55 protein-coding genes and 1 pseudogene (1 of these 56 only partly in view) are annotated in these 56,766 nt (G+C 58.1%); 22 read left to right on the top strand and 34 right to left on the bottom strand.

Going from position 1 to position 56,766, the window contains the following annotated elements; translation table 11 throughout:
- Positions 1-349 precede the first annotated feature (349 nt).
- From G5154_RS14575 to G5154_RS14585, 3 genes and pseudogenes are all read right to left on the bottom strand, one after another.
- Positions 350-1,397 (bottom strand): annotated as a pseudogene (locus tag G5154_RS14575) (NAD(P)H-dependent flavin oxidoreductase).
- A complete protein-coding gene (locus tag G5154_RS14580) occupies positions 1,394-1,672 on the bottom strand; it encodes a helix-hairpin-helix domain-containing protein (RefSeq protein WP_421251199.1) in 279 nt (92 codons plus the stop codon). Before G5154_RS14580 ends, G5154_RS14575 begins: the two are co-directional and overlap by 4 nt.
- A gap of 72 nt (positions 1,673-1,744) precedes the next feature.
- A complete protein-coding gene (locus G5154_RS14585) occupies positions 1,745-2,386 on the bottom strand; it encodes a ribonuclease T2 family protein (RefSeq protein ID WP_005343399.1) in 642 nt (213 codons plus the stop codon).
- 197 nt (positions 2,387-2,583) lie between these two features.
- Here G5154_RS14585 and G5154_RS14590 point away from each other — a divergent pair, with 197 nt between their 5' ends.
- Positions 2,584-3,144 carry a carbonate dehydratase gene (locus tag G5154_RS14590; RefSeq protein ID WP_005343397.1) on the top strand — a complete coding sequence of 187 codons (561 nt, stop codon included), beginning with the start codon at positions 2,584-2,586 and terminating at the stop codon, positions 3,142-3,144.
- Positions 3,145-3,224: 80 nt separating this feature from the next.
- Here G5154_RS14590 and G5154_RS14595 read toward each other — a convergent pair whose 3' ends face one another.
- A complete protein-coding gene (locus tag G5154_RS14595; RefSeq protein ID WP_088868551.1) occupies positions 3,225-4,133 on the bottom strand; it encodes an SAM hydrolase/SAM-dependent halogenase family protein in 909 nt (302 codons plus the stop codon).
- Between the two features lie 198 nt (positions 4,134-4,331).
- Between G5154_RS14595 and G5154_RS14600 the strand changes: the two genes are divergently transcribed.
- The 3 genes from G5154_RS14600 (at position 4,332) to G5154_RS14610 (ending at position 7,767) form a co-directional block, all read left to right on the top strand.
- Positions 4,332-4,796, top strand: coding sequence for a hypothetical protein (locus G5154_RS14600; protein WP_021229493.1), 465 nt, complete (start codon positions 4,332-4,334; stop codon positions 4,794-4,796).
- Between the two features lie 156 nt (positions 4,797-4,952).
- Entirely contained in the window at positions 4,953-6,422 is a 1,470-nt protein-coding gene (locus G5154_RS14605) for a GGDEF domain-containing protein (protein WP_421251202.1), read from the top strand.
- 97 nt (positions 6,423-6,519) lie between these two features.
- The gene (locus tag G5154_RS14610) at positions 6,520-7,767 is read left to right on the top strand and encodes a DEAD/DEAH box helicase (RefSeq protein ID WP_202005945.1); all 1,248 of its coding nucleotides are present in this window, start codon (positions 6,520-6,522) and stop codon (positions 7,765-7,767) included.
- 83 nt (positions 7,768-7,850) lie between these two features.
- Here the strand turns inward: G5154_RS14610 and G5154_RS14615 are convergent, their stop codons facing one another.
- Positions 7,851-9,122 carry a hypothetical protein gene (locus G5154_RS14615; protein ID WP_421209683.1) on the bottom strand — a complete coding sequence of 424 codons (1,272 nt, stop codon included), beginning with the start codon at positions 9,120-9,122 and terminating at the stop codon, positions 7,851-7,853.
- A 288-nt stretch (positions 9,123-9,410) separates the two neighbouring features.
- Here G5154_RS14615 and G5154_RS14620 point away from each other — a divergent pair, with 288 nt between their 5' ends.
- Positions 9,411-10,835, top strand: a complete 1,425-nt coding sequence (locus tag G5154_RS14620) for a DASS family sodium-coupled anion symporter (RefSeq protein WP_124241738.1) — start codon at positions 9,411-9,413, stop codon at positions 10,833-10,835.
- Positions 10,836-10,939: 104 nt separating this feature from the next.
- Here the strand turns inward: G5154_RS14620 and G5154_RS14625 are convergent, their stop codons facing one another.
- Positions 10,940-11,704, bottom strand: a complete 765-nt coding sequence (locus G5154_RS14625; protein ID WP_421251198.1) for a CphA family subclass B2 metallo-beta-lactamase — start codon at positions 11,702-11,704, stop codon at positions 10,940-10,942.
- Positions 11,705-12,231: 527 nt separating this feature from the next.
- Between G5154_RS14625 and G5154_RS14630 the strand changes: the two genes are divergently transcribed.
- Together G5154_RS14630 and G5154_RS14635 are read left to right on the top strand one after the other, a co-directional pair.
- The gene (locus tag G5154_RS14630; protein ID WP_421251197.1) at positions 12,232-13,266 is read left to right on the top strand and encodes a retron St85 family effector protein; all 1,035 of its coding nucleotides are present in this window, start codon (positions 12,232-12,234) and stop codon (positions 13,264-13,266) included.
- Positions 13,263-14,219: a retron St85 family RNA-directed DNA polymerase gene (locus G5154_RS14635; RefSeq protein ID WP_421251196.1), complete on the top strand. Its 957-nt coding sequence runs from the start codon at positions 13,263-13,265 to the stop codon at positions 14,217-14,219. The genes G5154_RS14630 and G5154_RS14635 overlap by 4 nt, the downstream gene beginning before the upstream one ends.
- 202 nt (positions 14,220-14,421) lie before the next feature.
- Here the strand turns inward: G5154_RS14635 and G5154_RS14640 are convergent, their stop codons facing one another.
- Together G5154_RS14640 and aguA are read right to left on the bottom strand one after the other, a co-directional pair.
- Complete coding sequence (locus tag G5154_RS14640) at positions 14,422-16,125, bottom strand: amidase (protein WP_421251195.1); 1,704 nt, start codon at positions 16,123-16,125, stop codon at positions 14,422-14,424.
- A gap of 266 nt (positions 16,126-16,391) precedes the next feature.
- Entirely contained in the window at positions 16,392-17,489 is a 1,098-nt protein-coding gene (aguA, locus tag G5154_RS14645; protein ID WP_236382083.1) for an agmatine deiminase, read from the bottom strand.
- A gap of 155 nt (positions 17,490-17,644) precedes the next feature.
- Here aguA and G5154_RS14650 point away from each other — a divergent pair, with 155 nt between their 5' ends.
- Positions 17,645-18,598, top strand: a complete 954-nt coding sequence (locus G5154_RS14650; RefSeq protein WP_257124388.1) for a LysR family transcriptional regulator — start codon at positions 17,645-17,647, stop codon at positions 18,596-18,598.
- 68 nt (positions 18,599-18,666) lie between these two features.
- On the opposite strand, the gene G5154_RS14655 is transcribed toward G5154_RS14650, so the two are convergent.
- Positions 18,667-19,233 (bottom strand): TetR/AcrR family transcriptional regulator, encoded by a 567-nt coding sequence (locus tag G5154_RS14655; RefSeq protein ID WP_421251194.1) that lies wholly within the window; start codon positions 19,231-19,233, stop codon positions 18,667-18,669.
- Between the two features lie 199 nt (positions 19,234-19,432).
- Here G5154_RS14655 and G5154_RS14660 point away from each other — a divergent pair, with 199 nt between their 5' ends.
- Positions 19,433-20,470, top strand: a complete 1,038-nt coding sequence (locus G5154_RS14660; protein ID WP_421251193.1) for an alkene reductase — start codon at positions 19,433-19,435, stop codon at positions 20,468-20,470.
- 121 nt (positions 20,471-20,591) lie between these two features.
- Here the strand turns inward: G5154_RS14660 and rpoS are convergent, their stop codons facing one another.
- The 10 genes from rpoS to putP all read right to left on the bottom strand — a co-directional run bounded on the left by rpoS (position 20,592) and on the right by putP (position 29,052).
- Positions 20,592-21,575, bottom strand: a complete 984-nt coding sequence (rpoS, locus tag G5154_RS14665) for an RNA polymerase sigma factor RpoS (protein WP_005335504.1) — start codon at positions 21,573-21,575, stop codon at positions 20,592-20,594.
- A gap of 45 nt (positions 21,576-21,620) precedes the next feature.
- Positions 21,621-22,688 (bottom strand): LysM peptidoglycan-binding domain-containing protein, encoded by a 1,068-nt coding sequence (locus G5154_RS14670; RefSeq protein WP_005343369.1) that lies wholly within the window; start codon positions 22,686-22,688, stop codon positions 21,621-21,623.
- 9 nt (positions 22,689-22,697) lie between these two features.
- On the bottom strand, positions 22,698-23,279 hold the full coding sequence (locus G5154_RS14675; RefSeq protein WP_216979432.1) for a YqaA family protein: 582 nt from the start codon (positions 23,277-23,279) through the stop codon (positions 22,698-22,700).
- Positions 23,276-23,893, bottom strand: a complete 618-nt coding sequence (locus tag G5154_RS14680) for a protein-L-isoaspartate(D-aspartate) O-methyltransferase (protein WP_005335507.1) — start codon at positions 23,891-23,893, stop codon at positions 23,276-23,278. Before G5154_RS14680 ends, G5154_RS14675 begins: the two co-directional genes overlap by 4 nt.
- Positions 23,894-23,900: 7 nt before the next feature.
- Positions 23,901-24,662: a 5'/3'-nucleotidase SurE gene (gene surE / locus G5154_RS14685; protein WP_201934041.1), complete on the bottom strand. Its 762-nt coding sequence runs from the start codon at positions 24,660-24,662 to the stop codon at positions 23,901-23,903.
- Entirely contained in the window at positions 24,643-25,701 is a 1,059-nt protein-coding gene (gene truD, locus G5154_RS14690) for a tRNA pseudouridine(13) synthase TruD (RefSeq protein ID WP_421263945.1), read from the bottom strand. Before truD ends, surE begins: the two co-directional genes overlap by 20 nt.
- A complete protein-coding gene (ispF, locus tag G5154_RS14695; RefSeq protein ID WP_270905577.1) occupies positions 25,701-26,177 on the bottom strand; it encodes a 2-C-methyl-D-erythritol 2,4-cyclodiphosphate synthase in 477 nt (158 codons plus the stop codon). Before ispF ends, truD begins: the two co-directional genes overlap by 1 nt.
- A 146-nt stretch (positions 26,178-26,323) precedes the next feature.
- Positions 26,324-27,016, bottom strand: coding sequence for a 2-C-methyl-D-erythritol 4-phosphate cytidylyltransferase (gene ispD / locus G5154_RS14700; protein ID WP_270905578.1), 693 nt, complete (start codon positions 27,014-27,016; stop codon positions 26,324-26,326).
- A complete protein-coding gene (ftsB, locus tag G5154_RS14705; RefSeq protein WP_005335520.1) occupies positions 27,009-27,326 on the bottom strand; it encodes a cell division protein FtsB in 318 nt (105 codons plus the stop codon). The genes ispD and ftsB overlap by 8 nt, the downstream gene beginning before the upstream one ends.
- A gap of 208 nt (positions 27,327-27,534) precedes the next feature.
- Entirely contained in the window at positions 27,535-29,052 is a 1,518-nt protein-coding gene (putP, locus tag G5154_RS14710) for a sodium/proline symporter PutP (RefSeq protein ID WP_421244539.1), read from the bottom strand.
- A 322-nt stretch (positions 29,053-29,374) separates the two neighbouring features.
- Here putP and G5154_RS14715 point away from each other — a divergent pair, with 322 nt between their 5' ends.
- Positions 29,375-30,268 (top strand): VirK/YbjX family protein, encoded by an 894-nt coding sequence (locus G5154_RS14715; RefSeq protein WP_421244540.1) that lies wholly within the window; start codon positions 29,375-29,377, stop codon positions 30,266-30,268.
- Positions 30,269-30,337: 69 nt separating this feature from the next.
- Here G5154_RS14715 and G5154_RS14720 read toward each other — a convergent pair whose 3' ends face one another.
- From G5154_RS14720 to G5154_RS14755, 8 genes are all read right to left on the bottom strand, one after another.
- Positions 30,338-31,264 carry a L,D-transpeptidase family protein gene (locus G5154_RS14720; protein WP_421263946.1) on the bottom strand — a complete coding sequence of 309 codons (927 nt, stop codon included), beginning with the start codon at positions 31,262-31,264 and terminating at the stop codon, positions 30,338-30,340.
- Between the two features lie 186 nt (positions 31,265-31,450).
- The gene (locus G5154_RS14725) at positions 31,451-32,692 is read right to left on the bottom strand and encodes a mechanosensitive ion channel family protein (protein ID WP_421244542.1); all 1,242 of its coding nucleotides are present in this window, start codon (positions 32,690-32,692) and stop codon (positions 31,451-31,453) included.
- Between the two features lie 143 nt (positions 32,693-32,835).
- Positions 32,836-34,035 carry an acetate kinase gene (locus G5154_RS14730; RefSeq protein WP_005354534.1) on the bottom strand — a complete coding sequence of 400 codons (1,200 nt, stop codon included), beginning with the start codon at positions 34,033-34,035 and terminating at the stop codon, positions 32,836-32,838.
- Positions 34,036-34,257: 222 nt separating this feature from the next.
- A complete protein-coding gene (locus G5154_RS14735; protein ID WP_421251191.1) occupies positions 34,258-34,728 on the bottom strand; it encodes a YhcH/YjgK/YiaL family protein in 471 nt (156 codons plus the stop codon).
- Between the two features lie 317 nt (positions 34,729-35,045).
- On the bottom strand, positions 35,046-36,152 hold the full coding sequence (locus G5154_RS14740) for a 1-acyl-sn-glycerol-3-phosphate acyltransferase (RefSeq protein WP_216979439.1): 1,107 nt from the start codon (positions 36,150-36,152) through the stop codon (positions 35,046-35,048).
- Positions 36,153-36,282: 130 nt separating this feature from the next.
- The gene (locus tag G5154_RS14745; RefSeq protein WP_421251190.1) at positions 36,283-36,981 is read right to left on the bottom strand and encodes an aspartate/glutamate racemase family protein; all 699 of its coding nucleotides are present in this window, start codon (positions 36,979-36,981) and stop codon (positions 36,283-36,285) included.
- 126 nt (positions 36,982-37,107) lie between these two features.
- On the bottom strand, positions 37,108-37,698 hold the full coding sequence (locus G5154_RS14750) for a LysE family translocator (RefSeq protein WP_203132720.1): 591 nt from the start codon (positions 37,696-37,698) through the stop codon (positions 37,108-37,110).
- Between the two features lie 118 nt (positions 37,699-37,816).
- A complete protein-coding gene (locus G5154_RS14755) occupies positions 37,817-38,413 on the bottom strand; it encodes a LysE family translocator (RefSeq protein ID WP_421251189.1) in 597 nt (198 codons plus the stop codon).
- Between the two features lie 116 nt (positions 38,414-38,529).
- On the opposite strand from G5154_RS14755, the gene G5154_RS14760 reads away from it, so the two are divergent.
- The 3 genes from G5154_RS14760 (at position 38,530) to G5154_RS14770 (ending at position 42,214) form a co-directional block, all read left to right on the top strand.
- Entirely contained in the window at positions 38,530-39,906 is a 1,377-nt protein-coding gene (locus G5154_RS14760) for a PLP-dependent aminotransferase family protein (RefSeq protein WP_421251188.1), read from the top strand.
- A 54-nt stretch (positions 39,907-39,960) separates the two neighbouring features.
- Complete coding sequence (locus G5154_RS14765; RefSeq protein ID WP_216979440.1) at positions 39,961-40,428, top strand: hypothetical protein; 468 nt, start codon at positions 39,961-39,963, stop codon at positions 40,426-40,428.
- Between the two features lie 124 nt (positions 40,429-40,552).
- Complete coding sequence (locus tag G5154_RS14770) at positions 40,553-42,214, top strand: hypothetical protein (RefSeq protein WP_421251187.1); 1,662 nt, start codon at positions 40,553-40,555, stop codon at positions 42,212-42,214.
- Between the two features lie 136 nt (positions 42,215-42,350).
- Here the strand turns inward: G5154_RS14770 and G5154_RS14775 are convergent, their stop codons facing one another.
- Positions 42,351-42,764, bottom strand: a complete 414-nt coding sequence (locus G5154_RS14775; RefSeq protein ID WP_005343339.1) for a CBS domain-containing protein — start codon at positions 42,762-42,764, stop codon at positions 42,351-42,353.
- Positions 42,765-42,918: 154 nt separating this feature from the next.
- Here G5154_RS14775 and G5154_RS14780 point away from each other — a divergent pair, with 154 nt between their 5' ends.
- The 3 genes from G5154_RS14780 to G5154_RS14790 are packed head-to-tail and all read left to right on the top strand — an operon-like array spanning position 42,919 to position 46,131.
- Positions 42,919-44,829, top strand: coding sequence for an ABC transporter ATP-binding protein (locus tag G5154_RS14780; RefSeq protein ID WP_421251186.1), 1,911 nt, complete (start codon positions 42,919-42,921; stop codon positions 44,827-44,829).
- Positions 44,822-45,283: a DUF2390 domain-containing protein gene (locus G5154_RS14785; RefSeq protein ID WP_421251185.1), complete on the top strand. Its 462-nt coding sequence runs from the start codon at positions 44,822-44,824 to the stop codon at positions 45,281-45,283. The genes G5154_RS14780 and G5154_RS14785 overlap by 8 nt, the downstream gene beginning before the upstream one ends.
- On the top strand, positions 45,277-46,131 hold the full coding sequence (locus G5154_RS14790) for a 23S rRNA (adenine(2030)-N(6))-methyltransferase RlmJ (protein ID WP_421251184.1): 855 nt from the start codon (positions 45,277-45,279) through the stop codon (positions 46,129-46,131). The genes G5154_RS14785 and G5154_RS14790 overlap by 7 nt, the downstream gene beginning before the upstream one ends.
- A 103-nt stretch (positions 46,132-46,234) precedes the next feature.
- Here G5154_RS14790 and G5154_RS14795 read toward each other — a convergent pair whose 3' ends face one another.
- Positions 46,235-46,441, bottom strand: coding sequence for a hypothetical protein (locus G5154_RS14795; RefSeq protein WP_190973172.1), 207 nt, complete (start codon positions 46,439-46,441; stop codon positions 46,235-46,237).
- A 191-nt stretch (positions 46,442-46,632) separates the two neighbouring features.
- On the opposite strand from G5154_RS14795, the gene G5154_RS14800 reads away from it, so the two are divergent.
- Positions 46,633-46,998 (top strand): DUF2061 domain-containing protein, encoded by a 366-nt coding sequence (locus G5154_RS14800; RefSeq protein ID WP_206875814.1) that lies wholly within the window; start codon positions 46,633-46,635, stop codon positions 46,996-46,998.
- Between the two features lie 131 nt (positions 46,999-47,129).
- On the opposite strand, the gene G5154_RS14805 is transcribed toward G5154_RS14800, so the two are convergent.
- Positions 47,130-47,510, bottom strand: coding sequence for a hypothetical protein (locus G5154_RS14805; protein ID WP_005354566.1), 381 nt, complete (start codon positions 47,508-47,510; stop codon positions 47,130-47,132).
- 293 nt (positions 47,511-47,803) lie between these two features.
- On the opposite strand from G5154_RS14805, the gene G5154_RS14810 reads away from it, so the two are divergent.
- Positions 47,804-48,400, top strand: a complete 597-nt coding sequence (locus G5154_RS14810) for an MliC family protein (protein ID WP_257700912.1) — start codon at positions 47,804-47,806, stop codon at positions 48,398-48,400.
- Between the two features lie 38 nt (positions 48,401-48,438).
- Here the strand turns inward: G5154_RS14810 and G5154_RS14815 are convergent, their stop codons facing one another.
- Positions 48,439-49,614 (bottom strand): aspartyl protease family protein, encoded by a 1,176-nt coding sequence (locus tag G5154_RS14815; protein ID WP_421251183.1) that lies wholly within the window; start codon positions 49,612-49,614, stop codon positions 48,439-48,441.
- A gap of 723 nt (positions 49,615-50,337) precedes the next feature.
- Here G5154_RS14815 and G5154_RS14820 point away from each other — a divergent pair.
- The 4 genes from G5154_RS14820 (at position 50,338) to G5154_RS14835 (ending at position 52,836) form a co-directional block, all read left to right on the top strand.
- Positions 50,338-50,934: a hypothetical protein gene (locus G5154_RS14820; protein WP_421251182.1), complete on the top strand. Its 597-nt coding sequence runs from the start codon at positions 50,338-50,340 to the stop codon at positions 50,932-50,934.
- Between the two features lie 105 nt (positions 50,935-51,039).
- On the top strand, positions 51,040-51,378 hold the full coding sequence (locus tag G5154_RS14825; protein WP_152564640.1) for a hypothetical protein: 339 nt from the start codon (positions 51,040-51,042) through the stop codon (positions 51,376-51,378).
- Between the two features lie 166 nt (positions 51,379-51,544).
- Positions 51,545-52,147, top strand: a complete 603-nt coding sequence (locus G5154_RS14830; RefSeq protein ID WP_043821664.1) for a hypothetical protein — start codon at positions 51,545-51,547, stop codon at positions 52,145-52,147.
- A 203-nt stretch (positions 52,148-52,350) separates the two neighbouring features.
- Complete coding sequence (locus G5154_RS14835; protein WP_421251181.1) at positions 52,351-52,836, top strand: GNAT family N-acetyltransferase; 486 nt, start codon at positions 52,351-52,353, stop codon at positions 52,834-52,836.
- Positions 52,837-52,959: 123 nt separating this feature from the next.
- Here the strand turns inward: G5154_RS14835 and eno are convergent, their stop codons facing one another.
- The 3 genes from eno to mazG form a co-directional block, all read right to left on the bottom strand.
- Positions 52,960-54,261 carry a phosphopyruvate hydratase gene (gene eno / locus G5154_RS14840; protein WP_371167462.1) on the bottom strand — a complete coding sequence of 434 codons (1,302 nt, stop codon included), beginning with the start codon at positions 54,259-54,261 and terminating at the stop codon, positions 52,960-52,962.
- A gap of 89 nt (positions 54,262-54,350) precedes the next feature.
- Positions 54,351-55,988 carry a glutamine hydrolyzing CTP synthase gene (gene pyrG, locus G5154_RS14845; protein WP_043821667.1) on the bottom strand — a complete coding sequence of 546 codons (1,638 nt, stop codon included), beginning with the start codon at positions 55,986-55,988 and terminating at the stop codon, positions 54,351-54,353.
- Between the two features lie 141 nt (positions 55,989-56,129).
- Positions 56,130-56,766, bottom strand: partial view of a nucleoside triphosphate pyrophosphohydrolase gene (gene mazG / locus G5154_RS14850; RefSeq protein WP_421251180.1) — the 3' portion only. Its footprint extends 161 nt past the window's final position; the window shows 637 of its 798 coding nt (coding positions 162-798); its start codon lies beyond the right edge, outside the window; its stop codon occupies positions 56,130-56,132.

The raw sequence follows: 56,766 nt of genomic DNA on the forward strand, positions 1-56,766 counted from the left end.
TCGAGTCAAGCCTTATTTTCAAAGGCTTTTCGAGGTTGCCGACTTGGCTTTCTGCGTTGCCGCTTGCCCTGTCGATGTGGCGCATTATAGAGATCCAGCTCACATTGGCAAGGCTTTACCGCAATAAAATTGCAAAAAAGTGCAATTTATTGGTTATTCATATCAATACACAGTCTTTACACAGACTTACCCACAGCCAGAGGTGGGGTTAGGACGTTTTACACCGGATAAATGCCTCACAAGGGTACTGGCCTGGCACTCATCCATCATCGCCGCACTGTCGCGTCTAACGCGCAGCGCCCTCGGCATCTTCTATATAAAGAGGCGTATAAGGCATATATAGAAGCGCTTATCCCAATCCAGCCTCTTTGACCCAGCACGCTATCAGCTCGCTGGCAGGAAGATCCCTGCAACCCGATACATTCTGGCCAGCCCAGAGCTGAGAGAAGCCACTGTCCCCCGCCTTCTCGGCGGCAGCGCGCAGCGGTGCCAGTGCGCCACTGGCATAGGGGAAGTGAGGGGCAAGATCCGAGAGCGGGCCCAGCTCTTTCATAAGACGGTTGACGATCCCCCGCGCCGGACGGCCACTGAACAGATTGGTCAGTGCCGTCTGCTGGCCCTCTGGTGAATGGATGGCGGCGCGATGCAACGCCGAGGTGGTCGCTTCATGGCAGCAGAGAAAGGCCGTGCCCATCTGCACGGCGCTCGCCCCCATTGCCAACGCGTTGGCGATCCCCTTGCCATCGACGATACCGCCAGCGGCAATCACCGGCAGATCGGTCACCGCGAGGATCTGCGCCAGCAGGGTCAATGTGCTCTGCTGCAAGGCGAGATCATCGGAGAGGAAATGACCGCGATGACCACCCGCCTCCAATCCCTGAGCGATGATGGCATCGGCGCCGTGTTGAGCGAGCCATACGGCCTCCGCCACCGTGGTGGCGCTGGCCAAGACCTTGGCCCCCGCAGCCTTCACTTGAGCAAGCAGCTCGGGCGCGGGCAAGCCGAAGTGAAAGCTGACCACCGCCGGTCTGAACTCGGTCACCATGGCGGCATGCTCCTCATTGAAAGTTGCACGGCTTGGCGCCATCGTGACCGCTGGGGGAAGTATGCCGAACTCGGCATAGTAGGGAGCAAGGCGCTGCTGCCAGCTGGCCAGAGCAACGGGATCAGGTTCCCGTTGCCGATAGCAGAAGAAGTTGATGTTAAATGGCCCAAGGCCGCTTTGGGTAAGTCGTCCCAGTTCGCTGCGCAGCTCCGCTGATGTGAGCATGGCGGCAGGCAAGGAGCCTAAGCCGCCCGCACGGGTCACGGCCAGCGCCAGCTCGCTTCCCTGCACACCGGCCATCGGCGCCTGAATGATGGGATAACGCATCCCCCAGTTCGGTAAAGAGGCTCATCCATTCACCCCGTTTGTCGCATCCGCCGCCAGATGTGCGCGGGCCAGCGCAATGGCGCCGTCGATAGCACTGCGCGCCTGCGGGCTGTTCTGCCAGCAAGTCGAGCCCAGCATGCTGGCCACCAGCTGGACGATATGGGTGGTGTCGGCCTCGGCCAATCCGGCCAGGGTATGGTAGCCCAGCTGTTCGAGCCGCCCGATAACGGTCGGCCCTACCCCTTTCACGCCGAGCAGCATTGCCCGCTCTGTCGGGCCAAACCGGTTGTTGACATCCATCTGTCAGACTCCTTTCCGATAACCGTGGTTACACATCAGGCCCGCAAGGGGCCCGATGGAGAGAGTGGAGGCTTAACGCACACTGCGCAGCAGGAAGTCCGGCTGACCACAGGAGCGACGCTCACGCTTTTGCATCTCGGCGGAGCAGGTGACCGCATCCGTCCCCTCTTTATTGACGCAGATGTAGATCTCCCGCAGGAAGCGGCCACCATCGGCGCACGCTACCGTGATGTTGTCGGGGGCCAGCCACTGGTTGGCGCTCGCCAGATCGGCCTTGAGCTGGAAAGTGCTCTTGCGCAGCGGCTCTTCCGGGGATTGATAGGCCGCCGGGATCTTCACTTTCTGGCGCAGGTCGCTTGCCAGCTGATGAAATTGGGGCTGACTCAGGCCGGAGCAGGTGCCGTGCTTCTCCCACTCATGGCGATAGAGGAAACGGCTGGGGTAGAGGCCGGCAAACTTCTGCTCCATGTTGGCGTCGAGCCGTTCGCGGGTGCAGTTGCTGGGGTAACCGCGATCGTACTGGGGCCAGAGCCCGTGCAGCACGAACCCCAGCTTGCGGGAACACTGGTCCCGATCCGCCGGTTTGATGGCACAATGCTCTGGCGACCAGGAGAGCGCCAGCGCATAGTAATCAAAGTCGCCCGCAACCCCTTTGGCCTGTGCGGCCGAGGAGAGCAACAAACCACCCGCCAGCAGGGCAATCATCTTCTTCATCTATATATGTCCATTTCAACCAACTCGGGAATGGCTGCAATGCTCCCATATTCCAGCGCGCGGAAACAGTGCTCCCACCAAGGCTTGCGACAAGGGTCAGACCACTTCTGGGTTTCCCCGGATAATAACGAGGCGTAAGCTGGCATCCTGGCGCCGGGTGCGCCACTGCATCATTTCAAGCAACCACAGGATGTCACATGATCCGCAAGAATCCCTCCGGCCATCTGCCTGTCATCGACGAATCTGCCTATATCGACAAGACCGCCATCATCTGCGGCAAGGTGATCATCAAAGAGAATGTCTTTGTCGGCCCCTATGCTGTGATCCGCGCCGACGAGGTGGATGCCAACGGCGAGATGGAGCCCATCGTCATTGGCGCCAACTCCAACATCCAGGATGGCGTGGTGATCCACTCCAAATCCGGCGCAGCCGTCACCATCGGCGAGTACACCTCCATCGCCCACCGCTCCATCGTCCACGGGCCGTGCGAAGTGGGGAACCGGGTCTTTATCGGTTTCAACAGTGTGCTGTTCAACTGCCATATCGGCGATGGTGCCGTGGTGCGTCACAACTCGGTGATCGATGGCTGCGATCTGCCGCCGGAGTTCTACGTCCCCTCCACCACCCGCATCAACCAGCAGAGCGATCTGACCCATATCCCACGGGTTTCGGTGGATGCCGCCGAATTCTCCGAAGACGTGGCTCATACCAATATCGATCTGGTCAAAGGGTACAAGGCGCTCTCCAACGAGTTCTGATCCCTTTCTTTACTACCAGGGAACAAAACGGGCGCCGAGGCGCCCGTTGCTATTTCTATCTCTACTTATATACATGCGGATCAGGAGCACTTCTTCAGGCTGATATGCCAGTTGGCGCCGGATTGCACCTGATGCTTGGCGGCAAAGCTGTCCATGTTCAGCGCCACCGACACCTGTAGCAGGCTGTTGAGGTAGACCAGTGGCTGACCTTCCGGCACGTCACCGAAGCTGCTGACGTAAGGCGCCTTGCCGTCATATTTGACCACATCCCCTTCGCGGATCTTGATGCAGGCGTTATCTCCCTTGTTGATCCCCGCCTTGGTCAGCAGCGCATCGTCGATGTTGGTCCAGACGTTGCCGTACTGCACATCGAGGATCGGGATAGTGCCCTTGAGGGTGCCATCCTTCTCGGCTACTGCAGGCTGATAGGGGATCTTCACCACTTCGGCGGGCAGCAGCGGGCCGACCTGCTCATAACTGATGGCGCCGGAGGCGAGCCGTGCGCCGGTATAGGCGTACACATCGCGGCCGTGGAAGGTGTAGGACTTCTCGGAGCCCTTCAGGCGATTAAGTTTTTCGTCGATCTGGCGCACGGTGTCGATGCCGAAGTGCTCGGCCACCAGGGTCAGGGTGCCGTTGTCCGGGGTCACGATGTAGTGGCCGCTCCTGGTCTTGAGTACTACTGACTTGCGCTCGGTGCCGACACCGGGATCAACCACGCTGACAAACACTGTGCCCTTGGGCCAATACTGCAGGGTCTGGTAGAGGCGGTAGGAGGCTTCCCAGATGTTGTAAGCCGGGATCTCGTGGGTCAGGTCATAGAGCGGCAGGGTGCGATCCACCCCGAAGGCAACCCCCTTCATGGCCGATACGGCGCCATCTTTGAGGCCGAAATCGGTCTGGATCACCAGCGCTTCGTTGGCGGCGGCGATGCCGCTTGCCAGCATGAGGGCGAGCGCAATGGCGCGGGGAGCGGTACGAATATCCATATCTGAACTCCTGAATCATCTGAGGATAACGAAACGGAAATAGCCATTTAGACATCCAGACTGCCACCAATGGATTTTTTTGCAAGGGGTTTGCAACAAAGTGAGGGACGACTCGCAGAAATTGTGCTCGCCAAACGTCGGCGGCGGGGGTATCAAAGGCAGAATGGGAAAACGTTTACAATACAGGAGCTCAGCACCATGACACAACCCGTACCGGAGATGATGACCCTGCTGCTGGAGATTGGTGAACAGAGCAGCCAGCTCTGGCTGAGCCAGCCAGATGCGGCCCCGTCACACTACCCGCTGGCCTTTGGCACCCACGCCATCCAGCCCGGGCCGTTTCGCCACGCGCCACCCACCCCGCTCGAACTGGAGCGGGCCATCATGGTGGTGGAAGATGAGTTGATGCGCATCGCCCCGCAGATCCCGCCCGGCTTGCAGCTGACCCTGCGCAGCCAGCCGTCGCTGGCCGAAGTGCTGGGGGACAACCAGCTCGACCGGGATCTGGTGGAGCAAGCCTTTGGCCAGCTGGCCGCCATGGCGGAAGGGGATCCCCTCGCCGCCAGCTTGCTGCCCCGCGACGAGCACTTTGCCGCCGTGCTGCTGATCGTCAGAGAGTGGCTGCACCATCTGGCCAGCGAGAGCGTGCTGATCGTGGAGTAGGGCTAAATAAGTGGTGAGGTCTTCAGCTTCAGGCAAGGTTTGTCGGTGAATCCTGTCGGAATTTCATTCGCGTATACTTTGCCCGTATGGCGCCCACGCCCCTATCGGTACTCTAACCAGACACCTATGACCTTATTTTCAGGTAACCCCCCAGCCTTGCGCTGGCCACCGGCGTTTGCTCGCCAGTTCATCGTCAAAGTGGCCGGATTGGCCCTGCTCGCCCTGACCGGGTTGGGCACTGTCTTCTACTACACCTATCTCACTATCCAGCACGACATGGATCTCATCACAGCCCGCCAGAAAAATGTGTTCGAGGTCTTCTACCAGCGAGCCAAGATCCTCAAGGTGGAGAACATCACCAGCTATCTGGCACAACACCATCTGCTCGATCCGCCACCGCCCCCGAATAGCGTCGGCAGCGACTATCTCTACGGGTATGACCTCAAAAGCAAATACCGCTTTGCCGATATTCCGCTGCAATACCCGGCCGCCAATCTCCTCAACACCTTCCGCTATGCCCTCTCCTATCCGGAGGTGATTAACATCTACACCATCTGGAATGACTACCGGCTGATCGGCATGGTGGCCGACAACAATGTGCTGCCCGCCAGACTGGCGCCGATCAAGGTGGATCTGATGACCCTGCCCGCCTGGTATCACTACTTCGGTTGCGCCAGCTTTGCCCCCGGCCGCCCTTTGTGCAGCACCGATGAAGCCTTTGTCTCCGATATCGAGATCGATAGCTTCAGCATGCGCAACACCATAGTGATGTACTTCCCCTTCATCCATCAGTCGGGACACGGCGGTTACAAATACGGACTGCTCGGTATCGACATCGCCGTCGATGAAGCATTTAACGATGTACTGCACCCCTTCGACACCATCAACCCGACCCGCACCAACATATCGTTTGAAGCCGCCGAGCCCTGCAGCCCGAGGCATCTCTGCCTGAGCAAACCCTTTATGCGCACCAAGGCGGGGGATGATCTCTATCTGAAGTGGTCCTACAGCTGGTTTGATTTCGTCAAGCTGGCCCTGCATGGCGCAGCATTCAAGGTCTATCTCATCGTGCTGTTGCTGGGCATGGTGGCCTGGAAGCAGATCTACCTGCGGCTGCGCACCTTGGCGCACACCGACCACCTGACCCGGCTGCCACGCAGAGATGTACTCTGCCAGAGTCTGCTCCACGAGCACGACTACCTGATGATCCTCGATATCGACAACTTCAAATCGATCAACGACACCTATGGCCATGGCGTCGGGGATCTGGCACTGGTTGCCTTTGCCCGCCATCTCAGAAGCAATATCCGCAAGGTGGACAGCGCCATCCGTTGGGGCGGCGAGGAGTTTATCGTGCTGTTCAAGGGGATGGAGGATGACGAGATGATGATCCACTCCGCTGGCCGCCTGCTGGATCGCCCATTGGGGATCCCCGAGCTGCCCACCCCCATCACCTTCTCCGCCGGGATGATCCGCATTCGCGACTACCTCACCGTCACCGAGGCAGTGCATCTCGCCGACGAGCTGCTCTACCACGTCAAACAGCAGGGCAAGCACAACATCGCCTGCTACGAGGGCAAAGCGATCCGGCTGATCCGCCCGTTGCCGGACGACGCAGAGGCATAGCCGCCTTCTGCCGCTCCCCCTGCTTCTGTTACCATCGCGGCCACGATCACTCACTGCATCGTGGCCGCAGGCCGCGATAACCCCGACTGGTGCCCCTATGTCCACAGCCTCCTTTGCCGAACTGGCCCTCTCCCCCCGCTTGCAGCAGACCCTGACCGAGCTCGGCTATGCCGCCCCCACCCCCATTCAGGCTCGCGCCATCCCCGTCATTCTGGCGGGTCGGGATCTGATGGCGGGGGCACAGACCGGCACCGGCAAGACCGCCGCCTTTGTGCTGCCGCTGCTGGAACAGTTGCTTGCGCAGCCACAAGCAGAGCCCCGCCCAATCCGCGCACTGGTACTGGTGCCGACCCGCGAGCTGGCGGTGCAGGTCGCCGAGAGCGTGGCGCGCTACGGCCAGGGCACCGGTCTCACCAGCACGCAAGTCTACGGCGGGGTGAGCATAGCGGCTCAGATAGAGGCGCTTCAAGCCGGGGTGGATCTGCTGATCGCCACTCCGGGCCGTCTGCTCGACCATCTGCGGCAGGGGGCGCTGAGTCTGGCGGAGCTGCGCCATCTGGTGTTTGACGAGGCGGATCGCATGCTCGACATGGGCTTTATGGACGAGATCAAGGCGCTGCTAAAACAGCTCCCGGCGGATCGCCAGACCCTGCTCTTCTCCGCCACCTGCGACGACAACCTGTTTGCCCTCTGCAAGGTGCTGCTGCGTGACCCCGAGCTGATTGAAGTGGCATCGCGCAACACCACGGCGGCTGAGGTGGAGCAGCGGGTCTACACGGTGGACAGCGATCGCAAGCTGGCGCTGGTCGAACACATGCTGAAAGTGAAAAGGTGGGCACCGGCGCTTATCTTCAGCCGCACCCGTCAGGGGGCGGACAAACTGGCCCAGCAGCTTGGCAAGACGGGCATCAATGCGCTGGCCTTCCACGGCGATCTGTCGCAAAGCGCGCGGGAAAAAGTGCTGCTGGAGTTTCGCGCCGGCACCCTGCAGGCGCTGGTTGCCACCGACGTGGCGGCCCGCGGCCTCGACATCACGGATCTCAACTATGTGATTAACCTCGAGTTCCCGTTTGTGGCGGAGGATTACGTCCACCGTATCGGGCGCACCGGCCGTGCCGGCAACAAGGGGCTCGCCATTACCCTGTTCAGCCCGGAAGATGCGCCGCTGCTGGAGAAGGTGGAAGCGGTACTCGACACCCGTTTGCCCCAGCAGTGGTTCCCCGGCTTTGAGCCGGATCTCACCCGCTTCGAGCCCGAGCCGCGCCGCAATAGCAAGGCGGCCCAGAAGCAGCGTGCCAGAAAGCAGGCCCTCGCTGGCAACAAGGGTGGCAAGGGCAAGCGTTAAGCCTGCCCTGCGCCGCCAATAAAAAACGCCCGCACGGGCGTTTTTTGTTATCTGACAGGGGCCAGCTCTTGGCGAGTCACACCCTAATGGGTCGCCAGCACCAGTGGCAGGGATCGCAAGATCTGCCGCTCCGCCAGGGTCGAGAGAATAAACATCACCATATAGCCAAGCCCCAGCGCCACGATAATCGCCACCACGTTGGCGGTGAATTCGGCCACCAGATAGTAGGCCGCAATCAGCGCCACTATGCCTGCCAGCCGGATCAGCAGGCTCTGGGTAAAGTGGCCGTGAGCCTTGATATAGGCGAGCTGATAGCCGTTGAGCATCATAAAGATAAAGAAGATAGAGAAGTGGAACAGCACCGGCACCGCCCCCACGTAGTCAGCGGGGAAGAACAACAGCACCAGCGGCTTGCCCGCCAGAAGCATCAAGCCAAAGAAGGCCAGACTGACGATGGCGGAGAGGCGGAAGATCCAGCGGCGGATCATCCTGATCTGGCGGTGATCGCCATTGCGCAGATTGACCGCCAGCTCCGGCAGCACAAAGCGGTAGATGGGGAAGACAAACAAGGTGGTCATATAGGTGAAGATGGGGCGCACCACCACCTGAAAATCCCCCAGCTCGTCGATGCTGAAGTGGCGGATGGTGAGCAGCACAGTGATGTAGATCATCAGGATACTGGCCCCCGCCTCCAGCGAGGCGGTAAAGCTCTTCTTCACATAGCTCACCATCTCGGGGCCGAGCGCCACCTTGGCCAGCGGCCTGGTGGCGATGGCCCGACGACGCGAAACATACATATAACCGGCGATGGCGAGTGACGAGAAGGTCAGCCCGTAGAAGAGTGAAGCGAGCGCATCCATCCCGAGCCCAAAGTAGCAGGCCATAAACAGCAGACCGTTGGCCAACGGCTCCAGCCAGGTGACCCGGTTGGAGAGCTGATACATCCGGTACATGGCCACCAGATTGGTGAAGTAGACCTTAAGCCCCAGCCCGAAGATGACCCCCACCAGTTGCAGATACTCCACCCGGATATGGAGCCCGTGCTTGATATAGGGGATCACCGCCCCCCAGGTGAGCAACACGATGCCGATGAGGAAGTAGCGAAAGATATTGATGATGTCCCGATCGTTCTTGGTCTGGGAGTAACTCACCACCATGGAAGAGCGAAAACCTGTCATCAGGATAAAGGAGAGGGAAATCAAATCCACCACGCTGTTGAACAGCGCCAGCTCTCCCTTGGCGACCCACTGCGCCAGCCACACCTTGAAGGCGAAGCCAATAACGATGCTGACCAGCGAGGCCCACATCCCGGTGATAAAGGCCTGCTTGAGGCGCGCGAGAGAGGCGTATTGCATAACGAAAATGGATAACTTTCAGGGAAAAGAGAGAGGGCCATCTTATGAAAGCCCCGCCCCCTTGAACAGCCTTAATCCCGCCAGCCCCCCAGGTCGCAACGACTCCTTCACTCACCCCCCTTCATCAACCCGAGCTCACAAAACCAAAGACGCCGTTAAAAACAGCCGCAATTAATCGAATACTCATTTGGTGTAATTGATGGATTTGGCATCCACCATTACCCCTCTTATAGTAGGGCCGAAGCGGCCTCAATCGCTCCCTCCCCACTCATTCCGGACAGGAATCTTATGAAAAAACTCACTCTCGCCCAGCTCGCCGCACTCGTGACCGTGCTGCTGGCTATCGTCTGCTGGCAGCTGCCAGCCCCGGCCGGACTGGCACCGGCGGCCTACCACACCGCCATTCTGTTTATCGCCACCATTCTGGTCATCGTCACCAACATAGCGCCGACCGGCTATATCGCCATCCTCTCCCTCGGGCTCTACGCCGTGCTCCATGCCGGTGGCGAAGCGACCCCCAAGGCGGCCATCGAAGGGGCGCTGGTCGACTTCAACCACCCGCTGATCTGGCTTATCGTCATCGCCTTCATGATTGCCAGCGCCTTTGCCAAGACCGGCCTTGGCAAGCGGATCGCCCTGCTGCTGCTCAGCCGCTTTGGCCAGTCCACCCTGCGCTCCGCCTACTGTCTGGCGGTTGCCGACTTTATTCTGGCCCCCGCCACCCCGAGCAACACGGCCCGCGCCGCCATCGTCGCCCCCATTGCCGACTCGCTGGCCAAGACCATCAACAAGGATGACCGCAAGCTGGGGCAGTTCCTGCTCTCCAGCGTCAGCGCCATGAACGACGCCTCGGCGGTCGCCTTCAGCACCGGCTTTGCCGGCAATCTGGCGCTGGTCGGCATTGCCGCCAGCGTCGCCGGGCTCACGGTCGGCTTTCGCGAATGGGCGCTCTATCTGCTGCCGCCCGCCATCGGTCTGCTGCTGATCATGCCGCTGGTGCTCTATATGGTGATCCGCCCCGAGACCCGCGACACGCCGGATGCCCCCCGCTTCGCCCGCGAGGAGCTGGCCAAAATGGGCCCCCTCTCCCGCCATGAGAAAAGCCTGCTCGGGGTCTTTGTCGGTCTGGTGGTGCTCTGGGTCGGCGGCAGCAATCTGGGGCTGGATGCCACCACGGTCGCCTTTCTCGGTCTGGCCGCCCTGCTGCTGCTCGGGGTGCTGAACTGGAACGATGTGAAGGGCAACAGCGCCGCCTTCGATACCCTGATCTGGTTCAGCGTGCTGATGGGGATGGCCGACAACCTGAAACGGGTCGGCTTTACCGGCTGGCTGGGGGATGAACTCTCCGGCTTTATGCACAGCACCCTCGGCGGACTCGGCACCATTCCCATGCTGCTGGTGGTGATGGGGCTCTACCTCTTTACCTCCTACGCCTTCGCCTCGGCCACCGCCAAGGTGGTGGCACTGGCGCCGGTGATTGCCGGGGCCCTGCTGGCGGTCGGCGTGCCTGCCGAGCTCGCCATCTTCAGCATCGCCGCCATCACCAACGTCGGCTGCAACCTCGCCACCTACTCCCACGCCCGCATCCCGCTGCTGATGGGGATGGGCTATCACACCAGCGCGGAGTGGATGCGCATCGGTCTGGTGATCGCCATCGTGGGCTTTGCCGTGGTGATGAGCATTGGCCTCACCTGGTGGCAGTGGCTGATCTGATAGCAGAAGGGCCCGTAACGGGCCCTTTTGCATAGATGGTGTGCAGCGTTCCATACCAGCGCTGCGCTTGCCACAAGCGGCGGCATTGTTAAAAACAGCGCGGGTCAGCTCTGCGGCGCCGCCTTGATCAACTCCTCGTAGTGATCAATCAGCTCGGGGCCATGCAGCGGCGCGTCGTGACCGCCAATCACCGTCTTGATCGGCAACTTCATCGCTTTAAGCCGCTCGATGGTCTGCGGATACTCCTTCACATTGGCAAAGCTCAGGTTGCCCAGCTTCTCCTTGAGGATGCAGTTGCCATAGAGCACCTGCTCGTCGGGGAAGTAGACAAAGATGCCGTCCGGCGTGTGGGCCGGGCCCGCGTAGAAGGCGCGTACCTTGCCCTCTTGCAGGGTGAAGTCACCATCATGCACCACGTTGGGCAGCACCAGCGGCAGATCCGGATACTCCGGCAGCCCCTTGCGGGTAAAGGCGACAATATCGGCCCAGTCGCTCTTCATCAGATCCCGGGTCTGGCGCGTCGCCACCACCTTGGCCCCGATGGACTTCCAGTAGGCGTTACCGCCCGCCCGATCGGTGTGGTAGTTGGTGTTGATCACCTCCAGCACCGGCTTGCTGCTGACCCGTTTAATGAGCTTGTGCAGCTCGCGGGCGGTATCCGGCGTCCAGGTCGCCCCCACCACTGTCACCCCCTTGGCCCCGAAATAGACCATGGAGTTTTCCTTTACGTAGTAGTTATCTTCAACCACGTAAACAGGGCCGCTCACCTGCTTGAGCTCGATCCCCGCCGCCCGCACGCTGCCACCCCAGAAACTCGCCATCAGCACCACGGCCCCGGCCAATCCACACTTCATCCAACCTTTCATCATCTTGCTCCCTCGAACCAACCACCCCCTCGCCACCCCTGTGGCAAGCCGGGCCTTTTAAGCAGTGGGCAGAAGATACGGGGGATTTGTGAGGGGAAAATGAGGTTGTGTGAAGTCTGAGTGAAGTCAGGATCAATCTGCAGCGACCCACTATTCGCGAACGTCCGAATACGCTGCGCTATTCGAACCTACGACCCTACAAGCCATAATTTGATACTGGGTCAATTAAGCCCAACATATGAGATAAATTCGTACTTCCCTCACAGTTTTTATATAAAAACCTCGAATTCATACAAACCTCAATTGAACACCATGCAGTATTAAAGTATGGTGATAAAACTTTACGCGTGTGAAGCATGCGAGCGGCTTCATCTGGTGTATCACCGGAGCTTTATGATTGTGCTCATTTATGAGCACGGCCACCGCGAAAATCGCTTCGCGATTTATCGCGGCGTCCGTGCCCTTTAAGGTAAAGTATTTTTATAATCCCAAACCCCTTATTTAAGGGGTTTTTTCATAAAATTTAAAATATGAAAAGCAACGAATTTGAGCAACTTACAGAAGGTTTTTTAATGTGCCTCGACTATAACAAGCTGAGGTTGAAAAATATACCTAACTTTATATTCTTATGTGGCGGTGAAACAGAACGTATAGAGCCAAACGAAGAAAAGGCAAAAACCCTACCGCGCTATTCAAACCCACAATATAAATCCATGCGTGGCGCATTAATCGATGTTATCTACAATCATCCTGAATTAAGTGGAAAAATAAAGCTAGCTGAGGAGTATAATGACTGGCTAGAACATGGAGTTGTTGGTAATTTAGTAGATCTAGAAATCGCAATAGCAGACATGTCCGGCTCTATCGTTTTATTCCTTGAGGCACCAGGAGCATATGCTGAACTAGGTAGCTTTTGTACTAATGAACAAATTTCACAGAAACTAATATTAATAGTAAATGAAAATATAAATCCCGGCGATGAAATATCATATATCAATCTTGGCCCTATCAAACATTTGACCGACAATGAAAAAAGAGTGTTACGTTACTCTTGGGATATAGAATATAGCGTCTCAGGCCATAATAAAGACAAAATAAGACCATTAATTTCCTCAGCATACAATATAACTTTAGATAAAATAAATTTAATTGCAGAGCAAATAGCTTATGAGACAAAATTAATATCTGTCGGTGAACCAAAAATTGACACGAGCAAATTAGGCCATATCTGCTTTATCATTGCCGATTTAATAAAGACTTTTCACGCACTTAAAATAAATGAAATTAACGGTTTCGTAATGTCATATTTTGATAAAAAAGAGCGTTCACTCAAGACAATAAAAGCATGTATTTATATATTAAAAAAATTCAACCTTATCACTGAAAGTCATAATGGTGATACATACTATATACCTACAGAAGAAAACATTGGTTTTATAAAATATTACTTCACAAGTAATATTGCCGAATACACTAAAGAAAAAAGCGCTTCGGACATATCAAATAAATTACTCACATATTATCATGAACATGATAAATTTAGATATAGGGCAATTTTCCAATGAGTAATGAAAGCATCACAGATATAATTTGCAAGAGCCTTTCTCTTCTCGCACATGAATTACTAATTAAAGCAATGAAGGCTCCTCTATCATATCGTGTTTACACGATACCAAAACGCTCTGGCGGCAAAAGGACAATTGCTCAACCAACTGCAGAAATAAAAAAAATACAACGTTGCATTGTAAAAACCGTACTTGCTCCTCTACCAACCTCAGATATAAGTACTGCATACAAAAAAGATATATCAATTAAGGACAATGCTGAAAGGCATCTGGGTAAAAAATTCATATTAAAAATGGATTTCAAGGATTTTTTCCCATCAATCCGCCCTGAAGATCTGATTAACTCATTGGAAAGAAACAACGTAAGATTAAGTAGTGCAGATAGGAAGATTCTCATATTATTTCTTTTTAGAAGAAATAATTACGGACGTTTCGAGTTATCGGTTGGCGCACCGTCATCGCCTATCATTTCAAATATCATCATGTATGAATTTGATATAGCAGTAAAAGAGTATTGCGAAAAAAATAATATTGTTTTTACTCGTTATGCTGATGATCTAACTTTCTCATCTAATAGTATCGAGGATATCAAAAAAACCCCTGCAATTATCAAAAGCAATCTGATGTTAATGGATTCCCCTAAATTATCAATAAATGAGAAAAAAACCCATATAGTCTCCAAAGGCAGATCGCAAAGGGTAACAGGGGTAACATTAACTCATGATAACAAACTATCAACAGGGCGTAATTTAAGAAAAAAAATAAGGGCAATGCTTCACTTATATAAAAATAACAAACTAGAACACAATGACATCCCTTATTTACACGGAATTATTTCTCACATGAGAAACATTGAACCTGAATATTTCAATAAGCTACTAGAATCTTACGGTGATGTTCTTTTCAAAGATTTAGCAAAAGTGTCATTTAATGTCAGTAAAGTGAATAAGTAACGTATGACATAGATTATGTTAATACTATACTTCACTATTATAAACAAGGCTAAATGAGACCAGTTTAATTAGTTATGAGCAGTCTAATAAACTTTCGTAAGCTGGCCTGTTTGATAATATGAACAGTTGAAAAACCACCCACTAAGGGGTGGTTTTTTTATTATCACAAGACCAACACAGGCTATTTAGCCCCAGTAACCAATCACCCCAACGGCGGCGTCCTCGGCGGTACCATACGCTTGCTGCCGGTGGACTCGAAGGCCGAGGCAAAGCGCAGCAGGTTGTTGTCGTCATAGGCGCGACCGGCGAAGGTCAGGCCCACCGGCATACCGATATCGGCCATCACCCCCATGGGGACGGTGACGGTCGGCACACCGAGATGACGAATGGCGAGGTTGCCGTTGGCAACCCAGATGCCATTGCTCCAGGCGATATCGGCGGAGGCCGGATTCACATCCGCATCAGCCGGGGCGACGTCGGCGACGGTCGGGAACAACACGGCGTCGAGCTTGAGCCCGTCCATCCAGTCCTCCAGATCCAGCTTGCGAGTCTTCTCCAGCCCACGAAGGCCATCCGGCACTGTGGCGATCTCGTCCCACGATTTCAGGCCGCGCTTGGCCATATTGACATACTCGTCCATGCCCGCCGCCAGATCGCCCTCGCGGTTAGGCAGGGTGCCCGGATCGTGGGGGAAGATCTTCGGCCCATCAACATCGGCCAGCTTGTTGAGCTTGGGATCGCCGTTGGCGCGCAGGAAGTCGTCAAACGCCCAGCCGGAGAGCTCCCACAGCTCGTCGTTGAGAAACTCCGGGCTCACGATGCCGCGATTGAACACGGTCGGCGCGCCGGGTCTGTCCCCTTCGCAGTTGGAGACCAACGGGAAGTCCACTTCGATAACTTCGGCGCCAGCGGCTTCCAGCGCCTTGCGCGCATCTTCCCAGAGGGCGATCACGGTCTCGCGGGTATGAATGCGCTGACCGGTCGGGCCGCCGATACCGGGGTTTTCGCTGGTGCCGGCCAGTTCATCCTTGTTGATAAACATGCGCGGCACGCCGAGGCGCTTGCCCTTGAGGGCATCGGCCTTGGCAGCCAGATCCAGATAGGAAGCCGGACGCACTTCGGAAGCCTTGGGCAGCTGCACCCAGGGCTGCAGGCGCCACAGATCGCCACGGGTGTCGGCATCGTCGGCGACCACTACGTCGAGTACTTCCAGCAGATCATTCATGGTGCGGGCATAAGGCACCACCACATCCATGGTCGGGGTCAGCGGCCAGTTGCCGCGCACCGAGATGACGCCACGGGAAGGGGTGTAGGCGCAGAGACCGTTGTTGGAAGCAGGGCCACGGCCGCTCGACCAGGTCTCTTCCGCCAGACCAAAGGCGGAGAAGCTGGCAGCGGTGGCGGTACCGGCCCCGTTGGAGGAGCCGGAGGCAAACGGCGCAGTCAGGTAGTCGGCGTTGTAGGGGCTCTCGGCACGGCCATAGACGCCGCGCTGCATGCCGCCATTGGCCATCGGCGGCATATTGGTTTTGCCAAGGCAGATGGCACCGGCGGCGCGCAGCCGCTCAACGGTAAAAGCATCGCGCTGGGCCACCAGATCCTTGAAGGCCGGGCTGCCGGAGGCGGCGGTCAGCCCCTTGACCAGATAGCTGTCTTTGGCGGTGTAGGGGATGCCGTCGAGCGGGCCCAGAGTCTCGCCACGGGCACGGCGGGCATCGGAAGCTTCGGCTTCTTTCAGCGCATCGGGATTGGCAACCACCACGGCGTTGAGTTTGGTGGCTGTCTCGGGGCCGTTGTAGGCCTCGATCCGGGCCAGATAGGCCTTGACCAGTTCGACCGCTGTGGTGCGGCCTGATTCGAGCGCGGCACGCAGCTCGGCAATGGAAACCTCGGTCACTTCGATCATGGGGATCTCCTGTAAAAGGGTGACTGTTTGTCATGATGATCGCCGCATCTGCGCCTGCGACCATCACACCATCAAGAGAGAAAACCCCACGGCGTGGGGTTTTGAATACCAACCTCAGCTGGCGTAAGCCGGTTTACGACCCGTCGCGAGAGGCCGTCAGCAAGGTGAAGAGCAGCGCAGGAACCGGAGTGTATGTGAATACATGAGGATTCCGAGCAGCACATGAGCCTTGATCACGGCTTCGCAGCAGGATCGTCATCCGGTTCTTATTTGCCGGAGGGGATCTGCTGGGTAATGCAGTGAATATTGCCACCGCCCAGCAGGATCTCGCGGGCCGGTACGCCGATCACGGTGTGCTCCGGGAAGATCTCTTCCAGAATGCGCTGGGCTTCGCCATCGGTGGCGGCATCCAGCAGCGGATAGACGATGCGATCGTTGGTGATAAGGAAGTTCACGTAGGAACCGGCCAGACGGCCTTCTGCCTCGCGCGGCACACCGCTGCCGCTCTCGACGCCAGCAGACTCCTCTTCAGTGCAGTAGAGCGGGCCCGGCTGGGGCAGCTTCCACACTTTCAGCTTGCGCCCCTTGGCATCGACCGCCGCCTCCAGCACCTTGAGGGCGGCCACGGAGCGGGCGTACTGGGGATCGTTCTGATCGTCAGTCCAGTGCAGGGCCACTTCACCCGGACGCACGAAGCAGCACATGTTGTCGATGTGGCCGTCGGTTTCGTCCATATAGACGCCTTCGTCCAGCCAGATAAAGCTGGTGACGCCCAGATAGTCGCGCAGGTGAGCTTCGATCTGCTCTTTGGTCAGGTGCGGGTTGCGGTTTTCGTTGAGCAGGCACTCGGCGGTGGTCAGGCAGGTACCTTCGCCATCAACATGGATGGAGCCCCCTTCCAGAATCAGCGGCGCATCGTAGCGAGCCATGCCGTGCTGGGCCAGCATCTGGGCTGCGACCTCTTCATCCTGATTCCACGGGTAGTAGAGACCACCCTTGTGACCGCCCCAGGCGTTGAAGCCCCAATCCACCCCACGGCACTCGCCGGCCGCGTTGGTAACGATGGTCGGGCCGGTATCGCGGGCCCAGCAGTCATCGCTGTTCATTTCGACCAGAGTGACGTGAGCGGGCATGATGGCGCGAGCCTGCTCCATAAACTGGGCCGGTACCCCCATAAAAACCGGGGTGGCGCCACCGATGGCATCGGCCACCTTGGCGAAGGTCTCTTGCGCGAAGCGACCGGCTACGCGCCAGTTATCCGGGCGAAACGGCCAGATCATCCAGACGGCCTGCTGGTGCGCCCACTCGGCGGGCATGGTGAAGCCGTCGGCGGCCGGCGTGGAGTTAATGGTCTTGATGCTCATCGCAAGGCTCCTTGCATGGATTGAGGCCCCCGTTTACGCCCGATGCGGCGCGGGAACCCGGAAAAATAAGAGTGGGTCGCAGATTAAGACGTTGCGCCCCCATCCATCAAATGAATAGGATGGATTGTCCCATAAACACGGCGAATAATCCCCCCATGAAACTGCACCAGCTCGACCTCAATCTGCTGCTCGCTTTTGACGCCCTGATGACGCAGGGCAGCGTCACCCGCGCCGCCGAAGCGCTCTTTATCAGCCAGCCCGCCATGAGCCACTCCCTTAACCGGCTGCGCACCTTTCTCGGCGACCCGCTCTTGGTGCGCACCCCGCAGGGGATGCTGCCGACCCCACGCGCCCAACGGTTGCACCTCGGGGTACAGCAGGCGCTGCGGCTGCTGGAGCAGCAGCTCACCGAGGAAGAAGAGTTCGAGCCGAGCCAGTCGAAGCGACGCTTCGTGCTCTGCACTACCGACTACGTGGAATGTGTGCTGATCCCGCCGCTTATTCAGCGGCTCAGACGGCTGGCACCGGGGGTCACCATCGAGATCCGCATCCTGCGCGACACCCTGCCCGAAGCCGAGCTGGCAAGCGGCGAGATCGATCTGGTGCTGGGGTTTGACGAGTACATGCAGGTGCCGGGGTATCTGGGCAAAGAGACCTGGCTCACCGAGCCGCTGGCCGGGCTGGTGCGCGCCGATCTGCCCATTGCCAAATCGGCCCCCACCGGCGCCGAGGATGACCCCTCCCAGTGGCAGGAGCGCATCACCTTGCAGCAGCTTATCGCCATGCCCCATGTGTTCCACTCGCCGCTGGGCACCTCGGAGGCGAGCCTCGACCGCTATCTGAAAAGTCAGGGCTTTAGCCGCACCATCTCGGTCAACAGCCAGAGCTATATGTCCGCCGCCGCCATCGTCAGTCAGAGCGATCACCTGCTGGTGCTGCCCAGCATGGTGGCCGAGCTGCTCGCCACCCACTGGCCGCTGAAAAGCCTGCCGCTGCCCGAGGATGTGCCAGATTATCACCTCAACTGCGTCTGGCATCCCGTGCATGCCCAGCAACCCGCACTGGTATGGCTGAAAGATTTGATGAAAGAGCTGGTGGGGCCAAGGTAAAGCGGAATGCACCTCCCGAAAACAACAGTGGCTCCCGAGAGAGCCACTGTTGTTTCTGCGGTATCGCGTTACGCCCGCAGGGCCCGCATCAGTTGGGCGACCACGTCGTCGAGCAGGGGACGATCGGGGCGGCACTGGGCGAAGGTGACCAGCCCTTGCAGGTTGATCAGCAGCAGAGCGGTGAGGGTGCGGATATTGCTATCCGGGGCCAGTTCACCCTTGGCCTGCGCCTGTGTCAGCAACTCGGCTAGATCCTGCTCCAGCTCGCCATAGATCCCCTTGACCCGCTGGGTCAGCTCATCATCCTGCTCGCTCAGCTCCATCATGGTGCGAGTCACCAGACAGGAGCCGCAGAGCGCCTCCCCCACAATCCCGTCGAGATAGGCAGCAAGGCCCGCCAGCGGGCTCGGGTTGTCGAGCAGGGAGCGGCGCAGGGTGCGTTTACCCTCGACATAGTGATCCACCGCCGCCAGCAGCAGGCCGCGCTTGTTGCCAAAGGCGCCGTAGATGCTGCCCGGGTGCAGGCCGGTGGCGGCCACCAGCTCCTGCATGGTGGTCTTGGCATATCCCTTGGCGCGAAACGCTTCCATGGCATTTCGCAGTACCTCGTCCCGATCAAACTCGGCTATGCGCATGGTTCCTCCCGTGGGAAATGGTTCACCGGCAAGGGACAACAGGGCCCGCCGATAAAGAGTGGCTGGAAAGGGCGGCAAGTTTACCCCAGCCGCCCGCTCGGGCCAACCTTCTTGAACGCGCATTCAAAAAAAGCTTGCGCCCGACGCAAAAAACGTCTTGAATGCACGTTCAAGAATAACCCGTTCAGGACAACCTATCATGAATACCCTGTTTCAGCCGTATCGACTCAATGACACTCTGACCCTGGCCAACCGTTTCATGATGGCCCCGCTCACCCGCTGCATGGCAGGCCCTGGTCTGGTGCCGACCGAGCAGATGGCTGCCTATTACGGCCGCCGCGCCGATATCGGCCTGATTGTTTCAGAGGCCGTCATCATCCGCCCCGACGGGCAGGGCTACCCCAATACCCCGGGCCTCTTCACCCAGGCACAGATCGATGGCTGGAAGAAAGTGACCAGCGCCGTACATGCCAAGGGTGGCAAGATCTTCGCCCAGCTGTGGCACGTCGGCCGCCTCTCCCACCCCTTCTTCCATCAGGCTGAAGTGCTGGCCCCCTCTGCCGTGGCGCACGAGGGCACTGTGCCCCGCATGCGCGAGCTGACCTATCAGGTGCCGCGCGCCCTGACCGAAGCCGAAATCGCCCAGCTGGTGCTGGATTACGCTCAGGCCGCTGCCAACGCCATCGAGGCGGGCTTTGACGGGGTGGAGATCCACGGTGCCAACGGCTACCTGATCGACCAGTTCCTGCACCACTCAACCAACCTGCGCAGCGACAACTACGGTGGCAGCCCGGAAAAGATGAGCCGCTTCGCGCTGGAAGTGGTCGATGCCATCAGCGCCCGTATCGGTGGTGATCGGGTAGGTATTCGCCTCTCCCCGGGTGCCTATGTCCATCTGGCGGGCAGCCCGGAAGATCGCGCCGTGTTCGACTATCTGCTGGGCAAGCTGAACGATCGCCCGCTGGCCTATATCCACCTCGGCATCTTCGATGACAACCTAACCTTCGATTATCTGGGTGGCCGTGCCTCCGACTATCTGCGTGCCCACTACAAGGGCAATCTGGTCGGGGTGGGTAACTACGACGCCGAGCGCGCCGCTGCGGCCATCGAGGCTAACCGCTTCGATCTGGTGGCCATCGGTCGTCCACTTATCGCCAACCCGGACTATCTCGCCAAGGTGAAGAAGGGTGAAGCGCTGGTGCCCTACGCCGACACCATGCTGGCCGAGCTGGTATAACCACGAAGCCATCGCCAGACGACAGGCAATAAAAAACGAGGGGAGCTGTTGCTCCCCTCGTGCTATTTGGCTGGCGTTATAACCCTGATTAGTTTGTTCCGCTAATCAGTTGGTTCTGGACTCAGTTTGTTCTAAACAGAGCCTCAATAGAGAGCCCCTGGCTCAGCAGGATCTCCCGCAGACGGCGCAGCCCCTCCACCTGGATCTGGCGTACCCGCTCGCGGGTCAGGCCAATCTCGGCCCCCACATCCTCGAGGGTGGCGGGCTCGTAACCCAGCAGACCGAAACGACGGGCCAGCACTTCCCGCTGCTTGGGATTGAGCTCCTCCAGCCAGTGCACGATGCTGCTACGCATATCATCTTCCTGTGACTCCAGCTCAGGCCCCATGCCGCGCTCGTCGGAGAGCACATCCAGCAGCGCCTTGTCGCGATCGCCGCCGATGGGGGTGTCCACCGAGGTGATCTTCTCGTTGAGCTTGAGCATGCGGTTCACATCATCCACCGAACGATCCAGCGCGAAGGCGATATCCTCGGCGGTCGGTTCATGATCGAGGCGGTGAGAGAGTTCGCGCGCAGTGCGCAGGTAAACGTTTAACTCTTTGACCACATGAATAGGCAGACGGATGGTACGGGTCTGGTTCATGATGGCCCGTTCGATGGTCTGGCGGATCCACCAGGTGGCATAGGTAGAGAAACGGAAGCCGCGCTCGGGGTCAAACTTCTCGACCGCACGGATAAGACCGAGGTTGCCCTCTTCGATAAGATCCAGCAGCACCAGGCCGCGGTTATTGTAACGACGGGCGATTTTCACCACCAGTCGCAGGTTGGACTCGATCATGCGCTTGCGGGCTGCTTTGTCACCTCGCAAGGCACGACGGGCGTAGTAGACTTCCTCTTCGGCAGTGAGCAGCGGGGAGAAACCTATCTCCCCCAGATAGAGTTGCGTGGCATCCATCACCTTGTTCAGCTCAGGTGCCAGCAACTCATCGGAGATAGTCTCGTCCGCCTCGGCGGCTACCTCCTGCAACTCTTCTACCTCGTGAGATTCGGGTTCAGCGTCAAACTCTAACTCTGCATCCTGCATTACCAGTTGTTCTTGGCTCATGGTGTGTCTCCCTGACGTTACCAGAGTAAGACGGTCTCTCTGGGGTTAACGCTTTGGCAAATAGCTCATCGGATTGATCGACTTGCCTCTGTACCGGATCTCGAAATGCAATCGCACATCCGGCGCGTCCGTGCTACCCATGTTGGCAATGACCGATCCCCCCTTGACGCTGTCCCCTTCCTTCACCCGCAACTCGTCGTTGTGTGCGTAGGCGGAGAGATAGTCATCATCATGCTTGAGGATAATCAGCTTGCCATACCCCCTTAAAGCACTGCCAGCGTATACCACTTTACCGCTGCTGGCGGCGTAGACGGGTTGCCCCTTCTGGCCGGCTATGTCGATCCCCTTGTTACCCTGTTCTGCAACAGAGAACCCCTCGACAATACGACCTTTTGCGGGCCAGTGCCAAGCAAGTCTCGACTGGGAGTTGTTTGTTTTTTGTTCTTTGACCTGAGCGTATTCCTTCGGTGCTGCCGGAGCAACGGATTTCTGAGAGATGAACGGCGTGGTCTGACCAGATCCGCTAGGCTCGGCCAACGGACGCGGACCGCTGCTCGGACGGCTCACGGCCACCGGCGTCACGGTTGTCGGACGAGTCACAGCCACCATCTGGGTTGTGTTGCCACCGGACTGTACATTGAGCACCTGACCCGGTTGCAGCGCATAAGGGGCGCTCAGGTTATTGCTCTGGGCCAGCGCCTGCGCACTCATGCCAAACTGGCGACCGATGCTGCTCAGGGTATCGCCGCGACGTACCTGATAGGTCCCCGTACTGCGGCTGCTGCCAACACTGGCACTGGAGCCATCGAGGCGCAGCCGCTGCCCCGGATAGATGTTGTAGGGCGGGCTGATATTGTTGAGGCTGGCCAGTGAGGGCACATCATTACCGGAGTTAAAAGCGATGGAGTAGAGAGTATCCCCCTTCTTCACCACATAGCTGCCGCCCTGAATAGGGGCGCTGACCTGTGCACCACTCTGGCGAGCCGGAATGGTCGAGACGAACTGATCATCACCGACCCCATCCACCGGAGCTGCAGTTTTACTGGAGGAGCAGGCAAGCAGCAGCCAGGACAACACCACGACACTGCTTCCCTGCCAAATACGCGAACGCATAATGGATCCTTAACGACTAAACCAGAAATAGGCCACCACGGCCAGACCAATACAGAGCCAACCGAGCACATCTACATAGTGCATCAGTTTGCGTTCCATCTTCTCGCCCCCCCAGCGCATCAAACCTGCCACCAGGAAAAAGCGCATGCCACGACCGATGAGGGAGGTGATGATGAAAGGCAACAGAGCCATTTGCAACAACCCAGCCGTCACGGTAAACACCTTGTAGGGGATCGGGGTGAAGCTGGCAATGAAAATGACCCAGATCCCCCACTGCTCAAACCAGTGGCGGGCGATCTCGATCTTTCCCTGATAGCCAACAGACTCCACCAGTGGCAGCACCACCGGATCCCACAGGGCATAGCCAAGGGCATAGCCAAACAGGGCGCCCAGCACAGAGAAGACGGTAGCCAGCGTAGCGTAGTGCCACGCCTTGTGCGGCTTGGCGAGCGCCATCGGCGCCAGCATCACATCCACCGGGATCGGCCAGAATACCGATTCGATAAAGGCGGTGATGGAGAGATACCAGGGAGCATGCTTGTGGCGGGCCCACTGCATCACCAGTACATACAAACGGGAAAACAACTTCACTCAACATCTCCGTCAATCAGGGGAACAAAACGTACCGGCTCCAGAATTCGGCTGGTCAGCTGGGAGCCGGATCGTTCAATCAGCTGCAGGGTCTGCTGACTGTCACCGACAGGTAACACCAGTCGCCCCCCTTCGGCCAGTTGATCGGTCAGTGCCGTCGGGATCTCGCTCGCCGCGGCCGTCACCAGAATGGCGTCATAAGGCCCCTTGTTGGGCCACCCCAACCAGCCGTTGCCGTGCTTGGCCGAGACATTGTGCAGATCGAGCTGGCGCAGCCGGCGCCGGGCCTGGAACTGCAGCGACTTGATCCGCTCAACGGTATACACATGCTCCACCAGATGGGCGAGGATCGCCGTCTGGTAACCCGAGCCAGTGCCAATCTCCAGCACATGGGCCGGATTGTTTTGCATCAGTAACTCGGTCATTCGCGCCACCATATAAGGCTGCGAAATGGTCTGGCCGTGGCCAATGGGCAGGGCGGTGTTGTCCCACGCCTTGTGTGCCATGGCCTCGTCCACGAATAGCTGACGTGGCACTTTCGCGATGGTCGCCAGCACGCGAAAATCGCGAATATCCTGTGCAATGAGCTGATTTAACAGGCGCTGTACTATCACACCACCCTCATCCCTGCAGATCTAACCAGGCCCCCAGACCGGCGAGACTGTCATAGGCAGTCATGTCGATGGTCAGAGGGGTAATCGAGACATAGCCCTGCTCGATGGCGGCAAAATCGGTACCTTCACCGGCATCCTGCTGGCTGCCGGGAGGGCCAATCCAGTAGATGGGCTGGCCACGGGGATCCTCGGTACGGATCACCGACTCCGCCCGGTGGCGATTGCCAAGGCGGGTGGTCTTGATCCCCTTGATCTGTTCGAGGGGCAAGTCCGGCACGTTGACGTTGAGGATCTGATCGGCAGGCAGGGGGTGTTTCATCAGCCCCTTCACCAGCAGGGCCGCATAGTGGGCCGCCGTGGCGAAGTGGGTCTTGCCCACCAACGAGATGGCGATGGAGGGGTAACCAAGATGGCGCCCCTCGGTGGCCGCGGCGACCGTCCCCGAATAGATGACATCATCTCCCAGGTTGGCGCCGTGATTGATGCCGGCCACTACCATGTCCGGCTCCGGGCGTACCAGCTCGTTGACTGCCAGATGCACGCAGTCGGTCGGCGTGCCTTTCACCGCATAGCTCTCGCACCCATTAAAGCCGTTTTCTGCAATGCGGGTAACCCGCAGCGGTACTTCCAGCGTCAGGGAGTGACTCGCGCCGCTGCGGTTGCGATCCGGAGCCACCACAATGACCTCGCCACAGGCGCGCAGCGCCTCGCTGAGGGCACGAATGCCCTCGGCATGCACACCATCATCATTACTGACCAGAATTCGCATCGGTCTGATTCCTGAAACCGTGATCAGCCTCTTCGGCCTGCATTAACTCGCGCACCACGCTGGTGGCAAACGCGCCCGCCGGCAGGAAGAAGGAGAGGGTCAGCGCCTCGCCGTCCAGCTGCCAGCTCATCTGCTCCGGCTTGAGCAGCAGCGGACGGCGATCCTGATCCAGCCCGGCCTTCTCCAGCCCGTCACACCAATCGCTATAGGGAGCCAACACAGCCTGTTCGAACTCGGCAGCGGCGCCCTGACTGGCCAGACGGCCACGGCCCCACTGGGGCGCGGTGAGCTGCACATCGCCGGAGGCAAGACGCGCTTCCAGCTCGGGGGTCACGCTCTCTTCGCTGAAGATGGAGTGGCTGCCCTTGAGCATCACGCAATCACCGGCCAGCAGCTGATGAGCCAGCCCCTGCTCGATACGGGCGCTGACAATGGCGTTGAACAGCATGCTGCGGGCGGCAGAGAGGTAGAGGGAACGCTTGTTGCGATCCTTGATCCGCTTGCCGGCAAACATTGCCTTGGCCGCTTCCAGGTTGTTGCCATCGCGACCAAAACGCTGCTCACCATAATAATTGGGCACGCCCTGAGTGGCGATGGGTTGCAGGCGCGCCTCCAACCCATCGGCCTGTTCCAGACCGGTGAGACGCAGGGTGAAATGGTTGCCCTTGAGGTAGCCTACCCGCAATTTGCGGTTGTGACGCCTGGCTTGCAGGATCTGGATGCTGTCGCTCTCGATAACCGACAAGTCCGGCTCGGCCTTGCCTGGCAGATGAATGCCGAACCACTGCTCGGTTACCGCGTGGCGATCCTTCAGGCCAGCCCAGGTCACCGCATTGCGGTTGACCCCGGCCGCATCGGCCAGCAGACCCGCCACCCAGGCGGTGTTCTCGCCAGTTTTGCGCACCCGGACGAAGATGTGTTCACCCTCGCCACAAGGCTCGAAGCCGAGATCCTCATTCACCACAAAATCGGCGGCCTCGGCCTTGAGGATACCGCGGGCGGTGGGCGCCCCGTGCAGATAGGCAAGTTGTTCCAGCATTATTGTTTCACCAACAGGACGACGGCTTCGGTGGCGATCCCTTCCTTGCGCCCCGTAAAACCCAATTTTTCGGTGGTGGTCGCCTTGACGTTCACCCGGTTCAAATCACATTGCAGATCGGCGGCCAGCACGGCGCACATGGCGTCGATATGGGGGGCCATTTTGGGCGCTTGGGCGATGATGGTCACATCCAGGTTGCCGATGGCATAACCCGCCTTATGTACCCTGGCAAACACATCCCGCAGCAGGATGCGGCTGTCGATCCCCTTGAACTCGGCAGCGGTATCGGGGAAGTGGCGACCGATGTCACCGGCACCAATGGCGCCCAGCAGGGCATCGCTCACCGCGTGCAGCACCACATCGCCGTCAGAATGGGCAACCAGCCCCTGCTCGTAGGGAACCGGCACGCCACCCAGCATGCAGGGGCCAACACCACCAAATTTATGAACATCAAAACCATGACCAATGCGCATCATCAGCGGCAACCTCCCAACATGCTGAAACCAACCCCATCAATTTTGTGTACGTCCACACCATGTCCAATCCGGATCATGCTAACTCCTTGTTCGGGCCTGTTTGTTCGAGACACTCTGCTCTGAACGGTCTGTTCTGACTGAGGGGCTTATGCCTGCTGGCTTAAAAACAGCCCCGCCAGCGACAAGTCTTCCGGCCGGGTCACTTTGATATTGTCGGCGCGCCCCTCCACCATCCGCACCGCAAATCCTGCCCGCTCCATGGCGGAGGCCTCGTCGGTGATGGTGGCGCCCAGCAGTAGCCCCTCTTCCAGCGCCCGCTTCAGGGCTCGGGTCGGGAACATCTGCGGCGTCAGGGCATGCCAGAGCTGCTCGCGCTCGACGGTGGCAATGATATTGCCCTCCCCATCGGAGCGTTTCATGGTATCGCGTACCCGACTGCCGAGAATGGCACCGTCGCAGTTCATGGCCGCGGCAATCAGCGCATCGAGATCGCCGTGAGTCAGACAGGGACGGGCCGCATCGTGCACCAGCACCCACTCCCCTTGCGCCACATGGAGACCATTGAGGACGGAAAAGGCGCGCTCGGCGCCTCCCTCTACCCGCACAATGCGCGGGTCGGCCGCCACGGGCAGGTCCTCGAACCAGCGGTCATGGGGCGCCAGCGCCACGATCACCTGGGCGATGGCCGGGTGGGAGAGCAGCCGCTCCAGGGTATGTTCGAGAATGGTTTTACCCGCCAGTTGCAGGTACTGCTTGGGGCAATCGGCCCCCATTCGGCTGCCGATACCGGCGGCAGGGACGATCGCCGTCAGGCCGGATACCCGGCTGGCATCAGTCATCGTAGGGCTCATCGTCCGGCGCTGTCTCTTTGTCTTTCTCTTTGGGGATGATCCGGTAGAAGGTCTCCCCCTGCTTGATGTAACCCAGATCGTTGCGCGACAACTCCTCGATGGCCTCGAGGCCAGAGGTGAGATCATCTATCTCGCGGTAAATGAGGTCGTTACGATCCTTGAGAGTCTGGTTGTCCCGCTGTTGCTGCGAGATGGCCTCCGACAGGTTCTGATAATCGGATAGCCCGTTCTTCCCCAGCCAGAGGTCATATTGCAGTCCCCCCAGCAGGAGGATCAGGATCAGGGTGAATAGCCGCATGCACTAGGTCTCCTTCAGGCGGCCTAGTGTCCCATATTCGGTGCCAAGACAAAAGAAAGCGAGCACCCGGGAGCCACCGGCCGAACATAAAAAAGTGCCCAAGAGTGAATCAGATAGCACAAAGCCCCGCCAAACCGGTGCAAGGATGGCCAACCAGGGCGCTCCTTGTCCGGGGGCGGGGCTCTCAATCAGAAAGCGGTAATAGGGATCAGTTCACCACGACCGGCTCTCCCGCGCTCTCGGCCGGGGTGTGGTACTCCTCCTCGGCATCACGGAAACGCTCCAGCATCGCTTTAGAGGGCGCTTCGCCCAGCAGACTGCCCACTACGATGGCCAGCAGTGCGAACAGGAAGCCCGGGATGATCTCATACAGCCCCAGCCAGCCGAACTGCTTCCAGACGATGACGGTGATGGCACCGACCAGCATGCCCGCCAGCGCACCGTTGCGGGTCATTCGCGGCCACAGCACCGATAGCAGCACCACGGGACCAAAGGCGGCACCGAAACCGGCCCAGGCGTAGCTCACCAGCCCCAGCACCCGGTTTTCCGGATTCATGGCGACGGCGATGGCAATCACGGCGATCAGCAGCACCATCAGGCGACCCACCCACACCAGCTCACGCTGGGAGGCGTTCTTGCGCAGGAAGGGCTTGTAGAGATCCTCGGTAATGGCGCTGGAGCAGACCAGCAGCTGGCAGCTTAGAGTGCTCATCACCGCCGCCAGAATGGCGGAGAGCAGCACACCGGCGATCCAGGGGTTGAACAGGATCTTGGAAAGCTCGATAAAGACCCGCTCCGGGTTGCCGGTCACTCCAGCCGCCACTTCCGGGAAGCGGGCAAAATAGGCTAGCCCGAAGAAGCCGATGGCCACCGCGCCTGCGAGGCAGAACACCATCCAGGTCATGCTGATACGGCGGGCATTGGCCATGGAGTGATGGGAATCCGCCGCCATGAAGCGGGCCAGAATGTGGGGCTGACCGAAGTAGCCAAGACCCCAGGCCATCAACGAGACAATGGCGATCACATCCAGATTCTTGAACATGTCGAGGTTGCTGGCGCTCTTGGCGGCCACCTCGATCATGGCGCTATCCACCCCGCCGACGGCGATGATGACGAAGACCGGGGTCAGGATCAGGGCAAAGATCATCAGGGTCGCCTGCACCGTGTCGGTCCAGCTCACCGCGAGGAAGCCGCCGAAGAAGGTGTAGGTGATGGTGGCAGCGGCACCGACCCAGAGGGCGGTGTTGTAATCCATGCCGAAGGTGCTCTCGAACAAGCGGGCACCGGCCACCACGCCGGAGGCGCAATAGATGGTGAAGAAGAGCAGGATCACCAGCGCAGAGAGAATGCGCAGCACCTTGCTGTGATCTTCAAAGCGATAAGTGAAGTAGTCCGGCAGGGTCAGGGCGTTGCGGTTCTTCTCGGTATGTACCCGCAGGCGGCCCGCTACCCAGCGCCAGTTGAGGTAGGCACCGATGACCAGACCGATGGCGATCCAGCTCTCGGAGATGCCGCTGACGAAGACGGCGCCGGGCAGCCCCATCAGCAGCCAGCCGCTCATGTCGGAGGCGCCGGCGGAGAGAGCGGTAACCCAGCTCCCCATCCGGCGGCCGCCCAGAATGTAGTCATCAAAGTTGCGGGTGGCGCGATAGGCGACGAAGCCGATCAACACCATTCCGAGGATATACACCAGGAAGGTGATTAACATGGGTGTGCTAGCTGTCATGCAAAACTCCGTTTTGTGTCATTTTCTGCCCGCTCTGGTGACGGGCTCATCCCTAAAAAACCGGCCTAGCTTAATCAGCCGTTCGCGCCAGCTCAACCACTTTTAACAAACACAAAACACAATAAAAACCTTTGCGCATCAAATCATCTGCCACATCAAGAGGATGGCGCCAGATTTCCTGCCGTTGCCGTGATGATCATCTCGCAGCGCCAGCCGCTACTGAGCGTTATGTTTTCACATTTTGTTACTATCGAGCTTTTTACATCCTCCCCGTCCCCTCCTACACTCGCCGCCCTGAATCCAACGAACCGGGGCCACGCCTATGTCCTCTCATCTGTCGCAACTGCGCACCCTCGCCCGCCGTCTCCATCCGGTAGAGGAGTCGGGCCATCTCATCAGACGGGCCAAGTATGTGGGACGTCTCTGGCTCAATCCCGGCGCCCGCGCCCTCTACCGCCAACAGCAGGAGCAACCGCTGCTGGCGCAAGCGATCAGCCGCTTCCCCGATATTCTGGAAAAGCCGATCCACCCCTATCGCCACAAGGGGCTCCGCAAGCGCCTGCGCGCGGGGCTTATCAGCGGCCACTACCAGCAGCTGGCTCGCCAGCTGCCCAAGGCACAACAACTGGCGATCTACAGCGGCCGCGGCCTGCTGCTGGCCCAGTGGCAGAGCGACAAGCTGATGGCACCGCTGACCCTGCAACTCGATTACCAAACCCATATGGGCAAAGAGGGGGAGATGAGCCTGACCCTCAAGCTGGGTGACACGGGGCTCTATTACATGGCTCTCAATTTGCGCCCTGCTCCGAACCCGACCCTCGAGATCTGCTCGCTGCAAGGGGGCAAGGGCCAGAACGAGGAGATCAAACAGGTCACCAAGGCATGCGGCGGGCTGCGCCCTATGTCCCTGCTGGTCTATATGGCTGCCGAGCTGGCCCGGGGATTGGCGTGCAACACCCTGCTCGGGATCCGCACCCAAAGCCACGTCTATCAGAGCAGCAAGCGCACCGCCGATCGGGTCAAGTTCGACCTCGATGGCTTGTGGCAGGAGCATCAGGGCTGCGTGCAGGATGACCTCTGGATGAGCCTGCCACTGGAGGTGCCCCGCAAGACGCTGGAGGAGATCCCCTCCCGCAAGCGCGCCAGCTACAAGGCGCGCTATCAGTTGCTCGATCAGCTCGGCAGCGAGCTACAGGCAAATCTGCTGCGACGCTGAGTCAGCACAGCAGAAACAAAAAGGGCGAACAGCATGCTGTTCGCCCTTTGTCATGACGGGGATCGGCCCTTAGCGATTGATCGCTATCGGCATACCGTTGCGCTGCTCCAGCGCCTGCTTCACCAGCTGGGAGTCGCTGTCGGCGTGGGCAATGAAGCGGGTCACCGCCGGGGTCATCGGCAGCGGTGCCGGCAGCTTGGAGTTAAACTCCTCTTCACTGCGCGACAGCGGCTGGTGCACTTCCAGATAACGAACGCCGTTGGGCTCGAGAGAGGCCTTGATCGGCTGGTTGACAAACTGGACGCGGGTACCAACCGGAACCCGCTTGAACAGGTACTCGATATCGTCGTTACGCAGCCGCACACAGCCGTGACTCACCCGCAGACCGATACCGAAGTTGGCATTGGTGCCGTGGATGGCGTACATCTTGCCGATATAGAGTGCAAACAGCCCCATGGGGTTGTCCGGACCGGCCGGCCATACCGCTGGCAGGCTCTCGCCACGGGCGGCATATTCGGCATGCATCTTGGCAGTCGGGGTCCAGGTCGGGCCCGCTTTCTTGCGCTGCACGCTGGTCACCCAGTTTTCCGGGGTGTCGGTGCCGAGCTGGCCGATGCCGATGGGCAACACTTCTACCACCTTCTTGCCTTTCGGGTAGTAGTAGAGGCGCATCTCGGCCACGTTCAGCACAATCCCTTCACGAGGGGCATCCGGCAGGATGAGTTGCTGGGGGATCACCAGCTTCTCGCCGGTCTGTACCAACAGGGGATCCGCATCGGGGTTGGCCTCTATCATGTTGGTCAGCCCCAGCTGGAATTTGGCAGCAATGGCCTCCAGCGTCTGGCCATTCTCTTCGGCCGGAACCACATATTCCAGATTTTCCCCCACCAGACGGCTGTTGGCCGCAGGCAGAGCATATTCAACAGCGAAAACCGGCGCAGCGGTCAGCAGCAGGCTGTAGCAGAGTGTTACCACACTATTGCGAAGGAGCTTCATAACTTTCCCATGATAATGACTGAATTGACATCTCTGAGCTGACGGCTGATCAGCAGAAGATCAGGGGCGCGAAGAGAAGGCCGCCATTTTTCTCCTCTGCTGACCAAATATCAACTGACAAGTGGTGACGGGTCGATGATTAATATGCGGATTATCCAACGCCCTCGACTCGCCCTCTCCCCCTGTTTATCCCCGTTGCCAGAGGCGCATATCATAACCTGTGGGAGATTGATGCAACCGCAGATGAAATTGCTCAATGATAGCGAAGATATGGTCGAAAATATCGGCTTGGATCCCTTCGTAATCAGCCCATGCGGTGGTCGCGGTAAAACAGTAAATTTCCAGCGGCAAACCGTCTGACGTGGGCGCCAGCTGGCGCACCATCAGGGTCATGTCCTTGCGAATGCCGGGGTGAGCACGCAGATAGGCATCCAGATAGGCGCGCAGGGTGCCGAGGTTGGTGAGGTGACGACCGTTGATAGGGCAGCTCAGGGCATCGCTCAGCTGCTGATTGTAACTGCTCAGCTCCTGCTCCTTGCGACTGAGATAGGGGGCCAGCAGTTGTGCCTGCTTGAGCTGCCGCTGCTCATCGGCTGTCAGAAAGCGTACGCTGGTCATGTCGATATTGATGCTGCGCTTGATACGGCGGCCACCCGACTCGGTCATCCCCTGCCAATTCTTGAAAGAATCGGAGATCAGGGCATAGGTGGGGATAGTGGTGACTGTTTTGTCCCAGTTCGACACCTTGACCGTGGTGAGGCCGATATCGGTCACCTCACCATCGGCGCCATACTTGTCCATCTGCAGCCAGTCACCGACACTCAGCATCCGGTTGGCGGAGAGCTGGATCCCTGCTACCAGCCCGAGGATGGGGTCCTTGAACACCAGCATCAGCACCGCAGTCATGGCACCCAGACCGCTGAACAGGAACAGCGGCGACTTGCCAAGCAGCAAGGCGATCATCAGGATGCCCACCAGAATGCTGCCTACCAGCTTGGCCCCCTGAAAGATGCCACGCAGGGGCAGGTCCCGCCACAACCGAGTATTGCGGCTCACCGCCAACACGCAGTCGAGCAGACTAAAGAAAGAGAGCAGCAAAAAGAGCAGGATCCAGAGCTGAGCCAGCATTTCGATCAACTTGAGGCTCTCCGACTGACGGGGTAACCAGATCTCAGCCTGAGCCAGCAAGACGGCTCCCTGAAAGACAAAAGCGAGTCGGTAAAAGAGGCGCTGTTGCAATTGAGGCGGTAGCCACACCTGCTTGGCTCTACCAAGTATCCCCACCAGCCGCACCAGCAGAAAGCGGTGCAGCGCCATGTGCAGCAACAGGGAGGTAATGACGATAAAGCCCAGCGCGATTACCAGCGCCATCATGCTGGTCACTTCCACCCCAAGGCCCGACAACCAGTTAAAAAACGCCTCTTTCATTGCTCTCTCCCGAACCGGGCAGCCCGCTGGCTGCAAAAACAGTGGTGGTCAGGGTACCGCTCCCCTCCCCCATGTCAAATCGGCGTATGCCTGAAATGACAACGCCCGGCACAGGCCGGGCGTTGTTTCAAAGCGAGGCTGACTTAGCAGACCAGGCTCAGGGCATCGCGAGCGATGACCAGCTCTTCGTTGGTCGGGATCACCATGGCGCAACGGCTGTCGGCGGTGGTGATGCGACCTTCGCCACCCAGTACCGCGGCGTTGTTGGCCTCTTTGTCCACCTTGAAGCCAAACAGTGCCAGACGGTTCAGCACCATCTCGCGCACCATGGCGGCGTTCTCACCGATACCGCCGGTGAAGACCACGGCGTCCAGACGACCGTCCATCGCAGCGGCATAGGCACCGACATACTTGGCCACACGGTAGGTGAAGACATCCAGCGCACGCTTGGCACCGGCGTCGGTGGCGTAGTTGGTGGTGACGTAGCGGCAGTCGCTGCTCGCTTCGGTCATCCCCAGCAGACCGGACTCACGGGTCAGGGTGTGGTTGATCTGCTCCACGCTGTAACCGAGCTGGTCGTGCATGAAGAAGACCACGGCCGGATCGATATCACCGGAGCGGGTACCCATCGCCAGACCTTCCAGCGGAGTCAGCCCCATGGAGGTGTCTACGGATTCGCCGTTCTTGATGGCGCAGACAGAGGCACCGTTACCCAGGTGGCAGTTGATGATGTTCAGTTCATTCAACGGCTTGCCCAGCTCTTTCGCGGCTTCTTCCGCGATGTAGCGGTGAGAAGTACCGTGGGCACCATAACGACGGATGCCGTGTTCGCGGTAGAGCTTGTGTGGCAGCGCATAGAGGTAGGCCTCTTGCGGCAGAGTCTGGTGGAAGGCGGTGTCGAACACGGCCACGTTTTTCTCGGACAGCTGCGGGAACACTTTCAGCGCGGCGCGAATACCGATGAGGTGGGCCGGATTGTGCAGCGGGGCGAACGGAATGGCGGCTTCGATACCGGCGATCACGCCGTCATCAATACGCACGGAGCGGGAGAACTGCTCGCCACCATGTACGATGCGGTGACCGATGGCCACCAGTTGCTCGGCAAGAGTCGGATCCTGCGGCAGGATATGACCCACGATATGGTCGAGGGCCTCCTGGTGCGCGGCACCCGCGCCCAGCATGGCTTCGCCCTTGACCCCGTGGAGTTTCCATTTGATACGTGCATCATCCAGATTGAAGCATTCGGCCAGGCCGGACAGCATGTCCTCACCTGTTTCGGCGTCCATTACGGCAAATTTCAGGGAAGAGCTACCGCAGTTAAGGATCAATACCAACTTGCTCATTTTCTACATCTTCCTGTGCTTCGGCTTTACGCCGACAGTGTCGTGTCATCCAAAAAGAGGATGGGATTCCCCTGCCGGGGGCTTATGGTCGCAGGAAAGTGCGCCCAATTTTTCAATTCTTGCTCTTGAAAGAGTCATCGCAACTTGTGGTGCGTATCACTCGTTTCAATGCTTGCGAGTCTCGACGCATCAGCTGCGCAGGGCTCGCTTCAATGGGGATGCTCAGGCGATGGCCAGCAGATCCCGGTGTACCTTGACCACCAGCTTCTTCACTTTGGCGGGCTGGTTGCGGGTACAGAGCGGGCGATGCAGTTCGCCCGGCCAGAAGATGGAAAAATCGCCCGGTTGCAGCGCCAGATAGGTAGTCTGCTCGTCATCGACAAACCAGAGGTCAGGATGGGGATGGTCAGCACCTTCATTCGCATACTCATGAGGCCCGACACCGATCCACTCTTCGCCTGCCAGCAGCAGCTGGATATCGAGATAGTCGCGGTGGAACTCGCCACGGCGATCCGCAGCCGGCTCGGTCATCTCCTCGCTCACCAGACAGAACAGCTTGAGGCCGTCGATCTCGCTCTTGCCAAGGGGCGCCTCGCGCCAGAGGGCAACGCTTTTGACCACCTCGACCATGATGCGATCCAGCGGGGCAGGCAGCGGCGTACGCTGCAAAGTGTTCAGGCTACCGGTGATCATGGTGCGAGCATCTTCCTGTTAGGTATATCTGCGCGGCATCTTTGCCGCCCAATGAAAAAGGACCTGTTACAGGTCCTTCGATAATGCCCCCGGCGATCCGTGCAGAGGGATTATAGCTAACGTTCATATTCAGCATATTGGAGCACTGTTACACACTCATCCAGTGATTGCCAAGAGTATGGACTCCATTTTCACGGTGATCGTACCAGCTGAAACCATATTATTCACCACCCTTTTGCCAGCGACTTTGACCAGACGCAAAAACGGGAGCATCAGCTCCCGTTTTTTTCGCAAAACCGTTTAACAACCGGCTTCATTCAAGCCTTTTCGGCGTTTTCCACCGGTTTGGCGTACATGGCACGCCAGATAGCCTTGTGCTCTTGTGGCACTTCTGACTGACGGGTCAGGAAAGCAGCCTGTTCGATGGTATTGGCCTTGCCAGCCACATCTGCTGCCAGATAGTTGCTGGGGAAGAGGCGGTAACTGCTCCATATAGCCTTATCGATCAGCGCGGCCAGTTCGTCCGGATCGCTGAAGCCCTCGGTAATGGGGGCGCCGAAAGAGACATGTACCCGCCCCTTCATGCCGACGATACCGGCGACAATGCTCTCGATATCTTCGAACTCGCCCTTCTCGTAGCTGCCGTTGACCGATTTCTCGTAGAGCTCGCGCGCCTTCGCCTTGTCGGTGGGGTCCAGCTCGTAGCTGATGCTGACCGGCACGATATTGAGGCTACGCATGTAGTCGACAAAGTCGATCTTCTGCTTCTTGCCGTCGACATAAAACATCTTGAGGATGGCCGGATCGGTCTTGTCATCCCCATCCTTGGCCCGCCCCTCTTTCTGGGCGATCCAGATGGAGTGCCCCTCGTGGACCGACTGACCTATATAGGCCGACAGCTCGCCGAGCGCTTTCATCATCTCCCGCGGCCCCTTGGCGGAACGCTTGACGATAAAGCTCTTGTTGAGCTTCATCAGCTCGGTGGCGCAGGGCTTGCGCAGCAGGTTGTCGCCGATGGCGATACGTACGGTATCAAAACCGTGGGTGTGCAACCCCCAGTTGACGAACGCCGGGTCCATGGCGATGTCTCTGTGGTTGGAGACAAACAGGTAGCCCTGCTCCTTCTTCAGATGTTCGAGCCCGGAGAAGGTCACCCCCTTGGTGGAGGTGGCGATCATGCGGGACATATAGCGAGTCACCCCCATCTGGACCTGATGCACCGTGGTCACTTTTGACCATTTACGGCGCAGGAACAGGCGGATCATCGGGCGGATGGCCCAACCCAGCCAGCTCATCAGGGAACCGAAACGATACTTGGCGATGGCGCCGATAAATTCATCATCCTGGATCAGCCGTTCGATGGCTGCCGGCACTTCTTCATCGCGGTAGGGGCGAATATCCGCGAATCTATCTACTTCAGTCACAATGTCAGCCTTGCATGCTAGGAAACCGCAGCCAACCCTTGTTGGCCGGGGAAAATTCAGGGCGCAATTTTACACGCTTTTATGGCAAGGGGTATGAGACAAGCATGAATAGTGAGATCTGACCAGTTAATTAATCGGAGCAGAGCGCCAGTGCCACGGCGGCCTCGGCATGGATGGCAGTGGTGTCGTAGAGCGGCACCGCCGCCCGGGCATCGCCCACCAGCAGGGCAATCTCGGTGCAACCGAGGATCACCGCCTCGGCACCAGCATCCGCCAGCGCCTCGATGATGGCCAGATACTCGGCCCGCGACGATTCGCGGATCTCGCCCAGACAAAGCTCGTCATAGATGATCCTGTGTACCCGCTCCCGCCCTGCCTCATCGGGTACCAGCACAGTAAACCCGAAGCGCGCCTGCAAACGCCCCTTGTAGAAATCCTGCTCCATGGTGAAGCGGGTGCCGAGCAGGCCGACTCGGGTGATCCCGTCAGCCCGCAATTTGGCCGCGGTGGCATCGGCGATATGGAGCAGCGGGATATCGATGGCGGCCTCAATCTCGGGGGCGACCTTGTGCATGGTGTTGGTGCCGATCAGCAAGAAATCGGCGCCGCCGGCCTGGATAGCCTGAGCTTCGGCCACCAACAGGCGAGCGGTGGCGGGCCAGTCACCAACATGCTGCAGCCGCTCTATCTCGGCAAAGTCGACGCTGTTGAGCAGCACCCGCGCCGAGTGCAAGCCACCGAGCTTGGCCCGCACGCCCCGGTTGAGCGCCTGATAGTAGCTGACAGTGGACTCCCAGCTCATGCCACCCAGCAGACCGATACATTTCATAACAGCTCCTTTCATCCCAAGGTAAGGCAGTGCCACGTCACCTTGCAGGCAAGATCACGGGAGCGAGATAAAAAAGGCCCCGCAGGGCCAACAAGACAGCCGGTAAAGGCCCGGGTCAGCCCCGGACTAAATCCAGATCATCAGCACGCAGGCCGCCGTAGCGATCCCCATGCCGAGGTTAAAACGGCGCCAGCCCCGGGCGGTGCGGATAAGACGGCGCACCTGGGCGCCGAACAGTACCCAGAAAGCACCGGTATAGAGGCCGGTCACAAAGAAGATGGCGAGCACCCAGATGGCCGATGGCCAGTAGGCCTCCCCTGCCAGGGTGAAACCGCTGATGGCGGAGAGCGCCATCATCCACGCCTTGGGGTTGAGCAGTTGCAGCATGGCCCCCTGATGGGCGGGAATAAGTGGCCGATTGCCCTCGGCCGGGCCGCTGGCGGTCGCCACCTTCCACGCCAGCCAGAGCAGGTAGGCCGAGCCGATCAGCTTGAGCCCGTCGTGCAGCAGCGGCACCTTGTCAAATATCACCCCGAGCCCCAGCGCAGTAGCGAGGATCATCAGATTGATCCCCCCGACCACCCCTACCAGCAGGGGCAGCGTGCGGCGAAATCCCTGCGCCGCTCCGGCGCTGGTGAGCAGCATATTGTTTGGTCCCGGCGTACCGCAGGTGACCAGTGCAAACCCCGCGAGGGGCAGTACCCAGTTCAGATCCATCTCAACCTCGTTCAGACCACATATCGGACTCTCTGCCAGACAATCCGCCAGATAAAGCAGCCCACCAATATGCAGAAGCGGCAGCCCGACCACAAGGAGAAAGCGGGTGGGAAAAGCCTCAATACCAGAGCATCACCACGCAGAGGGCAGTCAGCAGACCGAGGGAGCCATTGAGCCGGCGCCAGCCCCGATCCGTACTGATCCAGTTGCTCAGCTGATGGCCAAAGAGCACCCAGACAAAGCAGATGGGCAGCGCCACCAGCGCAAACATGATCATCACCGCCAGCTGGCTGGGCCAGTAACCGGCGCCGGCCAGACTGAACAGACTGATGGCGGAGATTCCCATCATCCACGCTTTGGGGTTGAGAAACTGGAAGCCCAGCCCCTCCAGCAGGGTCAGCGGTCGGGCGCGCCGCGCCGGATCGCTCGGGGCTCCTGCCACCGCGATGCGCCAGGCCAGCCAGAGCAGATAGAGGCTGCCGAAGATCTGCAAACCGAGGCGCAGCAGAGGCCAGCGCTCGAACAGCGGATAAAGCCCCAGCGCCAGCACCAGTTGCAACACCGGCTGCCCCAGCCCCACCCCGAGCAGATGTGGCAGAGTGCGACGCACCCCGAAGTTGGCGCCGGAGGCCGTCAGCATCAGGTTGTTGGGCCCCGGCGTACCGCAGGTGAGTACGGCAAAACCGAACAGGGTAACATACCACTCCATCGTCATATTGTGACTCCTTACTCGCTGAGTTGTATCGATACAATGCAAGCTATTTGATTGTTATCAGGCTGAAATTCACGCTATATTGACAACAAATTTGGATCAATGGATTTATTGTCACCATGACAATCTGGGCGCCCGACCTTGCGGCCTTCGATGGCCCCCTCTACCTCAAGCTGGTCAAAGCAATCGAACAGGGGATCGCGAATGGCGAGCTGCCACCGCAAACCCGATTGCCTACCCACAGATCCCTGGCGGATCGTCTGGGTGTCACCGTCGGCACCGTCACCCGCGCCTACAGCGAGGCGGAGCGGCGCGGCCTGCTGGCCGCCCGGGTGGGCCACGGCACCTGGGTCAAGGGAGCGAACACGGATCCCGCCAATGAGTGGGTGATCCGTCAGGAGGAGGGGCACCGCATCGAGCTGTGGCAGAACCTGCCGGTGCAGCTGGATCGGGCGGCCATCATTCGCCCCATGCTGGGGGAAGTGGCGGACGGGGATCTCAACGCCCTGCTCGGCTACGACAAGGAGGCGGGACGACCGGATCAGCGCCAGCAGTTCGTCAACTGGCTGGCGGAGCAAGGGGTGGCCTGTAGTGAGGATCGCCTGCTGTTCAGCCACGGCGCCCAGCACGGCATCATGCTGGCGCTGCTGGCGACCGGCTGCGTGGGGGAGACCATCCTGTGCGAGGGGCTGAGCTACCCCGGTATGCTGGGCAATGCCCGCCAGCTGAAGAATCAGGTGGTGGGACTGGCGATGGACGAGGAGGGGCTGCTGCCCGAGGCGCTGGACGCCGCCTGCCGCACCCGCCGGGCCAAGCTGCTCTACCTCACCCCGACCCTGCAAAACCCCACCACCGCCATCATGAGTCTGGCGCGGCGGGAGGCCATCGTCACCATCGCCCGTCGCCACGATCTGCTGATCATCGAGGATGACGTCAACGGCCTGCTGCCCCAGCAACCTGTGATCCCTCTGGTCAATCTGGCGCCGGAGCGGGTCATCTATCTGGGCAGTCTGGCCAAGATCGCCTGCGGCGGCCTGCGGGTGGGCTTCGTGCTGACGCCCCCTGCCCTGCGCAGCGCCTTCGCCCAGACCATGCGGCTGTCGAGCTGGATGGTGAGCCCGCTGTTGATCGAGCTCGCCTGCAAAATGGTCAGTCAGCGCCAGATCATGCCGCTGGTCGAGCAGCAGCGGGAGATCCTCAAACGCCGTGGCGAACTGCTTCGCCACCTGCTGCCTGCCGCCCGCTGGCAGCCGGGCAGCATGCACGCCTGGCTACCGCTGCCGGAGCCCTGGCGCAGCCAACAGTTTGCTGCCGCCGCCGATGCTCTTGACGTTGGCGTGGCGAGCGGGGAACACTTCGCCGCCGGTCAGTTTGCCGCTCCGCAAGGGGTGCGCCTGAGCCTGAGCCAACCCGCCACCGATGCCCGGGTCGGCGAAGGGCTGGCCCGTCTGGCGCAGCTGCTGCAGGGGACGCCCCCGAGCAATCCCCTGCTATAGTCAGGGCCAGCCGACCTGACCTTCACGCTTCATCGTCATTGCCAAGGAGATGCCGTGCCCCCCATCAGAGCCGCCCTACTGCTTGCCACCCTGTTGCTGGGTGGCTGCGCCTCGTCAACGACCCACCAGCAGCTGGGGGCCGCGCTCAATGGACTGGAAGGGGAGTTGCAACGGCTGGAAGAGGAGCTGGCGGCCATGAACGGCCTGCACTATCAAAAGGCGATCGATGCACCGCTCAGTTTGCGCCGTGCGCTCGGGGCGCCGCAGCCCACGCCAGAGGGGCTGGTGCCGGTGGCCAGCAAGCTGGAAGATGGGCCGATCCTGCGCTATCAATACCGCCTGCCAGCGGGTATGACGAGTCTGCCCCAAAACAACCTCTGCCAGCGCTACGAATTTGAACTGCGCCATCTAGGCCGCCTCGGCAAGCTGGAATTAAGCTGGCAGGGGGAACAGGGGAGTGGCTCACACCAGATCCGTCAAACAGAGTGTGTCTTTCTCACCGAAGCACATAAATCCCGGTAACCGCCTATAATGCCCTTCCTCGTCTCGCGCCGACTACTGTCACTTTTCCTCCCCCGCAGAGTTGTCGCCATGTTCCTCTTGGGTCTAATCTGATCTACTCGTGGAGTATTGAAAGGACGCGTGCATGACGATACTGCTGCTCGAAGAGGATCCACTGCTCCGTAGCGCCATCACCCGGGAACTGACCGAACAGGGTATCCCTGCTGAACGGATCCACCACCACAGCCACCCGGGTCAGGAACGCAGCGGTCTGCTCACCCTGCTGCAACAACAGCCATTCGATGCCATTATCTGCCAGCAAAATAGACAACTGGGGCATGACGGCGCCCGCCTGCTGCATGAAGCACACTACCTCGGCCTGCTACAACCCGCCTGCGTACTACTGTTGATGGATGCAGACCAGAACGAGCAGGATTTTCTCCCCTCGGACCTCTACTTCTCCCTCCATCTGCCACTCCCCTTCATGACCGGGGAGCTCACAACTGCGCTCAAGCAGTTGACACAACTGAGCAGGATGACCCACACCCTCGCCCCTCCAACCCTGCTGCGGGAGTGGAAACTGGCGACCGCACTCTGTGAAGACCTGCTCTATCAACGGGACAACCGACCCCTTGCCCCCTGGCTGGATCGGTTCAAGGGTTACCTGCTGCTGCAGTCCAGCGAACAGCTCACTGCCGCCCAGCATTATGCCCTGTGTGCCAACGAGTATCGGGCAAGCTGGCCGAGGGCCGGATTGTTCTACGCCATGTTGGGAGTGGGCAAACTGCAGAGTGCCGAAACCGACTTGCAGCGTCATCAAACCATATTGCCGACCGCCACCCGACTGGAGCTGCAACTCGCCAGTCAGTTGCACCAACATCAGTGGCAGGCAGCCTGGGAGACCATGGTGCAGTTGCAACAAGTCCGCCCCCATCAACCCCGCTGGCATCAGCTGGCCATGATGCTGGGACTATTACAGCAAGACGAGAGGAAGGTGCTGGAACAAGCCAGTACCCTGAATCTTCACCATTTCAGTGAACAGCGCGTCCGGCTGGCCATCGACCACTTCATGATCAACGCCATGCTGGCGGTGCTGTGGCATACACCATCCAGCAACCGGATCCGCTCCCTGCAACAGGAGTGGGCCCATCTGAAGCGAACAGTGAACCTGCCCGCGCAGGAGTTCGAACTGCTGCAGGCACTGATGCAGGGATTGGATTACCGCTTCGACGAGGCGCTGATCCTGATCGCCCACCATCAACCCAGCCAGGCGAGCGAGAACCATCTCACCCTGTTATTGGGCTTTGCCGTCTGTCAGTTTTGTGGTCTGCCCCACCATGCCCAGCGCTATCTGGCGCAGCTGACACACTACCGTGACCGTGTCGCCCCCCACCCCCTGACCCGTCAGCTGTTTCACCATCTGCTAACGGAACTGGGCCAACAGTTGACGGCGCGGGAGCAGCGCCTGACCAGCTTGCGCCAAACCCGTCATCAAGGGATACAAAAAGGTGACTATCAACTGGCACTGCAGGCCGGCTTGCAACTGCTGGAGGAATTTCCCGCCCTGCCCGGCGATGCCTGGCAACTGCTGGAGCTGCTACAGCACAGCTGGCCGGCGGGCATGGCGGCCCCCAGGGTTGCGCTGCTGGTCGATACCCTGGAGCGGCGCCTCAAGCACAGCCCTGCGTTTCTGGATCAACATGCCCAGCAGTATCAGCGTACTCTGCACGAGATCCGCACTCACTTGCAGCCGCACCTCTCCGGCAGCGCCCCCGCCAGCCTGGGCAAGGGGCCCCCGGAATCATGATGAGGCTGGCCTGTGCCGCCAGCCACATAAGAGAGAGGGGAGCCTTGGCTCCCCTCTATTCATTTCGTGTAACCTTATGGCCCTCAAGAACGGGCACAAGCAGATACGGTGACAGATGACTGTTAAGTCCCCGGGCTCAGCCCAGCGCGTCACTCTCCAGCGCGACCTTGAGAAAATCTTTCCAGCTGATGATGCCGACCAGGGCGCCATTCTCCAGCACCGGCAGACAGGAGACCCCCTTCTCCAGCATCAGCTTGACGCCGTCGCGCACGGTGAGATGGGGAGCGATGGTGACGAGCTGACGACTCATGATCTGGTGGGCACGCTTGTTGAGGGTTTCGGTATCGCGGCTCATCTCGGCTTCGGAGTCGAGATAGGGGCTGATGGCGCGGAACAGATCCCGATCCGAGATGACCCCCACCAGTTCCTCCTCTTCCAGCACCAGCAGGTGGCGAAAGTGTGCCTGCTCGAAGATATCCCTGATGACTCGGAGTCGATCATCCATTGAAACGGTGGCGACCCGGGTCGTCATAATATCCCTGATATGCATGCTAACCTCCCGTTACCAAACTGGTTTCTCTGTTATGGCATGTTTTTACGATGCCAGCCAGTGGCAAGCCCCTCACCAAAGTGCAAATCTGCGTCATTTCACGTAAGATCCGCGCCAGTTTTTCTCCTCCATTTTGAGCAAGCAGATCCCACCCATGATAGTTGCCAGTCAAATCGAACTGATCCGCGGCGGCCGCAAGCTGCTGGACAACGCCTCCGCCACCATTCACCCCGGCCACAAAGTGGGTCTGGTGGGCAAAAACGGCTGTGGCAAGTCCACCTTTTTTGCACTGGTACGGGGCGAGCTGGCCATCGACAGCGGCACCTTCAGCCTGCCCGCCGGTTGGCAGATTGCAGGCGTCGCGCAGGAGACCCCAGCGCTGGACTGCTCCGCCCTCGACTACGTGATCGACGGCGACAAGGAGTTCCGCTCGCTGGAGGCCCAGCTGGTGCAAGCCGAGCAGGATGACAATGGCCTGTTGGTAGCCGAGCTGCACGGTCGCCTCGATACCATCGGCGCCTACAGTATTCGCGCCCGCGCCGCCGAACTGCTGCACGGCCTCGGTTTCAGCGACGAGCAGCTCAGCTCGCCGGTGCGCAGCTTCTCCGGTGGCTGGCGCATGCGTCTGAACCTCGCTCAGGCGCTGCTCTGCCGCTCCGATCTGCTGCTGCTCGATGAACCGACCAACCACCTGGATCTCGATGCGGTAATCTGGCTGGAGAAGTGGCTCAAGGGCTATCAGGGCACGCTGGTGCTCATCTCTCACGACCGCGATTTCCTCGATTCTGTCATCAGCCGCATCATCCATATCGAGAACGGCAAGCTCAACGAATACACCGGCGGCTACTCCGACTTCGAACTGCAGCGCGCCGAACATCTGGCCCAGCAGCAGTCGATGTACGAGAAGCAGCAGCGGGAGATGTCCCACATGCAGGCGTATGTGGACCGCTTCCGCTACAAGGCTTCCAAGGCCCGTCAGGCCCAGAGCCGCCTGAAAGCCATGGAGCGGATGGAGAAGCTCCTCCCCGCCCACGCCGACTCGGAATTCAGCTTCGAGTTTCGCGAGCCGTCGGCCCTGCCGACCCCGCTCATCGCCATGGAGAACCTCTCTGCCGGTTACGGTGACAAGGTGATCCTGGAGAAGATCAAACTCAATCTGGTACCGGGTTCACGCATCGGTCTGCTCGGTCGCAACGGCGCCGGTAAATCGACCTTTATCAAGATGCTGTCGGGCTCCAACCCGCCGCTCTCCGGCAAGCTCGAAGTGAGCGCCGGGGTGAGCATCGGTTACTTCGCCCAGCATCAGCTGGAGACCCTGCGTCTCGACGATTCCCCGCTCGATCATCTGGCCCGCCTCGCGCCGGACAAGACCGAGCAGGAGCTGCGCAACTATCTGGGCAGCTTCGGTTTTCACGGTGACAAGGCGCTCGACAAGGTGGCCCCCTTCTCCGGCGGTGAAAAAGCGCGGCTGGTGCTGGCGCTGATCACCTGGCAAAAGCCGAACCTGCTGCTGCTGGATGAACCGACCAACCACCTGGATCTGGAGATGCGCCACGCCCTGACCATGGCGCTGCAAGGCTTCGAAGGGGCCATGGTAGTGGTCTCCCACGACCGCCACCTGCTGCGCACCACCACAGATGACTTCTATCTGGTGCACGGTGGCCGGGTCGAGCCGTTCGACGGCGATCTGGACGATTACCACAAGTGGCTCGGCGAGCAGGAGAAAGAGACCAACGCCAAACCGGCGGATGGCCCCGTCTCGGCCAACTCGGCGGTGGCGCGCAAGGATCAGAAGCGGCGCGAGGCGGAGTTCCGCCAGCAAACCCGTCCGCTGCGCCAGAAGCTGGAAAAGCTCGAAGCGAGCATGGAGAAGCTGCAGGGCAAGCTGGCCGACATCGAGAGCCAGCTGGCCGATCCGGCCATCTACGAGGAGAGCGCCAAGCAGAAGCTCTCCGAGCTGCTCAAGTCCCAAGGCCCCATCAAGGAGGAGCTGGAGAACGTCGAGATGGAGTGGATGAGCCTCTCCGAAGAGCTGGAAACCATGGAGCAGGAATTCCTTGCGTGACGAACAGCTGATGGCCAGCGAGCGGGTCGCGGTCCACGAATTGCCGACGCCGATCGGCTTCTGGCACTGGAGCGGCAAGGTCTATGGTGAGCGCAGCCAGGATTGGCTCACCGTGCAGGAGCTGGGGGGCAACGTCAATCTGGCGCTGCTGCTGCACCGGCTCGATCAGCTCGGCATCGTGGTCGATCTGACCGACCTGCAACCGGCGCTGGTGCAGACCGAAGCGGTGCTGACCCCGTGGCGCGCCCTGCGCCAGAGCGCCAAGGCGCGACTCGACGAGCAGCATTATCAGTCGATGCTGGCCCACGAGCTGGAGCTGGAGCGGCTGCAACAGGGCGTCCTGTTGCAGACCCTGCGCAGCCTCTCCCTGTTTCGCGGCAACAGCCGCAATTTGTTGAACTATCTATCGTTACTGGGTGCCCAGCAGGGCCCCCTCAGAGATCTAATATGCTGAGCTACCGCCACGCCTTTCACGCCGGCAACCATGCCGACGTGCTGAAACACGCCGTTCAGGCCCTGATCATCGAGTCCCTCAAGAAGAAGGAGAAACCCTTCATCGTGCTGGACACCCATGCCGGTGGCGGTCTCTACGACCTGCGCGGCGACTGGTCCCAGAAGAAGGCCGAGTATGCCGACGGCATCGGCCGCCTGTGGGACGAGCGGGCCCAGTGGTCTGCCATGACCCCCTATCTCGGGGTCATCGAGGAGATGAATCAGAACGGTGAGCTGCACTACTACCCCGGCTCGCCGGAGCTCTCCCGCCGCCTCACCCGCGAGCAGGACAAGCTGGCACTGATGGAGCTGCACAACAACGAGGTCGAAGACCTGCGCGCCAACATGGGCTATGACCCCCGCGTTGCCGTGCACCACCGTGACGGCTTCGAGGGACTGATCGCCCTGCTGCCGCCGACTCCGCGCCGCGGGCTGGTGCTGATCGATCCGCCCTATGAGCTCAAGGAAGATTACTTCGCCGTGGTCGACACCCTGAAAAAGGCGCAGAAACGCTGGGCGACCGGCATCTACGCCCTCTGGTATCCGATCCTCGGGCAGGAGGCGGACAAATCCCGCGACATGCTGCGCGCCATCAAGCGGGAGAACTTTGGCAACGTGCTGGTGGCCGAGCTGGAAGTAGCCGGTCAGACTGCCGACTGGGGCATGAACGGCTCAGGTATGCTGATCATCAGCCCGCCCTGGATGCTGGACGAGCAGATTGAAGCCTTCTTGAAGCCCCTGTGTGCCAAGCTGGCACAGGGCGCAGGCGCCCGGTACAAGGTGGAGTGGCTCAACAAGGCTGAGGATTAATCCCCGCCCCCGCTGCGCTCACCGAATTCAAAAGCAAAAGCCCCATCACGGGGCTTTTGCTATTGGTACGGCCGGTGTGTGCGGCAGCCTGAACCTGCGCGCCCTATGAACGGGCGGGCAGATCCTGTTTCAGCGCAACCAGCAACAGGGCCAGCAGGCCAAAGGGCGGAAACAGGCAGAGCAGGGAGCAGATAAGGGTGATCAGCGCCGGATGCTCGCTCTTGCGGCGCGCCAGTCGCCAGGCGATGACGCCAACGATGATCATCAGCAACGCAATGAACTGGCCAAGCAGGGTGGCATTGATATTCATGAAAGATCCTTTTTCATGGGCAAGTGTGAAGAACCTGTACTTTATCGCCTTGGTTGCGATAGGCAACCGCTGAACCGCACCGGCCACTCGCCCGTTGATAGGTTCTCTCTATTTCGGCAATAGATGAGAATAGTTTTCATTTGATCTCATTTCGGCGGATACTCTCATCATCAACAGAGGGAGCCGCCATCATGAAAAAGACCATCAGCTTTGCCATCCTGCACTTCGGTGTCGCCTTTACCGTGGCCTACCTGCTGACCGGTGAGCTGCTGACCGCCAGCCTGATCGCCCTGATCGAGCCCGCCGTCAACACGGTCGCCTTCTACTTTCATGACCTTGGCTGGCACAAGCTCAAGCCAACTCACAGCCTGCAGGCCAAGACCAGCAGCTTCGCGGTGGTCCATTTCTCGGTGGCCTTCGGGGTGGCCTTCCTGCTGAGCGGCGAGCTGCTCACCGGCGGCGTGATGGCGATGATCGAACCGGCCATCAACACCGTGGTGTTCTTCTTCCACGAGCGGCTGTGGCGCGCCCGCAGTCAGCAACTGGCGCTGGCCTGATCGACCGGGCAACCCGCCTCCCCCTTTATCGCGGCCACAAAAAACCCGACATTCCGGCCAGGAGTGTCGGGTTTTTCACATCAGCAAAGATCTGTATCTGGATGCATCACCCGATGCCCCATCAATAACGATCAGGCTTTCTTGCAGATGGGGTCAACGATAAAGGCATTCTGATCAAACTTCTGCCAGGCGCCGGTGCCGACCCCATCGACCACCAGAATGGAGACCACGCCGAAATCGACAAAGATCCCGAGTAGGGTGGTGGCATCGAACGACTTGGAAACCGGCACCGTCACAGAGTAGCAATCCGCACTTTTGACCGTGATGGTGTAATTCTCTTTCTTCTTGAACGAGGTGATCACATTGCCGTGGCCCAGCAGCATATCGTTGACGTAGATCTCCGCATCGGGATCCTGACTGCGAATGGAAACCTGCTGACTTGTGCCGTTAAACATGGCCGCACAACCGGACAGCATGATGGCCAGCAAGGCCCCCGTCATCAACCTGAACATAGCTAACCTTCTTGTTATTAAGAAAAGGCCGCAAATCTAGCACGCCTCTCGAACAGGAGTGAAAGTACAATGCTGCAGGCCTGTCTGAATGCTCAAAATAGCGACCATTCCTGACCGGTTTTCAAACAAGCCGGCCTCATCCAGCAACAGTTCCCTTCCCCACTGGAGTAGCGCGGCAAAACCGGTCGCCAGCATATGCTGCAGTGCAAAATGCGCTCGGCTCACCTGCTGCATTGCCCTGTAGAGTGTGCTGTAGTAGGCAGATATGCCCTCCTCATTGCTGGAATCTATCGATGAACAAGACCTTGCTTGCCACCCTGCTGTTTGCCCCTCTGCTGGCCAGTGCCGCAACCCCCTCCTTTGACTGCACCAAAGCCTCCGGGTCGGTCGAAACCCTGATTTGCAAGGATGCCGGACTGGCCGCCCTTGATAACGAACTGGCGGCCCTCTACCCCAAGGCGATTGCCGCGCTCTCTCCCGAACAGCTCAAGACAGAGCGCGCCATGCAGCGCGGCTGGATCAAGGGGCGTAACGACTGCTGGAAGGGGCAGGATCTGCGCCAGTGTGTGGAGGATAACTACCTGCTGCGGATCACCGAACTGCAGATCAGCGGCGGCCAGCTGATGGTGCCGGCACCAGTCAACTACCAGTGCGGCAAGAGCGTCACTCTCTCCACCTACTTCTATAACGATGCCAAGCTGCCCGCCGCGGTGATCAACCTGAGCGAGGGCGACCAGCAGCAACAAGTGCTCGCCTATGAAGCCCCCAGCGCCAGCGGCGCCCGTTATGAAGGGCAAAACCTCACCTTCTTCACCAAGGGGGACGACGCCACGCTGGAGCGTTACGGCCAGCCAACCCTCACCTGCATGGAAAATCCAACCAAGGGCTGAGGCTCATAGGGGCGGCTCGTCTTGCCGCCCCACCTTGACTAGATAGCGATATCCAGCGGTTTTCCTTCCCGCACAATCCGCAACTTGAGCGACCCCGGCTTGCTGGTGCTGAGCAGTTCACGCACCTTGTCGATATCGAGGGGACGATAAGCCACCCCGTTGATCTGTTCCAGAATGTCGCCGTTGACCAGACCATAGGGGGCAAGATCCCGTTCGTCGCTGTAGTAGACCTGCAGATGCTCGCCATCAAAACGCACTCCGATATTGCGCAGGGTTGGCGGCACTTTGCGCGCCAGGCTGTCAGCGTCGTAGCAGATCATCATCCGCCCGGGCATGATCGCAAAGCGATTGAAGCGGTTAACAAAATCCAGCCCCAGACCATACTGCTCATTGCTGTTTTCCGACACGCGCAGCTCACCGAGCTGGCGCTCATCAAAGTGCAGGCCGGTGAGGATGTGTTCACGCCCCTCCACCATACCGCTGGCGTCCACCCCTTTGCGTGGCATCGCATCTTCGCCAGAGATCGCCTTCTGGCTGGCCATAAAGTCGATAAAGGCATGATCGGCATAGCTCTGATCGGCCCCGGTATCGAGATACATGCGCACGCTGCTCTCGCCGTAGGTCAGATACACTGCCGGGGAGCGGTTGTAGCTGTCTTCATAGCCGATGCAACGCTCGAAGGTGGCTGCCGACGGAGCCGTCAGCGAAGCCGTGAGCTGATGCCTGTCGCGATCAAACACCCAGCTGAAACGGCGGATAGTGTCGATCCCGAGAATGCCATCGATACGGCTGCCAAGAGACTGGGAGAAGAGATCGAAATCAACGGTTGCCCACAGATCGCTGTCATCAATGGTGACCGATCCCACCGAGAAGGGCTGCGGCTCAACAAAGCCAAGCTGCTCGCTGCCCAGTTGGCTCGAAACGCTGTTCACACTGGCAAAATCAGCCTGATAGGCCCTGGGCAATTCGCTTAAGGTCAGCGCCTTGAAACGGCTGGCCAGACGACGATCGATAAAGGTGATACTGGCCCCGCTATCCAGCAAAAACTGGTACTGCTCACCGGCGATGGTGACGGGGATCAGGGGCGCACTTTCGTAATGCACTGTCAGCACCGGGCCGGGTGCATTGCGCTTGGCGGATGAATCCGGGGCTGTGCAGCCTTGGACGACGAACAGGGCCAACATGGCCAGCGCCACTTTGAACTGCGACTTCATAACTCTCCTTCCCGATAGCAGATGCCCCCGCGACGCCACCGCATAATGCTATCCTGTTGATTTATAGATAAATAAGCTATTTCAGCGGGGAATGCGGACAATAACAAAGAGTTTTATGCTGGTTCAAGCCAGATATGACCATGAATATTCTATGGTGATAGTTCAAGAATGGTTGTTCACGCTATCTCGGCGCGTCATCAATCGCGGGGGATATTTGATTAATTTATTGATCTTGCACAGAGATTCTAAATATTGAGCTTTCTCTCCACAGCGCCATGGTTAATATTGCCATTTGGCAACACTTGCCTCGTCGGAGTCTCCCATGAGCCATGCCAACCCCATCCCGTTGGTGAAACGCAGCAGACTGGAAGCTGAAATTCAGGGGCGGTAGCCATGCCGGATGGAATGGATAAGCGAGAGTTGCCTTCGACCCACTGAAAATGGTGACGACCTCATTTTTATTTCTGACCTGCTCACACAGGCGTGATTTGGCGGTGCTTTCCATGAGGAGCCCATGCACTTTTAACACAGGGGCAATATATGGCGCAAAAAGTAAGTCAAGCTAATACGCTCCGATACCAGAAGTGAGTTGGTAATATTATTATTTAATGATGACTTTTGCTTGGCGGCGATGAAGATGTTACAGAGTTATATAGTGCTCTGCTAACGGATTAGTGTCGCCTTCCATATGATTACTGCTATATTGTTTTTGGAGCTCAGCGTTTGGATATTGATGACATAATTGATTTAACTCGTAGAATTATCTCTGACCATTCTTGTAATGTTGACAATGATGATGAGCTTTATCCCATCGTATCTGTAGCTACGAGTGATGCCTACAACTCAACCATTGACAGTTTTTACCTATTAGAAGACACCCAATTAGCCAAACATTCGTTCTTAGAACGAAATCAGTCACTATCGTTTGGCGAGTTGTATTTGTACTTCTATGGAGTTCTTAATGCTATTTATATGCAACAGCAAGCTATGCTAGTTATTCTCAGAAAAATGGCTATAGAGTTTGACTTAAGCGAAATCCAGGATTGTTTAGTCTTTGATATTCGAAACAGTTTTGCTGCTCATAGCGCAAATCGAGGTGGTAGACAGCTCAAAGAACATAGCTTTATTTTAGACCGTTATTCTCTTCTGCAAGGTAAGCTGAAAGGTTACTCTGCCAATCATGAAAGCGGATTTCTATCTCATGATACGGATGCTTCAACTTTGATTTCAGAATGGGATAAAGTACTTTCCAAGTATCTAGCGTACATATTGACAGTTGTTAAAGAGAACTACGAAGCCAAAATACAACAAAATATTTAAGAATGATTCCTTACGTTCTGGTTTCGCTTCTTTCACAGAATGGCAAATACACATCACACCTTAATTTTGCGTTAGGCAAATCAAATTCTAAAACAGGATATATTAATGAAAATCAGAACATTATTTATTTTTTTCGCTATATTAATAGGTGTTCCACAGGTCTCTTATTCACAATACTCAGATATTCCTAAGCTTACAGAACATGAAAGTTATTCAAATGTCCGAGAGAAAATGATAAAGGCTGGCTGGAAGCCTTATACTAGCAACGAAGCAGATACTTGTCTTAAAGGTGACTCGCGTTGTGAAGGTAGGCCGGAAATGTTGGCTTGTGCAGGAACAGGAATGGCTAACTGTAAATTTACTTGGGAAAAACAAGACAACATAATAGCAATATGCACTGTAGGCGAAGATGCGAAATTTGAAGATATGTGTTCCTACCCATAAACCAACAAAATTCAATAAATATGCCAAACAAACTCCTCAATGGGACTGTCAACGCGTGGCTTTTCCAGTCCTATTAAGTCGCGGTGGTTACGGTTGTTATGTTTGAGTTTAGCGTTATGCGTTGCCAGCCCCTTAGGCAGGCGTTAGACATTTTAAGGAGTCATGATTGAGTAAAGCTATTGATTGGGGCATGGAAGTAGCGAATATTAGCAATGAGCTTTCTGATGCAGGTGTTCCGGGAGTTGGTCTGCTAGGTAAGTTTGCACAGAGTTTTTATAATGATTACCTCAATAAAAGGTTTGAAAGTTTTTGCAACAAAGCTGAAGTAGATGAAGAATTAATAAATAAAATTTCTGTGAACGAAGACTATTCGAACTGCTTTTACGCTACTCTTGAAACAGTACGTCAAACTCACTCTCAATTGGGTGTCAAAGCATTAGCTCTAATTTACAAAGATCATTGGAACGATCCGGATTTTTTGATTCCAGCTATGAGAGCATTTAATCAAGTAAGCAATCTAACACTTCTTGCTTTCATGGAACTGTACGAGAGTATTGATGCAGGAAAGGATTACTTGGAACTGAAAGTTATACAAGATGGTGAAAAACAGTTTCACCCTCGATACAACGAAGCTGTCGAGTTGATCTACAGAAACTTTTTTGTACAAAGTGTATCTGCATCAATGGTTGAAAATGGTCCAATGCAAGGAATGAAATGGCATCATACAGACGCGTATTATGATTATTGTGTCATGGCAAAAAATGTCTAACAAAGTATTTAAGAAGGATTCGCAACGCTTGGTAAATTTCGTTTAATTTCAGCTTTAGCCCATAGGTTCGATTAGTGAAACGTAATCGGACGTTCGCGGTCACAATATTTCTTGATAGCACCAATTGCCTTTAGAGACCAACTTTCACGCTGTCTCATTTTTTACCTGTATCTTTGCTGGCGTAACACTCCCCAAGGAGATTTATGAAGCCCGACTTAACCGGCACTCGGATTGTGCTGCGCACCATTGGCCCGCACGATACTGCCGATCTGTTCGAGATTTATGGCAATCCGCTGACCATGGAGTTTGCCTCTGATCCCTGCTTTACCTCTCCCGCCATGGTGGCACAGATGATGGCGAGCGTGGTGCGGCTGGAGCAAACGGGGGAGTCGCTGGAGTGGGCGATTGTCGAGCGGGAGGGCAACAAGGTGATCGGTACCTGCGGCCTGCACAGTTTCAGCGAGGCGGGTCGCTGCTGCGAGGTAGGTTGCCTGCTCAATGCGGCCTATTGGCGCAGAGGGTTTATGTCGGAGGCGCTGGGATTGCTGTTCGCCCACGCCAGCACACTGGGAGTCACCTGCCTCACCGCAGATATCGATGCAGATAACGTCCGCTCTATCGCCCTGTTTGAAAAACTGGGCTTCAAGGCGCATGCAGGGCGCTATCAGCGCATGCTCCCCTTTATCTGACCCGAGACCAGAGGCACAACGCCCTCGCCTCTCAGGGCGTTGCAGCAAGGAGCAGGCATAAAAAAACCGGAACCCAAGGGTTCCGGTTTTTTTCATTCCAGCCGAGGCTGGCAAACCAGCAAATTAAGCCTGGTTTTTAACTTCTTTCAGACCGCGGAAAGGAGCTTTGGCACCCAGAGCTTCTTCGATACGGATCAGCTGGTTGTACTTGGCAACACGGTCAGAACGGCTCATGGAACCGGTCTTGATCTGGCCAGCAGCGGTACCAACAGCCAGGTCGGCGATGGTCGCGTCTTCGGTCTCACCGGAGCGGTGGGAGATGACGGCAGTGTAGCCAGCGTCTTTGGCCATCTTGATGGCAGCCAGAGTTTCGGTCAGGGAACCGATCTGGTTGAACTTGATCAGGATGGAGTTGGCGATGCCGTTGTCGATACCGCGCTTCAGGATCTTGGTGTTGGTTACGAACAGGTCGTCACCAACGATCTGGATTTTCTTGCCCAGTTCAGCAGTCTGGTAGGCGAAGCCTTCCCAGTCAGATTCGTCCAGGCCATCTTCGATGGAGACGATCGGGAACTTCTCGGTCAGCTCAGCCAGGAAGTCGGAGAAACCGTTGGAGGTGAAGATACGACCTTCGCCTTTCAGGTTGTACTCTTTCTTCTCTGCGTCGTAGAACTCGGAAGCAGCGCAGTCCATAGCCAGGGTGATGTCGGTGCCCAGTTTGTAACCGGCAGCGGCAACGGCTTCAGCGATAACTTCCAGCGCTTCGGCGTTGGATTTCAGGTTCGGAGCGAAACCACCTTCGTCACCAACTGCAGTGTTGTAGCCCTTGGACTTCAGCACTTTGGCCAGGTTGTGGAACACTTCTGCGCCCATGCGAACGGCTTCTTTCAGGGTCTTGGCGCCAACCGGCTGGATCATGAACTCCTGGATGTCGACGTTGTTGTCGGCGTGCTCACCACCGTTGATGATGTTCATCATCGGCAGCGGCATGGAGTAAACACCCGGGGTGCCGTTCAGCTCGGCGATGTGGGCGTACAGCGGCATGCCTTTGGCAGCAGCGGCAGCTTTGGCGTTAGCCAGGGAAACAGCCAGGATGGCGTTGGCGCCGAACTTGGATTTGTTCTCGGTACCGTCGAGGTCGATCATGATCTGGTCAACGGTGGCCTGGTCCTTGGCATCTTTACCCAGCAGAGCTTGAGCGATCGGGCCGTTTACGGCTTCGATGGCTTTCAGCACGCCTTTACCCAGGAAACGGCTCTTGTCGCCGTCACGCAGTTCCAGCGCTTCGCGGGAACCGGTGGACGCGCCAGACGGAGCGGCTGCCATACCAACAAAACCACCTTCCAGGTGAACTTCGGCCTCAACGGTCGGGTTACCACGGGAGTCGATGATTTCACGACCGATCACTTTAACGATCTTGGACATGTGTATTTCCTCAGGTTTCGTAAAAAAACAACAAAAATATGCCAAAAAAAGCGGCTGTGGCACAGTGCCCCAACCGCATTTATTTTCAATTACTTCAAATTACGCTTCTGATACTCGCCTGCCGCCTTCACAAAACCGGCGAACAGAGCGTGGCCATCACGAGGAGTAGAGGTGAACTCCGGGTGGAACTGCGCAGCCACGAACCAGGGGTGATCCGGGATCTCGATGATTTCCACCAACTTCTTGTCGGCGGAGAGACCGGTCACTTTCAGACCTGCCGCTTCAATCTGCGGCAGCAGCTTGTTGTTTACTTCGTAACGGTGACGGTGACGCTCGTAAATGGTCGGGCTGCCGTACATCTGACGCACCTTGGAATCTTCGACCAGGTGGCAGAGCTGGGAACCCAGACGCATGGTACCGCCCAGATCAGACTTCTCGGTACGGGTCTCGACGTTGCCCTCTTCATCCACCCACTCGGTGATGAGGCCGACGACCGGATAGGCGCAATCTTTCTTGAATTCGGAGGAGTGAGCCCCTTCCATGCCCGCCACGTTGCGAGCGAATTCGATCATGGCAACCTGCATGCCGAGGCAGATACCCAGGTAGGGGATCTTGTTCTCGCGGGCATACTGGGCAGCCAGAATTTTGCCTTCCACACCACGCTCACCGAAGCCACCCGGCACCAGGATCGCGTCCAGACCTTCCAGCAGCTCGGCGCCACGGGTCTCGATATCCTGAGAGTCGATGTACTTGATGTTGACGGAAAGGCGAGTCTTGAGACCACCGTGCTTGAGCGCCTCGTTGACGGACTTGTAAGCGTCCGGCAGGGAGACGTACTTGCCGACCATACCGATGGTCACTTCACCAGTCGGGTTGGCCTCTTCGTAGATAACCTGTTCCCACTCGGACAAGTCAGCCTCTTTGCACTCCAGACCGAAACGCTCGGTGAAGTAGGAGTCCAGATTCTGGGATTTCAGCAGTGCCGGGATCTTGTAGATGGAGTCGACGTCTTTCATGGAGATGACGGCGCGCTCCGGCACGTTGCAGAACAGGGCAATCTTGGCGCGCTCGTTGGCCGGAATGGCACGGTCGGAGCGGCAGATCAGCACATCCGGCTGGATACCGATGGAGAGCAGCTCTTTGACAGAGTGCTGGGTCGGCTTGGTCTTCACTTCACCGGCAGCAGCCAGGTAAGGAACCAGCGTCAGGTGCATGAACATGGCATTGTTGCGGCCCACTTCGGCAGCCAGCTGACGAATGGCTTCGAGGAACGGCAGGGACTCGATGTCACCTACGGTACCGCCCACTTCGACGATGGCAACCTGATGGCCTTCGGCACCGGCAATCACCCGCTCTTTGATGGCGTTGGTGATGTGCGGGATAACCTGAATGGTGGCGCCCAGATAGTCACCACGACGCTCTTTACGCAGTACGTCGGCGTAGATACGGCCGGTGGTAAAGTTGTTGCGACGGGTCATCTTGGTGCGGATGAAACGCTCGTAGTGGCCCAAATCCAGATCGGTTTCGGCCCCGTCCTCGGTTACGAACACTTCACCATGCTGGGTCGGGCTCATGGTGCCCGGATCCACGTTGATGTACGGGTCCAGTTTCATGATGGTCACATCCAGACCACGGGCTTCCAGAATGGCTGCCAGAGAAGCTGCGGCAATGCCTTTGCCGAGGGATGAAACAACGCCACCAGTAACAAAAATATATTTGGTCGTCATGCTGAACCTGAAAGAAGTTTAGGGAATTTTAAGGGGTGCTTCGGGGATGAAGCAGGACGGGGAAACAGTATACCAAAAACCCCTCTCCCAAACAATGAGCAAAAATCTATCAGGCTCACCGCCCCCCCATCTTGCGCCAAATCAACTTTGCTCGGTTTCCTTCGCCTTATCCCAGGCGGCATCGAGCTTTTCGAGGGTGCAATCGGTCATTTTCAAGCCTTCTGCGGCGATTATCTGCTCAACATGACGAAAACGACGTTCGAACTTGGCGTTGGCACCTCGCAGTACCTGCTCCGGATCCTTGCCCAGATGACGCACCAGATTGACGGTGGCAAATAACAGGTCGCCGAGCTCGTCGCTCACTCGCGCCTCGTCCACATCGGCCATCAATGCCTCTTCCATCACCTCGTCGATCTCCTCGTGGATCTTGTCCACCACAGGCCCCAGCGTCTTCCAGTCAAAACCGACAGTGGCGCAGCGTTTCTGAATTTTGGCGGCGCGGGTCAAGGCAGGCAGCGAGAGCGGGATATCATCCAGCACGCTCTCTTTGTCGAGGGCCGCCCGCTCCTTGGCTTTTTCCGCCTCCCAGTTCGCTTTTACCGCCTGCTCGTTGGAGAGGTCTGCATCGGAAAAAACGTGGGGGTGACGACGAATGAGCTTCTCGCTCACCGTATCGACGATATCGGCAAAGTCGAACAAGCCCCGCTCTTTACCCAGCTGGGCGTAAAACACCACTTGAAACAGCAGGTCCCCCAACTCCCCTTTCAGCCCCTGCCAA

The sequence above is a fragment of the Aeromonas sp. 600527 genome, from assembly GCF_049175415.1.
Taxonomy (GTDB): Bacteria; Pseudomonadota; Gammaproteobacteria; order Enterobacterales; family Aeromonadaceae; genus Aeromonas; species Aeromonas veronii_A.

Coding starts and splice junctions, on each gene's coding strand:
- G5154_RS14580 (WP_421251199.1), bottom strand. CDS start 1,672: ATGGATGTCAACAACCGGTTTGGCCCGACAGAGCGGGCAATGCTGCTC.
- G5154_RS14585 (WP_005343399.1), bottom strand. CDS start 2,386: ATGAAGAAGATGATTGCCCTGCTGGCGGGTGGTTTGTTGCTCTCCTCG.
- G5154_RS14590 (WP_005343397.1), top strand. CDS start 2,584: ATGATCCGCAAGAATCCCTCCGGCCATCTGCCTGTCATCGACGAATCT.
- G5154_RS14595 (WP_088868551.1), bottom strand. CDS start 4,133: ATGGATATTCGTACCGCTCCCCGCGCCATTGCGCTCGCCCTCATGCTG.
- G5154_RS14600 (WP_021229493.1), top strand. CDS start 4,332: ATGACACAACCCGTACCGGAGATGATGACCCTGCTGCTGGAGATTGGT.
- G5154_RS14610 (WP_202005945.1), top strand. CDS start 6,520: ATGTCCACAGCCTCCTTTGCCGAACTGGCCCTCTCCCCCCGCTTGCAG.
- G5154_RS14615 (WP_421209683.1), bottom strand. CDS start 9,122: ATGCAATACGCCTCTCTCGCGCGCCTCAAGCAGGCCTTTATCACCGGG.
- G5154_RS14620 (WP_124241738.1), top strand. CDS start 9,411: ATGAAAAAACTCACTCTCGCCCAGCTCGCCGCACTCGTGACCGTGCTG.
- G5154_RS14625 (WP_421251198.1), bottom strand. CDS start 11,704: ATGATGAAAGGTTGGATGAAGTGTGGATTGGCCGGGGCCGTGGTGCTG.
- G5154_RS14630 (WP_421251197.1), top strand. CDS start 12,232: ATGAAAAGCAACGAATTTGAGCAACTTACAGAAGGTTTTTTAATGTGC.
- G5154_RS14635 (WP_421251196.1), top strand. CDS start 13,263: ATGAGTAATGAAAGCATCACAGATATAATTTGCAAGAGCCTTTCTCTT.
- G5154_RS14640 (WP_421251195.1), bottom strand. CDS start 16,125: ATGATCGAAGTGACCGAGGTTTCCATTGCCGAGCTGCGTGCCGCGCTC.
- aguA (WP_236382083.1), bottom strand. CDS start 17,489: ATGAGCATCAAGACCATTAACTCCACGCCGGCCGCCGACGGCTTCACC.
- G5154_RS14650 (WP_257124388.1), top strand. CDS start 17,645: ATGAAACTGCACCAGCTCGACCTCAATCTGCTGCTCGCTTTTGACGCC.
- G5154_RS14655 (WP_421251194.1), bottom strand. CDS start 19,233: ATGCGCATAGCCGAGTTTGATCGGGACGAGGTACTGCGAAATGCCATG.
- G5154_RS14660 (WP_421251193.1), top strand. CDS start 19,433: ATGAATACCCTGTTTCAGCCGTATCGACTCAATGACACTCTGACCCTG.
- rpoS (WP_005335504.1), bottom strand. CDS start 21,575: ATGAGCCAAGAACAACTGGTAATGCAGGATGCAGAGTTAGAGTTTGAC.
- G5154_RS14670 (WP_005343369.1), bottom strand. CDS start 22,688: ATGCGTTCGCGTATTTGGCAGGGAAGCAGTGTCGTGGTGTTGTCCTGG.
- surE (WP_201934041.1), bottom strand. CDS start 24,662: ATGCGAATTCTGGTCAGTAATGATGATGGTGTGCATGCCGAGGGCATT.
- truD (WP_421263945.1), bottom strand. CDS start 25,701: ATGCTGGAACAACTTGCCTATCTGCACGGGGCGCCCACCGCCCGCGGT.
- ispF (WP_270905577.1), bottom strand. CDS start 26,177: ATGATGCGCATTGGTCATGGTTTTGATGTTCATAAATTTGGTGGTGTT.
- ispD (WP_270905578.1), bottom strand. CDS start 27,016: ATGACTGATGCCAGCCGGGTATCCGGCCTGACGGCGATCGTCCCTGCC.
- ftsB (WP_005335520.1), bottom strand. CDS start 27,326: ATGCGGCTATTCACCCTGATCCTGATCCTCCTGCTGGGGGGACTGCAA.
- putP (WP_421244539.1), bottom strand. CDS start 29,052: ATGACAGCTAGCACACCCATGTTAATCACCTTCCTGGTGTATATCCTC.
- G5154_RS14715 (WP_421244540.1), top strand. CDS start 29,375: ATGTCCTCTCATCTGTCGCAACTGCGCACCCTCGCCCGCCGTCTCCAT.
- G5154_RS14720 (WP_421263946.1), bottom strand. CDS start 31,264: ATGAAGCTCCTTCGCAATAGTGTGGTAACACTCTGCTACAGCCTGCTG.
- G5154_RS14725 (WP_421244542.1), bottom strand. CDS start 32,692: ATGAAAGAGGCGTTTTTTAACTGGTTGTCGGGCCTTGGGGTGGAAGTG.
- G5154_RS14730 (WP_005354534.1), bottom strand. CDS start 34,035: ATGAGCAAGTTGGTATTGATCCTTAACTGCGGTAGCTCTTCCCTGAAA.
- G5154_RS14735 (WP_421251191.1), bottom strand. CDS start 34,728: ATGATCACCGGTAGCCTGAACACTTTGCAGCGTACGCCGCTGCCTGCC.
- G5154_RS14745 (WP_421251190.1), bottom strand. CDS start 36,981: ATGAAATGTATCGGTCTGCTGGGTGGCATGAGCTGGGAGTCCACTGTC.
- G5154_RS14750 (WP_203132720.1), bottom strand. CDS start 37,698: ATGGATCTGAACTGGGTACTGCCCCTCGCGGGGTTTGCACTGGTCACC.
- G5154_RS14755 (WP_421251189.1), bottom strand. CDS start 38,413: ATGACGATGGAGTGGTATGTTACCCTGTTCGGTTTTGCCGTACTCACC.
- G5154_RS14760 (WP_421251188.1), top strand. CDS start 38,530: ATGACAATCTGGGCGCCCGACCTTGCGGCCTTCGATGGCCCCCTCTAC.
- G5154_RS14770 (WP_421251187.1), top strand. CDS start 40,553: ATGACGATACTGCTGCTCGAAGAGGATCCACTGCTCCGTAGCGCCATC.
- G5154_RS14775 (WP_005343339.1), bottom strand. CDS start 42,764: ATGCATATCAGGGATATTATGACGACCCGGGTCGCCACCGTTTCAATG.
- G5154_RS14780 (WP_421251186.1), top strand. CDS start 42,919: ATGATAGTTGCCAGTCAAATCGAACTGATCCGCGGCGGCCGCAAGCTG.
- G5154_RS14790 (WP_421251184.1), top strand. CDS start 45,277: ATGCTGAGCTACCGCCACGCCTTTCACGCCGGCAACCATGCCGACGTG.
- G5154_RS14795 (WP_190973172.1), bottom strand. CDS start 46,441: ATGAATATCAATGCCACCCTGCTTGGCCAGTTCATTGCGTTGCTGATG.
- G5154_RS14800 (WP_206875814.1), top strand. CDS start 46,633: ATGAAAAAGACCATCAGCTTTGCCATCCTGCACTTCGGTGTCGCCTTT.
- G5154_RS14805 (WP_005354566.1), bottom strand. CDS start 47,510: ATGTTCAGGTTGATGACGGGGGCCTTGCTGGCCATCATGCTGTCCGGT.
- G5154_RS14810 (WP_257700912.1), top strand. CDS start 47,804: ATGAACAAGACCTTGCTTGCCACCCTGCTGTTTGCCCCTCTGCTGGCC.
- G5154_RS14815 (WP_421251183.1), bottom strand. CDS start 49,614: ATGAAGTCGCAGTTCAAAGTGGCGCTGGCCATGTTGGCCCTGTTCGTC.
- G5154_RS14825 (WP_152564640.1), top strand. CDS start 51,040: ATGAAAATCAGAACATTATTTATTTTTTTCGCTATATTAATAGGTGTT.
- G5154_RS14835 (WP_421251181.1), top strand. CDS start 52,351: ATGAAGCCCGACTTAACCGGCACTCGGATTGTGCTGCGCACCATTGGC.
- eno (WP_371167462.1), bottom strand. CDS start 54,261: ATGTCCAAGATCGTTAAAGTGATCGGTCGTGAAATCATCGACTCCCGT.
- pyrG (WP_043821667.1), bottom strand. CDS start 55,988: ATGACGACCAAATATATTTTTGTTACTGGTGGCGTTGTTTCATCCCTC.